Annotated in this window: 56 protein-coding genes, 1 tRNA gene and 1 other RNA gene (1 of these 58 running past the window's edge); 27 read left to right on the forward strand and 31 right to left on the reverse strand. The window is 51.2% G+C overall.

Annotation, left to right across the window (positions count from 1 at the left end; translation table 11 throughout):
• Window positions 1–132: 132 nt before the first annotated feature.
• From HYT77_09805 to HYT77_09845, 9 genes are all read right to left on the reverse strand, one after another.
• Window positions 133–1,269 carry an ATP-binding protein gene (locus HYT77_09805; protein ID MBI2068291.1) on the reverse strand — a complete coding sequence of 379 codons (1,137 nt, stop codon included), beginning with the start codon at window positions 1,267–1,269 and terminating at the stop codon, window positions 133–135.
• Window positions 1,270–1,392: 123 nt separating this feature from the next.
• On the reverse strand, window positions 1,393–2,829 hold the full coding sequence (gene gcvPB / locus HYT77_09810) for an aminomethyl-transferring glycine dehydrogenase subunit GcvPB (protein ID MBI2068292.1): 1,437 nt from the start codon (window positions 2,827–2,829) through the stop codon (window positions 1,393–1,395).
• Window positions 2,826–4,169 (reverse strand): aminomethyl-transferring glycine dehydrogenase subunit GcvPA, encoded by a 1,344-nt coding sequence (gcvPA, locus tag HYT77_09815; GenBank protein ID MBI2068293.1) that lies wholly within the window; start codon window positions 4,167–4,169, stop codon window positions 2,826–2,828. The genes gcvPB and gcvPA overlap by 4 nt, the downstream gene beginning before the upstream one ends.
• Window positions 4,170–4,186: 17 nt before the next feature.
• Window positions 4,187–4,573: a glycine cleavage system protein GcvH gene (gcvH, locus tag HYT77_09820; GenBank protein MBI2068294.1), complete on the reverse strand. Its 387-nt coding sequence runs from the start codon at window positions 4,571–4,573 to the stop codon at window positions 4,187–4,189.
• 11 nt (window positions 4,574–4,584) lie between these two features.
• Window positions 4,585–5,655 carry a glycine cleavage system aminomethyltransferase GcvT gene (gene gcvT, locus HYT77_09825; protein ID MBI2068295.1) on the reverse strand — a complete coding sequence of 357 codons (1,071 nt, stop codon included), beginning with the start codon at window positions 5,653–5,655 and terminating at the stop codon, window positions 4,585–4,587.
• The gene (gene metF, locus HYT77_09830) at window positions 5,652–6,509 is read right to left on the reverse strand and encodes a methylenetetrahydrofolate reductase [NAD(P)H] (protein ID MBI2068296.1); all 858 of its coding nucleotides are present in this window, start codon (window positions 6,507–6,509) and stop codon (window positions 5,652–5,654) included. The genes gcvT and metF overlap by 4 nt, the downstream gene beginning before the upstream one ends.
• A complete protein-coding gene (gene folD / locus HYT77_09835; GenBank protein ID MBI2068297.1) occupies window positions 6,506–7,363 on the reverse strand; it encodes a bifunctional methylenetetrahydrofolate dehydrogenase/methenyltetrahydrofolate cyclohydrolase FolD in 858 nt (285 codons plus the stop codon). Before folD ends, metF begins: the two co-directional genes overlap by 4 nt.
• Before the next feature lie 48 nt (window positions 7,364–7,411).
• On the reverse strand, window positions 7,412–8,293 hold the full coding sequence (locus HYT77_09840) for a diguanylate cyclase (GenBank protein MBI2068298.1): 882 nt from the start codon (window positions 8,291–8,293) through the stop codon (window positions 7,412–7,414).
• Window positions 8,294–8,318: 25 nt separating this feature from the next.
• A complete protein-coding gene (locus HYT77_09845) occupies window positions 8,319–10,118 on the reverse strand; it encodes a serine/threonine protein kinase (protein ID MBI2068299.1) in 1,800 nt (599 codons plus the stop codon).
• 151 nt (window positions 10,119–10,269) lie between these two features.
• Here HYT77_09845 and sctU point away from each other — a divergent pair, with 151 nt between their 5' ends.
• Window positions 10,270–11,352, forward strand: a complete 1,083-nt coding sequence (gene sctU, locus HYT77_09850; protein ID MBI2068300.1) for a type III secretion system export apparatus subunit SctU — start codon at window positions 10,270–10,272, stop codon at window positions 11,350–11,352.
• Here sctU and HYT77_09855 read toward each other — a convergent pair.
• On the reverse strand, window positions 11,315–12,805 hold the full coding sequence (locus HYT77_09855) for a hypothetical protein (protein MBI2068301.1): 1,491 nt from the start codon (window positions 12,803–12,805) through the stop codon (window positions 11,315–11,317). The two genes, sctU and HYT77_09855, sit on opposite strands and share 38 nt — an antisense overlap.
• Before the next feature lie 246 nt (window positions 12,806–13,051).
• On the opposite strand from HYT77_09855, the gene rpsB reads away from it, so the two are divergent.
• The 15 genes from rpsB to HYT77_09930 all read left to right on the forward strand — a co-directional run bounded on the left by rpsB (window position 13,052) and on the right by HYT77_09930 (window position 26,660).
• Window positions 13,052–13,918: a 30S ribosomal protein S2 gene (gene rpsB, locus HYT77_09860; protein MBI2068302.1), complete on the forward strand. Its 867-nt coding sequence runs from the start codon at window positions 13,052–13,054 to the stop codon at window positions 13,916–13,918.
• Window positions 13,915–14,763: an elongation factor Ts gene (locus HYT77_09865; GenBank protein MBI2068303.1), complete on the forward strand. Its 849-nt coding sequence runs from the start codon at window positions 13,915–13,917 to the stop codon at window positions 14,761–14,763. The genes rpsB and HYT77_09865 overlap by 4 nt, the downstream gene beginning before the upstream one ends.
• Window positions 14,764–14,778: 15 nt before the next feature.
• The gene (locus HYT77_09870) at window positions 14,779–15,522 is read left to right on the forward strand and encodes a UMP kinase (protein MBI2068304.1); all 744 of its coding nucleotides are present in this window, start codon (window positions 14,779–14,781) and stop codon (window positions 15,520–15,522) included.
• 19 nt (window positions 15,523–15,541) lie between these two features.
• Window positions 15,542–16,102, forward strand: coding sequence for a ribosome recycling factor (frr, locus tag HYT77_09875; GenBank protein ID MBI2068305.1), 561 nt, complete (start codon window positions 15,542–15,544; stop codon window positions 16,100–16,102).
• Window positions 16,103–16,151: 49 nt separating this feature from the next.
• A complete protein-coding gene (gene uppS / locus HYT77_09880) occupies window positions 16,152–16,838 on the forward strand; it encodes a di-trans,poly-cis-decaprenylcistransferase (GenBank protein MBI2068306.1) in 687 nt (228 codons plus the stop codon).
• A gap of 12 nt (window positions 16,839–16,850) precedes the next feature.
• On the forward strand, window positions 16,851–17,669 hold the full coding sequence (locus HYT77_09885) for a phosphatidate cytidylyltransferase (GenBank protein MBI2068307.1): 819 nt from the start codon (window positions 16,851–16,853) through the stop codon (window positions 17,667–17,669).
• Window positions 17,666–18,808 carry a 1-deoxy-D-xylulose-5-phosphate reductoisomerase gene (locus tag HYT77_09890; GenBank protein ID MBI2068308.1) on the forward strand — a complete coding sequence of 381 codons (1,143 nt, stop codon included), beginning with the start codon at window positions 17,666–17,668 and terminating at the stop codon, window positions 18,806–18,808. Before HYT77_09885 ends, HYT77_09890 begins: the two co-directional genes overlap by 4 nt.
• On the forward strand, window positions 18,805–20,163 hold the full coding sequence (gene rseP / locus HYT77_09895) for an RIP metalloprotease RseP (GenBank protein ID MBI2068309.1): 1,359 nt from the start codon (window positions 18,805–18,807) through the stop codon (window positions 20,161–20,163). Before HYT77_09890 ends, rseP begins: the two co-directional genes overlap by 4 nt.
• A 127-nt stretch (window positions 20,164–20,290) precedes the next feature.
• Window positions 20,291–21,031: a tRNA (adenosine(37)-N6)-threonylcarbamoyltransferase complex dimerization subunit type 1 TsaB gene (gene tsaB, locus HYT77_09900; GenBank protein ID MBI2068310.1), complete on the forward strand. Its 741-nt coding sequence runs from the start codon at window positions 20,291–20,293 to the stop codon at window positions 21,029–21,031.
• A gap of 57 nt (window positions 21,032–21,088) precedes the next feature.
• Window positions 21,089–21,319: a hypothetical protein gene (locus HYT77_09905; protein MBI2068311.1), complete on the forward strand. Its 231-nt coding sequence runs from the start codon at window positions 21,089–21,091 to the stop codon at window positions 21,317–21,319.
• 163 nt (window positions 21,320–21,482) lie between these two features.
• A complete protein-coding gene (ilvB, locus tag HYT77_09910; GenBank protein MBI2068312.1) occupies window positions 21,483–23,159 on the forward strand; it encodes a biosynthetic-type acetolactate synthase large subunit in 1,677 nt (558 codons plus the stop codon).
• Window positions 23,160–23,193: 34 nt separating this feature from the next.
• Window positions 23,194–23,706 carry an acetolactate synthase small subunit gene (gene ilvN, locus HYT77_09915; GenBank protein ID MBI2068313.1) on the forward strand — a complete coding sequence of 171 codons (513 nt, stop codon included), beginning with the start codon at window positions 23,194–23,196 and terminating at the stop codon, window positions 23,704–23,706.
• On the forward strand, window positions 23,706–24,326 hold the full coding sequence (locus HYT77_09920; GenBank protein ID MBI2068314.1) for a phosphatidylserine decarboxylase family protein: 621 nt from the start codon (window positions 23,706–23,708) through the stop codon (window positions 24,324–24,326). The genes ilvN and HYT77_09920 overlap by 1 nt, the downstream gene beginning before the upstream one ends.
• Entirely contained in the window at window positions 24,323–25,150 is an 828-nt protein-coding gene (gene pssA, locus HYT77_09925) for a CDP-diacylglycerol--serine O-phosphatidyltransferase (GenBank protein ID MBI2068315.1), read from the forward strand. Before HYT77_09920 ends, pssA begins: the two co-directional genes overlap by 4 nt.
• Window positions 25,125–26,660 (forward strand): 2-isopropylmalate synthase, encoded by a 1,536-nt coding sequence (locus HYT77_09930; GenBank protein MBI2068316.1) that lies wholly within the window; start codon window positions 25,125–25,127, stop codon window positions 26,658–26,660. Before pssA ends, HYT77_09930 begins: the two co-directional genes overlap by 26 nt.
• Before the next feature lie 4 nt (window positions 26,661–26,664).
• Here the strand turns inward: HYT77_09930 and HYT77_09935 are convergent, their stop codons facing one another.
• Window positions 26,665–27,279, reverse strand: coding sequence for a hypothetical protein (locus HYT77_09935; protein ID MBI2068317.1), 615 nt, complete (start codon window positions 27,277–27,279; stop codon window positions 26,665–26,667).
• Between the two features lie 284 nt (window positions 27,280–27,563).
• Between HYT77_09935 and HYT77_09940 the strand changes: the two genes are divergently transcribed.
• From HYT77_09940 to HYT77_09960, 5 genes are all read left to right on the forward strand, one after another.
• Window positions 27,564–27,857, forward strand: a complete 294-nt coding sequence (locus HYT77_09940) for a hypothetical protein (GenBank protein ID MBI2068318.1) — start codon at window positions 27,564–27,566, stop codon at window positions 27,855–27,857.
• Window positions 27,854–28,933 carry a 3-isopropylmalate dehydrogenase gene (gene leuB / locus HYT77_09945; GenBank protein ID MBI2068319.1) on the forward strand — a complete coding sequence of 360 codons (1,080 nt, stop codon included), beginning with the start codon at window positions 27,854–27,856 and terminating at the stop codon, window positions 28,931–28,933. The genes HYT77_09940 and leuB overlap by 4 nt, the downstream gene beginning before the upstream one ends.
• Window positions 28,930–29,949 carry an aspartate-semialdehyde dehydrogenase gene (locus HYT77_09950; GenBank protein ID MBI2068320.1) on the forward strand — a complete coding sequence of 340 codons (1,020 nt, stop codon included), beginning with the start codon at window positions 28,930–28,932 and terminating at the stop codon, window positions 29,947–29,949. Before leuB ends, HYT77_09950 begins: the two co-directional genes overlap by 4 nt.
• 27 nt (window positions 29,950–29,976) lie before the next feature.
• Window positions 29,977–31,875: a hypothetical protein gene (locus tag HYT77_09955; GenBank protein MBI2068321.1), complete on the forward strand. Its 1,899-nt coding sequence runs from the start codon at window positions 29,977–29,979 to the stop codon at window positions 31,873–31,875.
• Window positions 31,876–31,980: 105 nt separating this feature from the next.
• A complete protein-coding gene (locus HYT77_09960; protein MBI2068322.1) occupies window positions 31,981–32,616 on the forward strand; it encodes a hypothetical protein in 636 nt (211 codons plus the stop codon).
• Here the strand turns inward: HYT77_09960 and HYT77_09965 are convergent.
• On the reverse strand, window positions 32,613–34,703 hold the full coding sequence (locus HYT77_09965) for a hypothetical protein (protein ID MBI2068323.1): 2,091 nt from the start codon (window positions 34,701–34,703) through the stop codon (window positions 32,613–32,615). The genes HYT77_09960 and HYT77_09965 overlap by 4 nt on opposite strands.
• A 255-nt stretch (window positions 34,704–34,958) precedes the next feature.
• Here HYT77_09965 and HYT77_09970 point away from each other — a divergent pair, with 255 nt between their 5' ends.
• Window positions 34,959–35,672, forward strand: a complete 714-nt coding sequence (locus HYT77_09970; GenBank protein MBI2068324.1) for a tetratricopeptide repeat protein — start codon at window positions 34,959–34,961, stop codon at window positions 35,670–35,672.
• 5 nt (window positions 35,673–35,677) lie between these two features.
• On the opposite strand, the gene HYT77_09975 is transcribed toward HYT77_09970, so the two are convergent.
• From HYT77_09975 to HYT77_10055, 17 genes are all read right to left on the reverse strand, one after another.
• Window positions 35,678–36,934, reverse strand: coding sequence for an adenosylhomocysteinase (locus HYT77_09975; GenBank protein ID MBI2068325.1), 1,257 nt, complete (start codon window positions 36,932–36,934; stop codon window positions 35,678–35,680).
• A 10-nt stretch (window positions 36,935–36,944) separates the two neighbouring features.
• The gene (locus HYT77_09980; GenBank protein MBI2068326.1) at window positions 36,945–38,189 is read right to left on the reverse strand and encodes a methionine adenosyltransferase; all 1,245 of its coding nucleotides are present in this window, start codon (window positions 38,187–38,189) and stop codon (window positions 36,945–36,947) included.
• A gap of 93 nt (window positions 38,190–38,282) precedes the next feature.
• Window positions 38,283–38,600 carry an HPr family phosphocarrier protein gene (locus tag HYT77_09985; GenBank protein MBI2068327.1) on the reverse strand — a complete coding sequence of 106 codons (318 nt, stop codon included), beginning with the start codon at window positions 38,598–38,600 and terminating at the stop codon, window positions 38,283–38,285.
• The gene (locus HYT77_09990) at window positions 38,545–38,955 is read right to left on the reverse strand and encodes a PTS sugar transporter subunit IIA (protein ID MBI2068328.1); all 411 of its coding nucleotides are present in this window, start codon (window positions 38,953–38,955) and stop codon (window positions 38,545–38,547) included. The genes HYT77_09985 and HYT77_09990 overlap by 56 nt, the downstream gene beginning before the upstream one ends.
• Window positions 38,956–39,843, reverse strand: coding sequence for an RNase adapter RapZ (gene rapZ / locus HYT77_09995; GenBank protein MBI2068329.1), 888 nt, complete (start codon window positions 39,841–39,843; stop codon window positions 38,956–38,958). It abuts the gene before it with no gap.
• A complete protein-coding gene (gene hprK, locus HYT77_10000) occupies window positions 39,840–40,811 on the reverse strand; it encodes an HPr(Ser) kinase/phosphatase (protein ID MBI2068330.1) in 972 nt (323 codons plus the stop codon). The genes rapZ and hprK overlap by 4 nt, the downstream gene beginning before the upstream one ends.
• Window positions 40,812–40,899: 88 nt before the next feature.
• Window positions 40,900–41,355, reverse strand: coding sequence for a PTS sugar transporter subunit IIA (locus HYT77_10005; GenBank protein ID MBI2068331.1), 456 nt, complete (start codon window positions 41,353–41,355; stop codon window positions 40,900–40,902).
• Window positions 41,356–41,404: 49 nt separating this feature from the next.
• A complete protein-coding gene (raiA, locus tag HYT77_10010) occupies window positions 41,405–41,713 on the reverse strand; it encodes a ribosome-associated translation inhibitor RaiA (protein MBI2068332.1) in 309 nt (102 codons plus the stop codon).
• 199 nt (window positions 41,714–41,912) lie between these two features.
• Window positions 41,913–43,385: an RNA polymerase factor sigma-54 gene (gene rpoN, locus HYT77_10015; protein MBI2068333.1), complete on the reverse strand. Its 1,473-nt coding sequence runs from the start codon at window positions 43,383–43,385 to the stop codon at window positions 41,913–41,915.
• 92 nt (window positions 43,386–43,477) lie between these two features.
• Complete coding sequence (locus tag HYT77_10020) at window positions 43,478–45,187, reverse strand: CTP synthase (GenBank protein MBI2068334.1); 1,710 nt, start codon at window positions 45,185–45,187, stop codon at window positions 43,478–43,480.
• A 64-nt stretch (window positions 45,188–45,251) separates the two neighbouring features.
• Window positions 45,252–46,559, reverse strand: a complete 1,308-nt coding sequence (locus HYT77_10025) for an ATP-binding protein (protein ID MBI2068335.1) — start codon at window positions 46,557–46,559, stop codon at window positions 45,252–45,254.
• A gap of 24 nt (window positions 46,560–46,583) precedes the next feature.
• Window positions 46,584–49,031: a hypothetical protein gene (locus HYT77_10030; protein MBI2068336.1), complete on the reverse strand. Its 2,448-nt coding sequence runs from the start codon at window positions 49,029–49,031 to the stop codon at window positions 46,584–46,586.
• Window positions 49,032–49,361: 330 nt separating this feature from the next.
• Window positions 49,362–49,775, reverse strand: a complete 414-nt coding sequence (locus tag HYT77_10035; protein ID MBI2068337.1) for a type II toxin-antitoxin system VapC family toxin — start codon at window positions 49,773–49,775, stop codon at window positions 49,362–49,364.
• Window positions 49,759–49,983, reverse strand: a complete 225-nt coding sequence (locus tag HYT77_10040; GenBank protein MBI2068338.1) for a CopG family transcriptional regulator — start codon at window positions 49,981–49,983, stop codon at window positions 49,759–49,761. The genes HYT77_10035 and HYT77_10040 overlap by 17 nt, the downstream gene beginning before the upstream one ends.
• A gap of 64 nt (window positions 49,984–50,047) precedes the next feature.
• Window positions 50,048–51,283: a patatin-like phospholipase family protein gene (locus tag HYT77_10045; protein MBI2068339.1), complete on the reverse strand. Its 1,236-nt coding sequence runs from the start codon at window positions 51,281–51,283 to the stop codon at window positions 50,048–50,050.
• A gap of 71 nt (window positions 51,284–51,354) precedes the next feature.
• Window positions 51,355–52,413 carry a permease gene (locus HYT77_10050; GenBank protein MBI2068340.1) on the reverse strand — a complete coding sequence of 353 codons (1,059 nt, stop codon included), beginning with the start codon at window positions 52,411–52,413 and terminating at the stop codon, window positions 51,355–51,357.
• Window positions 52,404–52,958 (reverse strand): thioredoxin family protein, encoded by a 555-nt coding sequence (locus HYT77_10055; protein MBI2068341.1) that lies wholly within the window; start codon window positions 52,956–52,958, stop codon window positions 52,404–52,406. The genes HYT77_10050 and HYT77_10055 overlap by 10 nt, the downstream gene beginning before the upstream one ends.
• A gap of 75 nt (window positions 52,959–53,033) precedes the next feature.
• Here HYT77_10055 and HYT77_10060 point away from each other — a divergent pair, with 75 nt between their 5' ends.
• A complete protein-coding gene (locus HYT77_10060) occupies window positions 53,034–54,656 on the forward strand; it encodes a M28 family peptidase (protein ID MBI2068342.1) in 1,623 nt (540 codons plus the stop codon).
• Between the two features lie 11 nt (window positions 54,657–54,667).
• Here the strand turns inward: HYT77_10060 and HYT77_10065 are convergent.
• Window positions 54,668–54,751: transfer RNA gene (locus HYT77_10065), tRNA-Leu, on the reverse strand.
• A gap of 14 nt (window positions 54,752–54,765) precedes the next feature.
• A complete protein-coding gene (locus HYT77_10070; GenBank protein ID MBI2068343.1) occupies window positions 54,766–54,972 on the reverse strand; it encodes a hypothetical protein in 207 nt (68 codons plus the stop codon).
• Between the two features lie 74 nt (window positions 54,973–55,046).
• On the opposite strand from HYT77_10070, the gene rnr reads away from it, so the two are divergent.
• The 4 genes from rnr to rny all read left to right on the forward strand — a co-directional run.
• On the forward strand, window positions 55,047–56,582 hold the full coding sequence (gene rnr, locus HYT77_10075; protein ID MBI2068344.1) for a ribonuclease R: 1,536 nt from the start codon (window positions 55,047–55,049) through the stop codon (window positions 56,580–56,582).
• 76 nt (window positions 56,583–56,658) lie between these two features.
• Window positions 56,659–56,846: non-coding RNA, 6S RNA (gene ssrS / locus HYT77_10080), on the forward strand.
• A 263-nt stretch (window positions 56,847–57,109) separates the two neighbouring features.
• On the forward strand, window positions 57,110–57,667 hold the full coding sequence (locus HYT77_10085; GenBank protein ID MBI2068345.1) for a 5-formyltetrahydrofolate cyclo-ligase: 558 nt from the start codon (window positions 57,110–57,112) through the stop codon (window positions 57,665–57,667).
• Window positions 57,664–57,671: the beginning of a ribonuclease Y gene (gene rny / locus HYT77_10090; GenBank protein ID MBI2068346.1), read on the forward strand. The gene runs 1,546 nt beyond the window's last position; only the first 8 of its 1,554 coding nucleotides appear in the window; it begins with the start codon at window positions 57,664–57,666; its stop codon lies beyond the right edge, outside the window. Before HYT77_10085 ends, rny begins: the two co-directional genes overlap by 4 nt.

The raw sequence follows: 57,671 nt of genomic DNA on the forward strand, positions 1-57,671 counted from the left end.
ATGCCAGGAGCCTCTATTCTTATCCCCATAAAATCAATCAGAAAATTGAGGGGTCAGAAAAGAAAATGGGTGGGAAAATACCCGATGGGTGTTGGGGGGTTGACGGTGACAGTGCCGGATTCAATTGATTTTCTAAGGGAGTAAGGGGCCTAGTTTTGACCAGGAGAGACAATAAATTGTTTGTTTTTCCGGTCCAATCACTTTTTTGAAGAAATTTTTCTTCTGTGTCACGATAACGCAGGGAACTTGAAAGAGGTGGCTAAAGCGGTAGCAGGCGGAAGAAATATCCGGCGTCCCCTCCTTCGATTCGATCAATAACCACGGCTTTTCTTCACGGCAAATCAAGAAGTCGACCTCGGTTCCGTCATGCGTTCGAACAAAATGGAGCGACATTTTATCACCAAAGCGGTCCGTATAGAGTGTAACGGCTCGAAAAAGTGAGGAGGCAATATAGTTTTCAAAACGGTTTGTTTGAGCTGCTCTCCAGTCAGTGGGGTACCATTTCTTTTCTTTTTTATAGCCGCGTTTCAATTTTTTGAAATAGGGAGAAACCGGGAAGACTAATTGAACTCGATTGAGCATTTCCAGCCAGCGCTTGATGCTTGCATGTGTTGTCTCCAAATCGTTTGCAAGATTTCGATAGCTGACTGGATTTCCAATGCCGGGCTGCAAGAGGTCTAGCAGCTTTTCGATTTTGTCTATTTCAAGGACTTTTGACAAATCCCTTAAGTCCTCTTGAATGATGAGATCGACATGATTGTTTGACCAGCGCTTCCAAAACTCCTCTCTTCCGGAAAAGAATGGTTCTGGAAAACCGCCAAGATCCAAAAGGGTCTTGAAGGCCTCTCCATCGGGTTCCTCTGCGGCTCTCAGAATGATCTCTTCGGGGTTTTTTGGTAGGGCAAAATTGTTCTCTTTGAAGTCAGGCAGATTTAAGGGAAAGAGTCGTGTATGAAAATAGCGACCAACCAGAGAATCACCACTTTTACGAAAAGTCTCAAGCCGTGCGCTTCCTGTGATGACAAATCGATAACGATCTTTGTGAACGTCATAGAGGCCTTTTAAAATATCTTTCCATTGAGGGCGCTTGTGGATCTCATCAAAACAGATCCATTCCGAGTGAGCGCCAACAAAAAAATCAGAATTTTTGTGATAAGCGAGTCGGACTTTTCGATCATCCCAATTAAAGTAGGCCTCTTTTTGAGTGCAGAGGTTCTGGGTCACAAGAGTTGTTTTCCCGACTTGGCGGGGTCCTGAGAGGAAAAGCATTCGTTGGCCTAACCAATCTTTCGTGGTCCAAAAATGCTCGATGGTTCTAAATTGTTCGTGGGGGGAGCTCATATAACCCATTTTACGCGTAAAATGGGTTGTCAGCAAGCCAAATCACAATGCTTAAAACTCAAACCGGAGCTTGAGTTGACGAACCGCCTTCGCCTCGTCAAGGCGGCGCCATGGGGTCGTATGGGGGGCCTTCAGGAGGAGTGAAGGATTTTCCTGTGCCTCCCGCGCAATTGCGATCATCGCGTCACAGAACTGGTCAAGGGTCTCTTTCGATTCGGTCTCTGTCGGTTCGATCATGAGGGCGCCGATCACGATTAAGGGGAAATAGATTGTCGGTGGATGAAAACCATAATCAAGGAGACGTTTTGCGATGTCCATTGTTGAGACACCGGTCTCCTTCTGTTTTTTATCCGTAAAGACGACCTCGTGGAGGGAACGCTCCGAAAAGGGGAGGTGATAGTAAGACTCCAGACTGGCACGGAGATAGTTGGCGTTCAGGACAGCCAATTCGGCGACCTGCTTCAAGCCTTCGGGCCCCATCTCCCGGATGTAGGTGTAGGCCCGGACCAACATGGAAAAATTTCCGAAAAAGGCACGCACCCGGCCGATCGACCGAGGGCGGTTATAATCGAGGACGTATTGTTCCTCCTTTTGGGTAATTCTCGGAATTGGCAGGAATGGTTCGAGATTTTTTTTAACGGCGACTGGTCCTGAACCGGGTCCACCACCTCCATGAGGGGTCGTGAAGGTTTTATGAAGGTTGTATTGAATCAGATCGACCCCAAGGTCGCCGGGACGGCACTTTCCAAGGATCGCGTTCATATTTGCGCCATCACCGTAGACCAAACCTCCTTTTGTATGGACAATCTCACAGAGTTCCCGGATGTCTGATTCGAAAAGTCCGAGTGTACTCGGATTCGTCAACATGAGCGCTGCGACATCGTCATTCATATGTTCCTTGACGACCTCAGGACGCAATCGACCCTCCCGATCTGTCTTCAGTGGGACGACCTTGTAGCTTCCCATCGCGCAGGAGGCCGGATTAGTGCCATGAGCGGAATCGGGAATTAAAATAGTGGTGCGTGGATTTCCCCTTGTCTTATGACAGGCACGGATCGTCAGAATACCCGTCAACTCTCCATGGGCCCCTGCGGCCGGTTGGAGCGTCACGGCATCCATCCCGCTAATTTCAGCGAGCATCTGCTCCAACTCATACATCAATTGAAGGGCCCCCTGGATTGTTTCATCCGGCTGATAAGGGTGGGCATGGGCAAAGCCGGCATAACGGGCCACTTCTTCATTGATCCTCGGGTTGTGTTTCATAGTGCAGGAGCCGAGGGGGTAGAAATGGGTATCGATAGAGAAATTTAATTGGGAAAGCCGGCTAAAATGACGGACGACATCCGGTTCGGAGACCTCCGGAAGCCTTGCCGGTTTCTGACGAAGCAAAGAAGAAGGAGGAGAATCAAAGCGGTTTCTCTTGGGAAGTGAATGCCCCTCTCTTCCGTCGCGGGAACGCTCAAAAATCAGGGGTTCTGTCGGTGTCACAGGTTCTCCAACGCCCTGACGAGGCGGTCTCTATCATCGTCCGAATTCATTTCCGTCGTACAGATCAGAAGACTGTTTTCCAATTCGGGGTACAAGGCATCGAGCGGAACCCCTCCCAGAATTTTTTCTTTCTGAAGTTTTTTCAAAACGCCGCTGGTCACCTTGGGGAGGCGAATCACAAACTCGTTGAAGTGGGTCGATTCAAAAGGGCTGGAAAGGTTCGCTATTTTTTTGATTCTCTCTCGGAGCTCCAGGGCGTTCTGATAGTTGGTTTGAGCCAGCTTCTGGAAACCCTGCTTGCCCCACAGACTCAGTGTGATGGTGGCCGCGAGGGCGCAAAGGGAGACGTTGGTACAGATGTTGGAGGTGGCCCGTTCCCGTCGGATATGCTGCTCCCGTGTTGAAAGGGTAAGGACAAAACCCCTTTTTCCCTCCTGGTCGGTTGTCTCTCCGACAAGGCGTCCCGGAACGCTTCTCGCGTGTTTTTTTAAGGTGGCAAAGAGTCCCAGGGAGGGACCTCCAAGGCTCACCGGATTTCCAAAGCTTTGCCCCTCCGCAACGGCGATATCGGCGCCCATCTCTCCCGGAGACCTGAAAAGTCCAAACGCCAGAGGCTCACTGGTGGTTGTGATCAGAAGAGCTCCATGCTGGTGGGCGTTTTCAGCAACATCCGTCACATCATCCACAACCCCAAAAAAATTGGGGGTTGCTGCAACAACACAGGCGGTTTTGTCATCAATATTCCGTTTCAAAAAATTGCGATCCAGAGTCCCCTCTGGGCCAAACGGGATTGTCTCGATCTGGACCCGCTGATTGTTAAGATAGGTCTCGATAACAGCCCGGTACTCCGGGTGGATGGAACGGCCTATCAGGACCTTCGGCCTTTCGTTCAGGCGGAGTGCCATCAAGACCGCTTCCGCCGTTGCCGTGGAGCCGTCGTAATTGGAGGCGTTGGCGATCTCCATTCCAAGGATCTCGGCAGCCATCGTTTGAAATTCAAAGATTGCCTGAAGAGTTCCTTGTGAGACCTCCGGTTGGTAGGGCGTATAGGCGGTCAGGAATTCGCCGCGTTGAATCAGATGGGAAGCGGCACTCGGAATATAATGAGAATAAGCGCCTCCTCCCAAAAAGGAGGCCCACTCTTCGCCGTGGGCATTCTTTCTCGAAATCTCTCTTAAGAGCTGCCTCAACTCAATTTCATTCAAAGGGGGAGGGAGTTTGAGCGGTCCTGCCAACCGGTCTCGTTTTGGGATAGATTCAAACAGAGATTCGATTGTATTGACTCCAATGGCCTGGAGCATAGACCGAATTTCCTCTTCTGTATGAGGGAGGTAGCGCACGATAACTTTAAAGCCGTCTAAGACTCTTCTTTAATGAACGCTTGGTAATGTTCGGCACTCATAAGAGTCCCGAGTTCTTTGGGGTTGGTCACCTCGACCTTGACGAGCCACCCCTCGCCATAGGGATCTTCATTGACCGTTTCAGGGGTGTCGGAGAGTGGATCGTTGACCTCAATAACCTTTCCAGAGAGTGGCGAAAAAACATCGCTTACCGATTTAACCGACTCTACCACACCAAAGGTGTCATTTTTCTGTAGCTCCTCCCCTTCGGCCGGAAGTTCTACAAAGACAACTTCTCCTAACTGGTCTTGGGCATAGTCGGTTATACCGATCGTCGCCATATTGCCATTGATCCGGACCCATTCATGCTCTTTGGAGTATTTGAGATCTTCCGGAAAGTTCATAATATTCCCCCTTATTTCACCCCTTGTTTATGAAGGGGGAGACGAACAATTTCTGCTGTTCGGCTCTTCTCTCGGATAGTGATCCGCACTCTTTTTCCGACTAATTCCTCCTTTGTCAAGCAACAAGTCACAGAGGCCAGGGCGATTCCAATTTCCAGAAGTGGCGAAAAAGTTCCACTCGTGATCCGACCGACCTCTTGATCCTCCAGCAGAACCGGGTAGCCCTGTCGTGGAATCCCGCTCTCGATCATCTTGAGGCCGACCGGTTTTTTGTCATTACGGGGCTCTTTCAAGGCGGTCCGGCCGATGAAGTCTCCTTTTTGCATTTTGACAATCCAGTCGAGCCCTGCCTCCCACGGAGTTGTTTTGTCATCAATCTCATGACCGTAGAGGGGATAGGCCGCCTCCAGCCTCAGGGTATCCCTTGCACCGAGTCCGCAGGGAAGGAGTCCCAAAGGTTTTCCGCGCTCGAGAATTTCGGTCCAGATTTTTTCCGCATCACTGGCGGGACAGAAGATTTCGAACCCGTCCTCGCCGGTATATCCGGTGGCGGAGAGAAGGACGGAAGCACCGTAAAGTTTTGTCTCCTCAAAAAATGTTTTTTTGAGTGAGGAAGAGAGGATCTGACGAGCGAGTGGTCCTTGCAGGGCGATCAATCCCCAAGCGTTACTCCGGTTTTCGATTGTGACATCGGGTTGCCTGTGGGACAGAATCCATTCAAAGTCTTTTAGCGTGTTTGAGGCATTGACGCAGAGGAGAAAATGATCCTCCGCACGTCGGTAAACCATGATGTCATCGACAAAGGTTCCCTGCTCTGTCAGGAGGGCCGAATACTGGGAACGTCCGGATTCGAGTCGCGAGGCGTCGTTGCAGGTGAGTCTTTGAACCAGTGTCAGTGCCCCCTGGCCATAGATTTCAATCTCCCCCATGTGGCTGACGTCGAACAACCCCGCTTTTTTTCGAACCACCAGGTGTTCCTCCTTGATGCCGGAGTACTGCACCGGCATCTCCCAACCGGCGAAATCGACCATTTTGGCGCCGAGTTTTTTGTGCAGGGAATGAAGTGGGGTCTGTTCCGTCATACAAGCCTTTCTATCACGCGTCGGACGGAGTCGGCTTTATTTAAGGTGTAAAAATGGATTCCGGGCACTTTTTTTTGAATCAGGTCACGACACTGTCGAATGGCGTGTTGAATGCCGACCTCCCGGACCTTGTCCGGATCGGACTCACTTTGTGCGAGATCCTTATAGAGCTCGCGTGGAATCCTGGCGCCGCACATGCGGGTAATTTTCTCGATCTGTTTCAAACTTAAGATTGGCATGATCCCCGGGATGATCGGGACCTTGATGCCGATCTGGCGGGCCCTGGCAACAAAGTCGAAGTAATCGGCATTATCAAAGAAAAGTTGGGTAATGACGATATCGGCCCCTGCCGCCACTTTTCTGGCGAGGTTTTTGAGGTCGGTCTCCTTGTCGGGAGACTCGATATGTCCCTCCGGGTAGCCGGCCACGGCGATACTGAATCCCCCGATCTCCTTAAGATAAGTGACGAGTTCGTTGGCATAGGAAAAGCCGTTCTCGGGTTTGACAAAAGAACCGCTTCCGGTCGGGGGATCCCCCCGGAGTGCAACAACAAGACGTAGACCCTCTCTCTTCAATTGCTCGACGTAATCACGAATAGAATCCCGGTCAGAGCCAACACAGGTGAAGTGGAATGCTGTTTCAATGCCGAGTTCCCGGTGGATCCGGACGGCAAGATCGCGCGTCAGGTTGCGTGTCGAACCCATGGCCCCATAAGTGACCGAAATAAAGGCAGGCTGGAGGGTACGGAGTGTCTGGAGGGCCTCAAAAAGGGCCGGGAGCCCTTCCTCCTTTGGCGGGAAGATCTCAAAGGAATAGGCGATTCGGCCTTTCTGGTAGAAATCATGAAAATTCATGCCGGAAGGGTCCTCTTGGCAGATTGCAGCGTGTTCCAGAGCAGCATTGCAATCGTCATGGGGCCGACGCCTCCGGGTACGGGGGTGATCCAGCCAGCCCTCTTTTGGGCCTCTCCAAATTCGACATCACCAACCAGTCTGCCATCGGCGAGACGATTGATACCGACATCGATCACGACAGCTCCTTTTTTGATCCAGTCTCCTTTAACCATCTCAGGCCGGCCTGCGGCTGCGATGAGGATATCGGCTCGGCCGACTTTTTCCGCAAGATTGGCAGTTCGGGTATGACAAACCGTGACCGTGGCGTTTCTCTGCATCAGAAGGAGGGAGACCGGTTTTCCGACAATGTTGGATCGGCCGACGACGACCGCCTCTTTCCCCTCAATCTTGCAGTCAATCGCCTCCAACATCCGGATCACTCCAAAGGGGGTACAGGGAAGAACGGTGGGACAACCGGCGAGGAGCTTCCCCATATTGAACGGGTGAAAACCATCGATATCCTTTTCCGGCAGAACCGCCTCAAGAATTTTTCGCTCGTCGATCTGTTTTGGGAGAGGGAGCTGGACGAGGATACCATGAATTCCCGGGTTATGATTTAGTTTTTCGATCAGGAGAAGAACCTCTCTTTCCGTGGAGGCGGCTGGCAAGAGATATTGCTCGGCAACCATCCCTGCCTTTTTACAGGCGATCTTCTTGTTACGAACGTAGATCCCGGACGCCTCATTGTCGCCAATCAAGATGGCAGCAAGGCCTGGAACAATGCCAGACCGTTTTTTCAGGAGAGAGACTTCGTGGGCGATCTCCTCCCGAATCTGCTCAGCGATTTTTTTCCCGTCGATGATTTTGGCAGGCACCGGGATTGGATAAGACGGAAACAGAGAGCTTTCAAGAAACTTTTTGAACTACCCACTGACCCGGTTCCGGCCGGCATTCTTGGATTGGTAAAGGCATTGATCGGCGATCCGGACCATCTCTTCATGACTCGCATGATTTTTTCCAAGGAGGGATGAGAGACCTATGCTGATCGTGATCTGGATACTGTTTTCCTCAAACTGAAAGAGAGACTCTTCAATAAGTTTCCGGAGCCGTTCGGCCAGTACACGGGCACCGGCGGCATCCGTCCCCTTGAGGATCGCAACGAACTCTTCACCGCCATAGCGGGCGAAGATATCTTCGTTCCGGATGATCGATTTTGCGAGTGCAGCGACCCGTCCCAGGATGAAATCACCGGCGGGGTGACCATAGCTGTCATTGACCTGTTTGAAATGATCGATATCGATCATCATGAGGGAGAGGGGGACGTTGTTTCTGAGACAGTAGCTGAACTCCTCATTGAGCCTCTCCTCAAAATATCTCTTGTTGTAAGCGCCGGTCAGCGCATCGACAACCGCCATCTTGTACAGTTCCGTATGAAAGATATTTTCTATCTTGTCCTGATGGGCGAATTTGATGATCGTGGATGAGGAGACCTGTATCTTGTCTCCGTCCTGCAGTTCCGCCTCCGCAACCCGGCGGCCATTCAGATAGGTTCCATTGGTGCTGCCCAGATCTTTAATGGTCGCCCGGCCATTTTTGTATTCAATGCGCAGATGGACGCGTGAGATGCCGAGGTCATTGACCGGGATATCGGTCTCTTGCGATCGACCGAGCTCAACCTTCCCATCGGTCAAGAGATGGATCTTGCCGACGAGGGGGCCTGACAGAAAAACAATATAGGCCTGCTTCTCCCTCTTGTCGACTTCCGGAATAGGTGTGACGACTGTTTCGTCGCGTGGTTCATCCATAGATCAGCTATAATACCTGTCTTGCTTATCGTAAAGCCTTTGATTTGGGAAGCTTCTTTAAGCCGACATTCACAACCTCTTTCTTTCCACCGAAGATCCTGATGGGACGGTTCCACTCTTCATAGCCGGGCATCGAGAGACGGATCTCATAAACTGTTTCGGGGGCAACCTGTTTACGCAGAAAGGGGGTCTGTCCGACAAACTCCCCGTTCAAGAACAGATTCGCTCCGGAGGGAAGTGTATTCACCTCCAGGTCGCCGTAATTCAGTTTGAGTGGTACCGAAAGCGAGACGGTTTTACCGGGATCGACCTGAATGGTCCCCTCCCAGAAAAGGTAACGATCGGCATGAAGACCGATCTTGTAAACCTTCCCCGCCGGGAGTGAGAGAATTCCAGGTGTAGCGGACTCTGTTTTTTGATCGTCGAGAAAGATGACGGCCCCCAGAGGTTCGGAGCTGATGGAGAGACTCCCGGAGGTTATTTCCGGCGAGGGAGGAGGTTTCTGTTCGGGAGGAGGAGGCGTTTTGGCGATCGTCTTCCTCTTTGAGACGTCCCAGGAGAGGAGAAACTGATTCATCAGGGATCGGATCTCGTGAAAGGCAGGGGGGAAGAATTCGATGCTTAAGAAAAAGAGAACAACAATCGAGGTGAACCAAGAGGCCTGTCGGAAATATTTTTTAATGGGTGGAAATTGAAACGGTTTTTTGGGAACCTTTGAAATCGCAGTTTTTTCCTCGCGTGATTCCGTGTAAACCTCCTGGTCGATGAGACGCTGCTCTATGAGGTCGGGAGAGGCATGGGCGGTCTCCTCGTGTGTATCGGACTTTTCAACGGAGGGGAGGTCCTTCTGGGTTTCCGTTGTCGATTGTTGAAGTTTTTCTTTAATGAGTGGAGTCACATCAGGAAAGAGTTCTCCCAAATAGGAGACCAGCTCACGGGGCGAAAAATCGGGATGCTGTGTTACAAGGTATTTGGTTAGTTCTCTTTGAAATTCCTCCGCGGTCTGAAATCTCTTCGTCCGATCCTTGGCGAGTGCCCTGAGAACAATCTGGTCGAGGCTTCGTGAAATCTTCTTCCGGCGGGAGGAGGGAAGGGGGACATGACCTTTTTTAACATTATGAATCGTCTCCTTGTTGTTTTTTCCCTTGAAAAGTCGCTCGCCGGTCAACAGCTCAAAAAGGATGATTCCTAACGAAAAAATGTCAGCTCGGTAGTCCAGTCGTTCCCCTTCCGCATGCTCCGGTGACATGTAGGCAAACTTGCCCTTCAAAATTCCGGAATCAGTGGTGGAGACCTTGGTCTTTGCCTTGGCAATGCCGAAATCGATGATCTTCACGGTGCCGGAGGTGGAGAGGATGATATTCTGGGGGCTAATGTCACGGTGGACGATGTGGAGCGGGTTTCCCTCCAGATCCGTCTTGCGGTGCATGTAATCAAGTCCATTCGCCACCTCGGAGCAGAGCCAGACGGCATGGGAGACCGGGATCTTTTTGTTGAGTGTCTTGAGCCTCTTCATGATCTGGGAGAGGGTCTTGCCGGGGACGTATTCCATGACGATGAAGTAGTCATCAGCCACTTTTCCAAGATCATAGACCTGTGCGATGTTGCCGTGGGAGAGCATGACAGCAATCTTCGCCTCATCCACCAGCATCTCAACAAACTCAGGTGAAGCAGCGATTTGGGGCAAGATCCTCTTGATGACGACCGGCTTTTCAATGCCTTGGGAGTCAAGGGCCCGGCCGCGGAAGATCTCCGCCATTCCCCCTTGCGCGATCTTCTCAAGGAGTTGGTATTGGCCGAATTCGTTGGTTGGCAGGTCGCTCATAACTGATGCTTTAAACCCAAAAGCCATTTTTCAACACGCTCATTATAACAGAAATAGGGCTTATTTAAATTATCTTTTTGTTATAGTATGTTAGCATCTTAATGGGACAAATGAGCCGATAATTTTGGTATAAGGACTTAAAACAAGGCCAATGGCTGAATCAAGCTCCCAGGAAAAGACCGAACAACCGACCCCCAAACGGCTCCGTGACGCCCGTAAAAAGGGGCAGGTCTATAAAAGCCGGGATATGGAGACGGTCATGGTGATGATAGCCGCCTTTGCTACCCTCGCCCTGAGCCTGCCCTACGTTTCGGCCGAGCTGAAGACGTTGATGGAGAACAGCTTCAAGGCGATTGGACAGAGCGATTTTGAACCGAATCTCATAGCGGATCTTGGACGCGCTTCTCTTATCACCCTGATCAAGGTCTCCGCCCCGTTGCTGGCGACCGTCTTTTTAGTGGCGGCCCTGATCGGATTTCTTCAGGTGGGGCCTGTTTTTTCGGTTGAACCGCTCAAGCCCCAGACGAAACGGCTCAATATGGTTGAAAATCTCAAGAATCTCCTTAAGCCAAAGATCCTGTTTGAGCTGGCCAAAAATATTTTCAAGGTTGTTGTCGTTTTTGCCATTGCCTATTTTGTTTTGAAATCGCTGCTTGAACCTTTTCTCATGACTGTGACTGTTCCCCTGGGAGGTTCAGCCCGGTTTGCGGGACTGATACTGATTCGCTTTCTGGTGAGATTTTTCATCTTCTTCATCATTATTGCGATTATCGATTTGATGATGCAGCGGCGCGAATTCATCAAGAACCTCCGGATGACGAAAGAAGAGGTGAAAAGGGAATATAAGGAGGATGAGGGGGACCCCCTCATTCGATCGCAGCGTCGCCAGATCCATATGGAGATGGCGATGGGGGATACCCGCCAGGCGGTCCGCCAGGCGGACGTTGTTGTGACAAACCCGACCCATCTTGCGATCGTTATCAAATACAATCGTGAGGAGATGGTTGCCCCCCAGATCGTTGCCAAGGGGCAGAGACTTTTTGCCGAGCAGATCCGCGCCTATGCAGAGGAGTTTGGGATACCGGTCGTCCGGAACATTCCACTTGCCTGGTCGCTGATCGAACTTGAGATCGGCGATGAAATCCCCGAAAAACTATATCTGGCCGTGGCCGAGATCCTGACCTTTGTTTACCGGCTCAAGGAACAGAAGCAAGACCGGCCGAAGACGACTTGAGTTCGCAGCAACCGGTCGTTGTGTTACATTGCACGTTAGAGGTCTCAAACTCATCCCGTGGGTTGTCGTCGGCAAAGAGTTGACACTCAAAGTCGTTGGCACAGGCCGATGTTTCACACGCATCGGCATCGACCGGGCACCCTTCGGCAAAGCTGTTTGTCTCGGTACTGTCGAAATCGTCGCAGTCGTCACAATAATCGATTCCGTCGTTGTCAAAATCGGTGGCACATGCCTCCTCCCCGTAACATTCCGTTGTCTTAACGGGATCGAAGTCGTCGCAATCGGTGCAGATGCCAAAGTCATCGTTGTCGTTGTCCTGCTCGCAGAAATCGGCCATAGCGGTACTGTAGCATTCAGTTTGCACAAGGGCATCGTCGTCATCGCAGTCGATGCAGAGTCCAAAGCCGTCTGCGTCGTTGTCCTCCTCACAGAAGGCGTCACTAAAACACTCATAGCTGCTGTCCGGATCCCAGTCGTCGCAGTCGTCACACAGTCCGAAGCCGTCATTGTCGCTGTCGATCGCACAGAATTCATCCTCGTAGCATTCCACCGTGGAAGTCGCATCGCCATCGTCGCAATCGACGCAGAACGGGACCCCATCACTATCCCCATCGTCACCACAGGCGTCGTAGAGGTCCGGAATGCAGTCGCCGTCGGTGTCTTCGGAATCGGGTGTGCAGGCAAAATCACTGTCGCAGAAGTCGGGGACATCATCGTTGTCCGAATCCTCAAAAAAGGTGTCAAGCTGACTTTTAGCCCCTCCCAACCTCAGCGCCTGGAGCTCGCTGGACCAAAGGGACTCATAGATATCGGGCACGTTGTCGCCATCGCTGTCGAACTTGTCGGCATTCACGCAGCCGGTGTCGTTTTGAAAGTCACCCGCGTCAGTAACACCATCACCATCATCGTCCGTATCAGCCGAATCGGCAATCCCATCGTCATCCTGATCCACCTGCGTACAAATATCGATCGCCGAAACGACATTACTTCCCTGAACGTCGCCGCTCCCCAGATTGATCGCCGCTGTTGAGTTGTCATCATCCGCAAAGACAGGAATAGCCCCCTCATAACTGTTTGCAGAACAGCCCAGTGAGGCGACATAATTATCCGGGCAACCATTGCTATCACCATCGCTGCCGGAGAAGAGGGCGCAGTAGCAGAAACTCTCAAGCGGGAGGTCAATCGTGAAGCTGCAATCAGACCCAATCTTTTTCACACTGACTGTTCCATCATATCCGCTACAGCAGACCGAGACATCCCCACAGGCAAGCGTTGCTTTTTTGATTGTGAGGGCCTGATGAGGACTTTTCAGACGGACGCTCTGCAAGGAACTTGCCGAGACTGATCCCGTCATTGCTCGAGTTGCCCCAGCCGTTCCACTACTGCCGCATCCTTGCAAACTGACGAGAAGTAGGACAGCCAAGACAGCTACTCCATGATGGAATCGATACATAGAACCTCCTTGTGTAAGATTAGACTTCTTCTTAGTACTTTGACTCGTAATTACTATGACGTATATACAAAACCAAAAAAATCAACAAAATTACTCGCTCAGCACTAGTCCTGAGTAAATAAATTCGTCACCGAATTTATGAATCGAAGGACTTAGAGCAAAACAGGTGTTGTTAATCAAGAACTTTTCGCTTGCAAATGGGCTTAATTTAATGGAATCAAAGACACTTTTGTAAAAAGGAGGCGTATGGCTGTAAAAGAAATGCTGGAGGCGGGGGTTCATTTTGGGCACCAGACGAGCCAGTGGAACCCTGCGATGAAACCGTATATTTTCGGGGCGCGCAATGGGGTTCATATTATTGATCTCCAAAAGACCGATAAGCTTTTTGCCGAGGCCCGCCAGTTTATGTCTCGTGTTGTTTCCGAGGGTGGGAACCTTCTCATTGTAGGGACCAAGAGGCAGGCCCAGGCGGTTGTTGAGGATGAGGCAAAAAGGGCCCAGATGTTTTATGTCAACCGACGCTGGTTGGGTGGAACCCTTACAAATTTCAGGACGATCAAGGCCTCCATCGACCGACTGAAGGACCTTGAGAAGAAGAGGGACGAGGGATCGTTTGAAAAATTAACGAAGAAGGAACGTCTCGGGATTGAGCGGGAGATCCAGGACTTAAGCCGGTCTTTAGGCGGGATCAAGGAGATGACCCGTCTGCCGGCGGCCCTTTTTCTCATTGATGCGACGAAGGAACATATTGCTCTCAGTGAGGCGAATCGTCTCGGGATTCCCGTCGTTGCCGTAGCAGATACCGACTGCAATCCGGTGGGGGTCGATTACCTCATTCCCGGGAATGATGATGCGATCAAGTCGATTCGCTATTTCTGCAAGGAGGTAGCGGACGCCTGTCTGGAAGGGTTGGCGGAGAGAGATCTTGTCTTAAGTCGGAAGGTGAGAGGGGGAGAAACTGATGTGGAGACATTACCTCGTGAGCGCCTCATGGAAGGGAAGGGGCGTGCCTATGTCTCCAAACCGGATGCCTATGAGAAGACGGTTGATGGGGAGTACAGCCAGAAAGATGCTTATGAAGAGGTGACGAACAAGGAAGGGGAGTCTTCATGATGGTGAGTGCTGATCTGGTACGGGAGCTTCGGGAGAAGTCCGGCGCAGGGATCATGGACTGTAAAAAGGCCCTTTCCGAGACGAGGGGGAATTTGGCCGATGCGATCGATTATTTAAGGAAGGCAGGAGTGGTGAAGGCGGCCAAAAAAACAGGCCGTGCCGCTTCCGAGGGGCTCATTGGTGAAAAGGTTTCTTCGGACCAGAAAATGGCGGTTCTTGTCGAGGTGAATTGTGAGACCGATTTTGTCGCCCGCACGGATCAATTTCAAAATTTTGTCCGTCAAGTCGTTGATGTCATTCTGGAGAGTCATCCCTCCGACCAGGGTTCGCTTTTAAAGCAACGGATTCGCGAGGGGAGCCTGGAAGAAGGGTTGAAGATGATGATCAGCCAGCTGGGCGAGAATATGGCGATCCGGCGATTTTTTCTTATGAAGGCAGAATCGGGGGAAAGGATTGGCCATTATTTGCACGCGGGTTCCAAGATAGGTGCGTTGGTCAGGATTCGCAGCACCAAGATTGGTGAGGAGGTCTCCCGTGAGCTGGCGATGCATCTGGCGGCGATGCATCCATTGTATCTGGATCGCCAGTCGGTTCCTGAGGAGGTGTTGCAAAAAGAGAAGGAGATTTTAAAGACCTCTCCTGAGCTTGCGAAAAAGCCCTCCGAACTTGTCGGAAAAATCATTGAGGGAAAGTTGGTACGCTATTTCAGTGAAAACTGTTTTCTGGAACAGCCATTTATCAAAGATACGACCGGTAAACGGACGGTGGCGGGTTACTTAAAGGAAAAGGATTCTGAGGCCCGGGTCCTTGAGATCGCGCGTTTTCAGGTAGGTGAGGGCGTTTAATTTTACACTTCAATCATGGTGGATCGCTCTAATCCAGGGAAGAAGGTAACGGCCGGTGCCGCCTATCGGCGTATCTTGCTCAAACTTTCCGGAGAGGCGATGGCCGGTCCAAACGGCTATGGAATTGATCCTGCCAAGGTAAGGGGCCTGGTTCGTGAACTGACAGATATCCACCGTCTCAAGAGTCAAATCGCTATTGTGATGGGGGGGGGTAATATTTTCCGTGGGAAAAACGCCCCTTGGATGGATCGGGCGACGGCTGATTACAGTGGTATGCTTGCGACGGTCATCAATGCGATGGCGCTTCAGGATGCCCTTGAAAAAGAGGGGGTCTTTACGCGTGTCCTCTCGGCCATTGAGATGCAACAGTTGGCAGAGCCGTATATCCGCCGGCGTGCGATGCGTCACATGGAAAAGGGGCGGATCGTGATCTTTGCGGGAGGAACCGGTAATCCATATTTTTCCACTGATACAGCAGCCGCCCTTCGGGCGATGGAGATCCACGCCGATGTAATTCTGAAGGGAACGAAGGTTGATGGGGTTTACAGTGACGATCCGGTCCGCAACAAAAATGCCAAGTTCTATCCAAAACTCCGCTATCTGGACGTCCTCAAGAAGAAGCTTGGGGTGATGGATTCAACCGCCATCTCCCTCTGCATGGATAATCACCTTCCGATCGTGGTTTTCAACCTGTTTCAAAAGGGAAATTTGCGTCGTGTGGTGCAAGGCGAAAAAATAGGAACCCTCGTCGGTTCCTGAAGGGTTAAGGAGGGTTCGTATGTCTTCACAAAAAAATCTTGAAGAGGCGCGCGTCAGGATGGGCAAGGCGATTGAGGCGCTTAAGGGGGAGTTCGCAAAATTGAGGACCGGCCGGGCGTCGCCTAATCTGTTGGATCATGTCGTCGTTGATTGTTATGGCAGCTCTATGCCGCTGAACCAGATCGCTTCACTCTCCATCCCGGAAAGCAGGACGATCGTAATTACTCCGTGGGATAAATCAACGCTCTCAGAGATCGACAAGGCAATTAAAAAATCCGATTTAGGCTTGAACCCGATCAATGATGGAAAGGTGGTCCGGATCGGCTTGCCCTCTCCAACGGAAGAGAGGCGAAAGGAGCTTGTCAAGCAGGCGAAAAAGATGGCGGAGGAGGGGCGTGTTGCGGTTCGCAATGTCCGACGGGAGGCGAATGAGGTTGCGAAGAAGCTGCAAAAGGGCGGGAAGATCTCGGAGGATGAGCTTCGAAAGGGAGAGGTGGAAATCCAGAAGTTGACCGATCAGTTTACCAGTCAGGTCGATCAGCTGCTGACCCATAAAGAAAAAGAGATTATGGAAATTTGACTGCGTGAAACCTGACTTTAAAAAACTTCCCCAGCATATAGCGATTATCATGGATGGAAACGGTCGATGGGCAAAGGCTCGTGGTCTGCCCCGTATTGAGGGACATCAACAGGGGGCTGAGCGAGTCGATGAGATCGTCACTGTTTGTCGTGAGTTGGGGGTTCGATACCTGACCCTCTACGCCTTTTCGATGGAGAATTGGGCCCGTCCCAAGGATGAGATTGCAGCGCTGATGATGTTGCTCAAGCATTTTTTAGTGACGAAGAGAGAAAAGCTTCTCAAGAACGAAATTCGTCTTGTCTCGATCGGTGACACCGAGCGGTTTCCACCGGATGTGCTGCAGACCTTGAGAGAGACCGAGGAGATGACCCAGTCTTGTACCCGAATGGTCCTTAATCTGGCCCTCTCGTACAGCTCTCGTGATGAGGTGATCCGGGCGATTAATACCATTCTGAAAGAGAAGGAGAAGGGGACTTTCAGGGATAATTTTATTTCGGTCGAACGCTTCTCTGACTATCTGGATACGTCTGGTATGCCGGACCCCGACCTGATCATACGAACCAGTGGGGAGAACCGGATCAGCAATTTTCTTTTGTGGCAGGCCGCCTATGCGGAGCTCTATTTCACGGAGACTCCTTGGCCCGATTTTGGCCGGGAGGGCCTGTACAAGGCGATTGGTGATTATCAGAGTCGTGAAAGGCGTTTTGGCAAGACCTCGGAACAGGTTCGGTCTTAAAAGAGAGCACTTATGTTTATCAAGAGGGTCATTTCGTCACTCCTTCTCGTGCCAGCCCTTCTGGTTGTCCTTTTCAGTCCTTGGGTTTTTTTCTTCAAGATGGTGGTGTTTATCGCACTGACTCTTGGGCTCCGCGAGTTTTTCAATATGGAAAAGTTCGGTTCTGGAGAACGACGGATCGGCTATCTTCTGGGGTGTGGTCACATTCTTTTCCTTCTTTTTTACCCTTGGAACGGGGCAACCTTGTTTTTGGAAGAGATCCTCCTCGTTTTGCTTGTGTTCATCTCCACTCTTTTTGTTCATGCGGGTCTTCAGGGGATTGGAAAAAAAATCGGTCTGATGTTTCTGGCCATTTTTTATATTGGAACTCTGGGATCGACGGTCGGCCTCCTGAGAGATTTTCCGGACGGTGCCTATTGGGTGCTGTTGCTTTTGGCCCTCACATGGCTCAATGACACCTCGGCCTATTTTTTTGGGCATTGGTTTGGGAAAAGGAGACTTGCCCCGCTGATCTCCCCCGGCAAGACGGTTGAAGGGGTTATCGGCGGTTTTATCGGCAGCCTGCTGACCTTCGGTCTCTTTCATCGCTTTTGGAACCTTTCGCTCTCCTGGAGGTCGGGGTTCGTTCTGGTTTTGTTGATTAGCCTTTTCGGCCCTCTGGGGGATCTCTCGGAATCGCTCCTCAAAAGGAGTTCTGGCGTAAAAGATTCGGGGGTTCTCATCCCGGGTCATGGGGGTATTTTGGACCGAATCGACGCCTTGCTCTTTAATGCCCCCGTAGTGTATGCCTTCGCCTCCTGGATTCATTGGAATAGTATGAGAATAGAATGAAACGACTCGCTATACTTGGTAGTACAGGATCAATTGGACGGCAGGCACTTGATTTAGTGGCCCGTCACACGGACCGGTTTGCGGTTGAAGCACTTGTGGCCGGTGAAAACCTTGACCTCCTCTCAAACCAGATCCGACAGTTTCATCCACATCTCGTTTCTGTGAGACGGGAGAGTGATGCCCGAATCCTCCGGTCGGCGTTTGGTTCAGGGCTTAGGGTTTTGTCGGGAGAGGAAGGGGCGGTCGAGATCGCCGTTGAGTCGAATGCCGATTTAGTCCTTTCCGCAATCGTTGGGGCCGCCGGCCTTAAACCGACGTACGTCGCGCTCCGAAAGGGGAGGGATGTTGCACTGGCCAACAAGGAGAGTCTGGTTATTGCTGGTGAATTGATGACGCGCGAGGCGCAGAAATCGGGAGCGAAGATACTGCCGGTTGACAGTGAGCACAGTGCAATTTTTCAATCACTCCAGGCCGGGCGCTACGAAGAGGTGAGTCGTCTGATCCTTACGGCGTCGGGTGGCCCTTTCTTTACGCGCTCCAGAGATTCCATGGCGACCGTCACGGTCGAGGAGGCGCTCAAACATCCCAACTGGACGATGGGTTCCAAGATTACGATTGATAGTGCCACCCTCATGAACAAAGGGCTCGAGGTGATTGAGGCGCGATGGCTTTTTGGTTTTTCCGTGGGTCAGATCGATGTCCAGATCCATCCGCAAAGTATTATCCATTCGATGGTAGAGTATAAAGATGGTTCGGTGATTGCCCAGATGGGGATGCCGGATATGCGTTGTGCCATCTCCTATGCCTTGGCTCATCCGGAGAGGATCGAATCGGGTGTGGAGAGACTTGATCTCTCCCGGATTGGGTCGCTCACCTTTTTTCCACCCGATCTGGAAAAGTTTCCTTGTCTGAAACTTGCGTTTGAAGCGGGTCGGAAGGGTGGGGCGGCCCCAGCCGTTTTGAATGCGGCCAACGAGATCGCTGTGGGCCGCTTCTTAAAAGGGGAGATCGGATTTTTGAAAATCGCACAATTGGTCGAAACAGCCCTGGAGAAACAGGGCGATGGAGATCTTCGTTCCCTGGAGGAGCTTGTGCAGATTGATCGATCGGCCAGGGAGTTGACGGAGACGCTTCAATGACCCTCTTTTATTTTATCATCGCGTTGGGGATCCTGATCTTTATCCACGAGCTGGGGCATTTCCTTGTTGCCAAGAAGAGGGGCATAGGCGTTGAAAAGTTCTCCTTGGGTTTCGGTCCCAAACTGGTCAGTTTTAAAAAGGGAGAAACGACATACATGGTCTCCGCCCTTCCGCTGGGGGGGTACGTCAAGCTACGCGGAGAAGAGCCCCAGGAATCGGAACCAAATGATCCGACCTCTTATGCCGCGCGTCCTCTCTCCCACCGGTTGAGTGTTGTTTTTGCGGGGCCGTTCATGAATCTACTCTTGGCCGTCCTGATCATGCCGGTTGTCTTTATGATCGGTCGGAGCGAACCGCAATTCTGGCAGGAGCCCGCAATGGTCACGGCGGTCCGTAGAGACTCTCCAGCTCAAAAAATTGGGATCGTCTCGGGGGATCGTATTGTAGCGATTGACGGCAAGGAGATCGGGGCGTGGCGCGAGCTCATGAATGAAGTTTTGATTCGACCGGAACAGACGATCGAGGTGGAATGGGAGCGCGGTTCCGAGCGCATTCGGAGAGAGGTGACGGTGGCCAAGGACCGGGAGACGCGCGGAGGATATCTTGGTATCGAGCCGATTTTTTTCATCGGGAATGAGGCGATTGTCGATGGAGTGATTCCCGGAAGCCCGGCGGAAAAGGCGGGCCTCCAATTAGAGGACGAAATTTTGGAGATTGATGGGAAGCCGGTGAGTGACTGGGTTGATATGTCTGAAAAGGTCGGCCTGGCTGCAGGGAAGACGGTCCAGATTCTTTTCAGGCGCTCTGGCGAGGCCCAAGAGGTCGGGCTGACGCCGGTTCGTGACGAAGGGAGCGGTCGCTGGATGATCGGGATCCGGAAAGATTTTGAAAAGAGGGCCGGCCCACAGGTGATGCGAAAATACCCGTTTTTTGAGGCGATCCGGCTTGGGACTGAGGAGAATCTGAAGCTCTCCGGTCTCACGGTGACTATTTTGGGGCGATTATTGTCGTTTCAGCTCTCCTACAAAACGCTGGGGGGACCGATCCGCATCGCCCAGGCATCGGCTGCCGCCGCCAAGAGTGGCCTTTCCCATTTCCTTTATTTCATTGCCTTTCTCTCGCTGCAACTCGGCATCCTGAATTTTCTTCCGATCCCCGTTCTGGATGGGGGGCATATCCTCTTTATGGGGATTGAAGCGGTCATCAGGCGACCTGTTTCCAATCGCCTGCGCATGGTGGCGGACCAGGTCGGTTTTGCCCTCCTGTTGACCCTCATGGCGCTCGTAACGTTGCACGATGTTGATTCCGTCTGGGGGTTTGGAAAGATCCTGGAGTGGGTCAAGACTTTATTGTGATAACCTCTCAAAAAGGTCCAGATGCAAGGCAGGCCAACGAGGCGCGACGCAGGCGTACTTGCGGTTGTACGTTGAGGAGCGTCCGAGGCGGCCAACGCTGCAGATGGGCCTTTTTCAGAGGTTATTTGTGAAGATTTTAGCGGTTGATACCTCTACACTGACCGGTAGCGTTGCCCTCCTCTTTGAGGAGGAAAAACAACTCAAAACTATTGGTGAGATCACCCTCTCGGTTTCTACCGTCCATTCCGAACGGCTCCTCCCTGCCCTTCAACGCCTCCTGGAAGAGGCCGGAGCCTCTCTCGCCGAGATCGACCTTTTTGGTGTGGCGCACGGCCCCGGCTCCTTTACAGGCCTTAGGATCGGGATGGCAACGGTTCAGGGGCTCTCTCTCTCGACTGGAAAGCCGGCCATTGGTGTCTCCAGTCTCGAGACGCTCGCGATGAACGCCGTTCTTCATGACGGTTTGGTCGTGCCGATGTTCGATGCACGACGGGGAGAGGTCTACTCGGCCGTTTACAAGGCGAATGGTGCGAGGCGGAGGGGGCTCGAATCGGTTGAACCGGAGGTCGCTGTTTCCCCGGAAAAATTTCTGGAGCTCCTTTCTTTGAGGGATGAGCCGACCTTCCTCATGATTGGGAGGGGGGCCGAGGTCTATCGAACAGTCATCCTTGAGAGGTTGGGGTCAAGGGCGCTCTTTGCCCCGGCCTTGCTGAACATCCCCCGTGCCTCCCATGTCGGTTTGTTGGCTTGGGAGGGCGCTTCTGAGAACAGACCGGCTCGTGAAAATCCTCTTTCACCACGCTACCTTCGGAGCGCCGAAATAACATTTCCAAAACCCACCAAAATTTTAGGCAACCATTTCGGGTAAAAGGCGATAATCTAACCAGATGTATTGTTCATTATTTTTACAAAAGCAGGAGGTACTATGTCGTTAACAGTTGCTGACAGAATCGTTGACTGCGAGATTTGTTGGACGCAGAGAGAGTTGCCAGCAATAGCTCCACGTGTTGCGAGGATGGCCATCACCGAACCCTCGGCAGCGTTGGCTCGTCTCACTGCCAATACCCCATTTACGGTTGGAAGCTATATGAGGATCGCTGCCTTTTTTGGCGCTATTGCGGCGGCGGGCTGGCTTTCCTCAAGATCTAAAGGTTAGTAATATCTGAAATCTTAAAAGGGGGATTTCATGGCGACAGGCCCCACACGCTTTCAACTCACCCTCTTTCAAAAGGTTGCTTGACAAGAATTTCTAAAAAATGCGAGATTTCAATAACTTATAGGACAACCAGGAGAATTTTTGATGACCCAGAAAATGATTTTTGAAGGCGTTGGAGGATCTGGGGGTTGAGTATCTCTTTGGCTACCCGGGCGGCGTTGTTCTTTATATCTATGATGAAATCCACAAGCAGAAAAAAATCAAACATATTTTGGTTCGCCACGAGCAGGGGGCAACCCACATGGCGGATGGTTATGCCCGTGTGACCGGAAAACCAGGTGTTGTTCTTGTAACCTCTGGTCCTGCGGCGACCAATACCGTAACCGGTTTAACGACGGCGATGATGGATTCGGTCCCGATCGTCTGTTTTACTGGTCAGGTGCCGGTCCAACTGATCGGCAATGATGCGTTTCAGGAGTGTGACATCGTCGGGATCACCCGCACCTGCACAAAACACAACTATCTCGTGAAGGATGTGAAGGATCTCGAGCGGATCATCCATCAGGCGTTCTACATCGCAACGAGCGGGAGGCCGGGGCCGGTGCTTGTCGATATCCCGAAGGATGTCAGCATGGCGATGACGGAGTATCAGGGGATTAAAAAAGTTGAGCTTCGAGGCTACAAGCCCAAGAAGGTTCCCGCCCAAGGGCCACTGGAGGAGGCGGTTGAGTTGATTTTTAAGTCAAACAAACCGGTTCTCTATATGGGGGGTGGCGTTGTGGCCTCCGGGGCCTCCGGCATTGTAACGGAATTCGCCGATCTTTTGGGTATTCCAGTTACGATGACGCTGATGGGGCTCGGTGGTTTTCCGGGCGATAATCCGCTTTGTTTGGGGATGCTCGGGATGCATGGCGGTTATTGGGCGAACATGGCGATGAACAACTCCGATCTCCTGATCGCGCTCGGTCCACGATTTGATGATCGTGTGACGGGCGATCTCAAAAAGTTTGCGGTTCATGCGAAAAAGATCCATCTGGATATCGATGCCAGCTCGATTGGGAAGATCGTCAATGTTGATATCGGCCTCGTCGGAGATGCCAAGGAAGTCGTGAGCAAGATCGTTTCCCTTGCAAAGAAAGATCCCGAACGGGTGCGCAGGTATCGGAACAGTCTTAAGCCGTGGAAAGAGCAGATCCAGAGGTGGCAGAAGGAACATCCCCTCTATTACCCGCAGGAGATCGGTGGTACTCTTCGCCCCCAGTATGTCATCCAAAAAATTTATGAGGCAACAAAAGGGGAGGCGATCATCACGACCGATGTTGGTCAGCACCAGATGTGGACGGCGCAGATCTATAAATTTAATGGCCCCCGCCGCTGGTGCACATCGGGAGGACTTGGAACCATGGGCTTTGGACTCCCTGCCGCGATCGGGGCCCAGCTCGCTTATCCTAACGATACCGTTTTCTGCATTTCAGGAGATGGGTCCATCCAGATGAATATCCAGGAGCTCGCAACGGCGGTTCAAAACAAACTGCCGGTCAAGGTGGCGATCATCAACAATTTCTATCTGGGGATGGTTCGGCAATGGCAGCAGTTCTTTTATGAACGGCGGTATTCAGAATCGGAGATGCTCGCGATGCCCGACTTTGTAAAATTGGCGGAGAGTTATGGGGCGGTCGGTTTTTTGGTTAAAAAACCGTCAGAGGTTGAGACGGTTTTGAAGGAGTCGCTCAAGATTAAAGACAGGCCGGTTCTCATCGATTTCCATGTGGTGAAGGAAGAGAACGTTATGCCGATGGTCCCGGCGGGCAAAGGATTGGATGAGATGTTGTTAGCATAGGGGGAAGGGTTAGCGATAAGGGCAGGGAAATTCTATGGAGAAAAGACACACGATCTCTGTTTTGGTCGAAAACGAATTTGGTGTCCTGGCCCGGATTGCGGGACTCTTTGCGCAGAAGGGGTACAACATTGAAAGCCTCTCGGTCTCGCCGACAACCGATGCAACCCTCTCACGAATGACGATTGTGACGGTTGGAAACGATCATGTTGTTCAACAGATTATCAAACAGCTGGATAAATTGATTAACGTACTTCGGGTGGAAGATCTTTCACACGAGAAGCATGTGACCCGGGAGCTGTTTCTTGTTAAATTAGAAGGTCGATCACGCTCTCGGTCCGAGGCGGAAAAGCTTGCGCTGGAGATGGGGGGAAAACTGATCGATTACAGCGCTGCAGCATTCGTTGTCGAGGTGACCGGAAACGAGGAGGAAGGGACTTCCTGCCTTGAGAAACTTAAAAAGCAGGGGATTCTTGAAGTCGTAAGAACGGGCGTAATCGCCGTTCAGCGGGGTGAGCATGTCCTCGTCTCTCCGAAGGAGAAATTATAATGGTTAAGGAAGGGTATCCTTTTCTCTTGGCGGGGCTCCTTTTAGCCGTCCCCTTCCTGGTTTGGGGCGGGCCTTGGGGTTTGTTGGCCCTTAGTATTCCGTTTTATGTGGTCTGGTTTTTTAGAAATCCCAGGAGAGTGCCCCCTTCCGATGAAAAGAGTCTGCTGTCACCTGCTGATGGGAAAATCATTTTTGTGGGAGAGGTCGAGGAGCAGAGATATCTCGAAAAGAAGATGCAAAAGGTCAGCATCTTTATGTCTCCTGTTGATGTCCATGTGAATCGGATTCCGATCACCGGCCAGATCAAGGGGATTTATTATAACAAAGGGAAATATTTCTCTGCCTTCAAGGAGAAGGCGTCTCTTGATAATGAACAGAACGCCGTTTCGATGGAGTCGACAGGGGGGTATCCGATCCTCTTTGTCCAGATTGCCGGTTTTTTGGCAAGAAGGATTGTTTGTTATCTGAAAGTAGGTGATAATGTCCGTCGCGGTGAGCGGTATGGGCTGATTCGTTTCGGTTCACGAATGGATGTGTATATGCCGACCGATTTTAAGCTGACTGTCAACCTGGGGGAGAGAGTACGGGGTGGTGAGACCATCCTGGGGAGGCTTTTATGAAAAGGATTCCATTGTCGCGAGGAGTGGCTCTGCTGCCAAATCTGTTCACGACCGGCAGCCTTTTCTGCGGTTTTTATGCGATGGTTCGTGCGATCTCAGGTGATTTTTTTGATGCGGCCCTGGCGATCGGTTTCTGTTCCCTCTTTGATATGCTCGACGGCCGGATTGCCCGGATGACAAAGAGCGAGAGCGATTTTGGGGTGGAATATGATTCGCTGGTTGATCTCTCCTCTTTTGGCATTGCCCCCGGTATCCTCATTTATGTCTGGAGCCTTGCCGATTTTCAGCGCATCGGCTGGCTTGCGGTCTTTTTGTATGTCGCTTGTGCTGCCCTGCGGCTTGCCCGGTTTAATGTCCAGCTGCAGTCGGTTGAAAAGAAACGGTTTCAGGGGCTACCCACTCCCGCTGCTGCCCTTTTGCTGGCGAGTCTTGTCCTTCTCTACGAGAGTGGATATGGACCGGACGGATTTAAAGGGTCATTGAGTGTTGGATTGACCTTTCTCTTAGGACCCCTCATGGTCAGCCAGATTCGATATCGGAGCTTCAAAGATCTTGATCTGAAGAGCCCAAACGCCTTTTATTTTCTCGTAGCAGCGGTTGGATTAATTCTTGTCCTCGCCCTTCATCCGGAGTTCATGCCTTTTATTGTTTTTTCTACGTATGTCCTTTCAGGTCCGGCAGAGGAGATTTTGTTCTTAAGGAAGAAGGCGGGCGAGGCCGTTTCTGCAAAATTGCGTCGAAAACACTGGCCAAAGGCAAATCTGGTCTCGCTTGAGGGGAAGAGAAGGGAATCATACCATGAGGGATCGGGTAAAGATCTTTGATACGACCCTCCGCGATGGGGAACAGTCGCCCGGTTACAGCATGAATCTTGATGAGAAGCTTCGGATGGCCCACCAGTTGGCCCGTCTGGGGGTGGATGTCATCGAGGCCGGTTTCCCGATCGCCTCACCGGGGGATTTTGAGTCCGTTCGTCGGGTCGCGGAGGAGGTCAAGGGGCCTATTATTTGCGGTCTTGCACGGGCAAATTCACTCGATATTGACCGGTGCTGGGAGGCGGTCAAGATTGCGGAACGACCCAGGATTCACGTCTTTCTCGCAACCTCTGATATTCATCTAAAACACAAATTGAGGATGACGCGGGATGAGGCGCTTGAAGAGGCGGTGAAGGGGGTCCAGTTGGCCAGGAGCTTTACGCAGGATGTCGAGTTCTCTGCGGAGGATGCCACCCGGAGCGATCCGGACTATCTGGCCGAAGTTTTTCAGGCCGTCATAGAGGCAGGGGCGACGACGCTGAATGTCCCCGATACCGTGGGATATACCTTCCCGCTGGAATATTCGAAGCTGATCCACTTCCTGAAGGAAAAAATTCCCAGTAGTGGACAGGCGACGATTAGTGTTCATTGTCACAATGATCTGGGGCTCTCCGTTGCCAACTCGCTGGCGGCGGTCCAGGCCGGTGCCCGGCAAGTGGAATGCACGATTAACGGAATTGGCGAGAGGGCGGGAAATGCCTCTTTGGAAGAGATTGTGATGGCGCTTAAGGTTCGTGAGGAGGCGCTGGGCCTGGAGACAGGGATTGAGACAACGCAACTCTACCCCGCAAGCCGCCTCCTCGCCCATATCACCGGTATTGGAGTCCAGCCAAACAAGGCGATCGTTGGAGCAAACGCCTTTGCCCACGAGTCAGGGATCCATCAGGCCGGCCTGCTGAGGTCCGAGTTGACTTATTCGATCATGACGCCCGCCCAGGTTGGCCTGACGGCGCACCAATACGTGATGGGAAAACACTCGGGGCGGAATGCGTTTCGAGAAAAGCTCAAGGCGATGGGACATGAGCTTACACCGGAACAGTTTGAGAGTGCCTTCATAAAGATGAAGGAGCTTGCCGATAAAAAGAAACGGGTTTTTGATGAGGACATCGACGCGATTGTGGCGAGTCTGCTGACTCAAGGAGAGGAGAGATACTCGCTTGAGGAGATCAGAATTCAGAGCGGAACCCGCATGATACCAAAGGCAACCGTGATACTACGGGTGAATGGCAAGCGACGGATGGCCTCAGCAAAGGGTGATGGACCAGTCGACGCCGCCTTTTCGGCAATTAGAAAACTGACCAAGTTCAAAGGGGCCCTTTCCAAATTTAATATTAATGCGGTGACGGGTGGGACGGATGCCCAGGGAGAGGTGACCGTTGCCCTGGAAGAGAAAGGGAAGACAGTTCGTGGCATCGGTTCGCACACCGATATTGTCATTGCTTCCGTAAAGGCGTTTCTTGTGGCGCTCAATCGGCTTGATTCAACCTCTAAACGGCTTCATCCGCAGGAGGGGGTTTAGTTCTCTAGTCAGCAAGTTTCGATCTTGCATAAAGCCAGGTGACAAAAGCCAGCGATGCCCCAACCGCTTGGGATGTGAGTGTGTAGGCGTCGAACGGATTTTTGAATCGCCAGGCGACCTTTTTTGTTACAGAGCAGGCGATCCTGTGAGTGGCCAGTGCTGTTGTTCCTCCCAGCACAGAGCCTGCGAGGAGAAAAAGAGGCAGCCTGGAGTTATCAGATTTCGATTTTTCTAGAGAAGGGACCCCAAAAATATACTGCGTTAATATAAGTGCCAAGGTGGCACCAATAAGGAGACCTACCAAGACGACGGGGATGTTATTTTTTTTGCCAAACTGCATAACACCATCCGACAATCTCCTTTTTACCTCTACAAGATCCGGTGTTAGGCGCACGGCTCCAAAAGGATATCCGGAAAGTGCAAATTTTTCTCCCATCCCGAATATATGACTCGCCTCTCGGGCAAGAAACCCTCTCGTAAATTGAGATCTTGATACGGCATCTTCCAGATAAGTACCGACGATTGGTGCCGTAAGGCTGGTACCAGTTTGTACAAGGAGTAACAGACCCGCTTCAGTGATAGGATGCTGACTTGGAAAATAATTTTCTAGTTTTGGCATAGGATCCTTGGTTCTCTTTCTGTTGTTATGTGCTCTATCGTAGGCGACAACCACAATTCCGCAGTTGCGGAATTGTGAAATCACCGTAACTCGCCTCATCTCTTCGTTGGCCTTCGGTCGGGACTCGTTCGACGTACCACCCAAGTACGCCTCACTCGCCCTCCCTCGACCGCCTCGATCTGAAGCGATTCCGGCAATTTACCTAAATTCCCCCGTCAGGAACTGCGGAATTTAGGCAAGAATTGGTTGTGGATTTTTTGAAGAATTTTAGTACCTTCTAGCTCATGGCAACCTGCTTTTCTTGTGGGAAGGAATTCATTCTGCAGGAGAAGGTTGGTAGAAGGGACACCTGCTCCGGTTGCGATGCCGAGATTCATTGTTGCTTTAATTGTGAGTTTTACGATGAACATGCCTACAACGAGTGTCGGGAACCCCAAGCAGATCGGGTATTAGACAAAGAGAGGGCCAATTTCTGTGATTTTTTTCAGTTAGGTAAACAGTCTCGGCATCGCCTCAAAAAAAGGGATGAGGTGGCAGAGGCGAAGAAGAAACTGGAGGAGTTATTCCGAAAGAGATAAAGATATTGGTGCTGCCAGGTGACGGGATTGGGCCGGAGGTGACGACAGCCGCTGTTCGCATTCTACAGAAGGTAGGGGGTGCTGACCTACCGCTACAGTTTGAAATGGCCGTTGTTGGCGGTGCCGCGATTGATACCACTGGCGTGCCATTGCCAGCCACTGTTTTAAAGGGTGCTAAAAAGGCGGACGCCGTTCTTTTGGGGGCGGTTGGAGGGCCGAAGTGGGATTCACTCCCTCATCAGGGGCGACCTGAACAGGCCCTCTTGGGGCTTCGTTTCGGTTTGGGACTTTTTGCCAATCTGCGTCCGGCCCACGTTTTTGATTCTTTGGTCCAGGCCTCGACCTTGAAGGAAGAGGTTGTGAGGGGGACCGATATTCTTGTCGTACGTGAGCTAACCGGCGGGATCTATTTTGGAACCCCAAGGGGGATCCGTCGTCGGGCAGGGAAGAGGGTAGGGTTTAATACAGAGATTTATTCTGTGCCTGAAATGATGCGGATTGCAAAGGTTGCCTTTGAAGCGGCACGACGGAGACGCAAAAAAGTTGTCTCCGTTGACAAGGCCAATATCCTGGAAAGCTCCATGCTCTGGAGAGAAACCGTCAGCCGGGTTGCCCGACGGTATCCGGATATTGAATTGGTCCATATGTATGTCGATAACTGTGCGATGCAGCTCGTGAGAAATCCCCTGCAATTTGACGTCATCCTCACAACGAATATGTTCGGTGACATCCTCTCTGATGAGGCGGCGATGCTGACCGGCTCAATCGGGATGCTCCCTTCGGCCTCTCTCGGTTCAGGGAAAAACAGTCTTGGACTGCCTCGTGGGATGTACGAACCGGTTCACGGGACCGCACCGGATATCGCCGGAAAAGGGCTTGCGAATCCGCTGGCGGCTATCTTATCTTCTGCACTTCTTCTTCGGTATTCATTGGGAGCGGATGACTTGGCCAGTCGTGTTGAGGAGGCGGTTCAGGTCGTGTTGCAGGAGGGGGGAAGGACATCGGATATCGGGGGAGGAGGAGTGAAGAGGTTCTCAACCTCCGAAATGACAGAAGCGGTTTTGGAAAGACTATGACAAAGAAATATAAAATAGGGGTGGTGGGGGCGACCGGGGCGGTCGGCCGCGAGATGGTCTCGATTCTGGGGGAGAGAAAGTTTCCTGTCGAGTGCCTGCGCCTTTTTGCCTCTGAGAAAAGTGTCGGTGAGAAGATGACCTTTTGTGGCAAGGCAATTTCGGTTGAACTCCTGCAGGAAAATTCGTTTCAAGGGGAGCAGATTGTCTTATTTTCCGCCGGGGGAACGGTTAGTCAACGGTTTGCACCGCTTGCAGCCGAGGCGGGAGCTGTCGTCATTGACAATAGCAGCGCCTTTCGGATGGCGGAGGATATCCCCCTCATCGTTCCCGAGGTCAATCCGCAGGATGTTGGTCAATACAAAAAGAGGCGGATCATTGCGAACCCCAACTGTTCGACGATCCAGCTCGTTGCGGTTTTAAAGCCTCTTCATGATGCGGCCGGTCTTCGTCGTGTCGTTGTTTCGACCTATCAGTCAACGGCGGGGGCGGGGCAGAAGGCGATGAAAGAGCTCTCCGAACAGGTGGTTGCCCTCTTCAACCAGAGGGAGATTGAAAAACGGGTTTTTCCGCATCAGATTGCGTTCAATTGTATCCCTCACATCGATGTCTTTCTCGACAACGGTTACACCAAGGAGGAGATGAAGATTGTGAACGAGTCCCGGAAGATTATGGGGCTCCCCACCCTTCGGATCACCTCAACGGCGGTTCGGGTTCCCGTTTTTTGCAGTCATTCCGAGTCGGTCAATGTGGAATTGGAGAGAAAATTGTCGGTTGCTCGTATTCGAGAGATCCTTTCCAAAGCACCGGGCGTTACGGTTTATGATGATCCGTCAAAGAACCAGTATCCGCTCGCTGTAGAGTCAACGGGAAAAGATGACGTCTTTGTCGGCCGGATCCGGATAGACGAATCGGTTGAAAACGGTTTTAACCTGTGGATTGTCTCTGACAATCTACGCAAGGGGGCTGCCTTGAACGCCGTGCAGATTGCCGAGTTGCTTGCCGAAAAATATATTTAGATTTATTTTTTTGTGACCGGGGGGCCTTTGTTTAAAAAAGTTGTCGTCCTAATCCTCTTCCTGGCGGGGGGGATTCTCTTTGCTTATCCCGACTCAGAGAGGGCACCCTCTTCCCTCTCTGAACCACCGCTGAACCTTGTCTCCTCACAGGCGGACTTCATGGTGATCGATAATGATAATTATCTTTTTGTAAGTTTTGGAAGCACCATTAAGAGGATTGATCTGGAAACCTGGACATTGGCTTCCGAGCAAGTGCCTGCACTACAGGACAACAGTAAAGAGACGGGTGGACAGGATCTCCGCGGCGATATCAAAGGGCTCTCACTTCGCGGGAGCACACTTTTTGCCGCCCAGGCAGATGGGGATCTCATTGTTATTAACTTGAGCAAGATAACCGAAAATCCACGTAGTATTGACCTGGGAAGTGACACGCTGGGGCAGGTGGTGGCCGATCAGGAGACTGCCTCCGATGATGACAAGCTCTATATTGCCGATACCACGAATAATGCCATCCTCATTTACGATATCAGTGATGAGAAGGTGACAACGACTATTTCACTCAAGGATGCACAGGGGACCGGCATTAAGCCGGTTGCGTTGACCTTGGCCCAGTTCCCAAGCGCCTCGAGCAACACCTCAACAGACACCCTCTATGTGACGACGGATAAGGGAAAGGTCTTCGTCATTGATGAAGGTTCTACGGCCGTGACCGCGACGATCACCCTCGCAACAACGGATAAAAGTCTCCCGGCATTGGCCACGTCCCCCGAACGAAATTTTCTCTTTGTCGTCAATTCAACCGACAGTTCCTTGCATGTCATTAATACGTTGAATGATACGGAGGTGGACACCAGCTTATCACAGTCCGGGACGAATCCGATCTCGCTGTCGCCGAACGGTTCACTCAAGGGGGTCGCTGTTACGAGTGTGACCGATCCAACGGACATCTATGCCTATGTCACAGGGTCCGGTGGAGTTTCTGTTGTGGATCTTGATTTAGGGACGAGCAGTTTTGACAGTTTTACCGTCAAGGATTTCAATGATACCGGCTCCAGTGATACAGAGGATAATCCCCTCCCACTCTCTTCTGCTCCCGGCCCGATTGTTACTACGTCTGGCAGTGAAGCCCGGTTATTTGCCTCGCTCTCCAATGCGAAAATTGCAATCATTCAGGACCATCCGTTTGTGACGATTCAAAGTACCTCTTTGGGGACGAGCTCTTTGACACAAGGAGGCTCTTTTACGATGACCTTCCAGGCGGATGAGGCGGGAACGTATACCGTCCGTGTCGGTGGCAATCGTACACAGAGCGGCACATCAGTTGATTCCGGAACGGTCAGTTCCGGTAATACTGATCAGACGACGGCCACAATCAATTATGATTCGAAGACATTTTCAGAAGGGACCAATCGCCTCTTTGTTTTTGTGACCGATAGTGAGGGAAACGTTGGGCGTGATGCCGTGGATATAACCGTCGATACTCCGCCGCCGGCGGTCACAATCCGTGAGGTCGGTTTTGGTAATGAGAGCCTGTATGTGACGTTTGATCGGCTAAGTGCCTCGGATGTGAGATCCTACCGGATCTATCTCGACAAGACGGACGCCTCGTTGGCAACCCTCTCTTCGGCCGGCTCCGTTTCACAACCGGCTGCAACGGAGTCAACGGTTACGGCAAAGATCTCCGGGCTGGATAATGGGGATCTCTATCAAGTTGGTGTCGAGGCGGTTGACAACGGTGGCAACGTTGGCTCCCGGACGACAACATTATCAGGAGGGGTAGCAGCATCAGGCCGTCCTGAGGCAACGGTAGGGGTTGCGGGTAGGGCAGGGGAGGCAGGGTGTACCTTACTTAAGGGAACCTTCCTTTTTCCGAGGTTCCAGAGAGGGGGGGGGCTAAAGATGCTTCCTAAGTCCTTCGATTCATAAATTCGGTGACGAATTTATTCACTCAGGACTAGTGCTGAGCGAGTAATTTGATTGATTTTTTTGGCTTTTCAGATACGTATGGTAATTACGAGTCGAAGTACTAAGATGCATCGTATCCTTCTTGGCCTCTTTCTCATGTTTACGTTGTATCAGCCGTCACTGAGAGCTGCCGAACTGACCCCCCAGTGGTGGTCATTCGAATTTAAGGGCTCCCTTTTTCTCCCAAAGGGGCAGTTGTTAAAAGACTTTTTAAACTGCTGCTATCCTTCAGGCTCGATGGAATTTGGACTCCTCATTGGTTCAAAATTGGGGGTTGAGGTGGGAGGGGGTTTTATGACGGCCAAGGCGAACTCGGTTGGCCGTACGAGTGGGCAGGTTGCCGCGGAGGAGTTTCGTTTGACCCTCATACCTCTCTATAACTCAGTGACCTTTCGGGCCGATTTCAAGGAGGATCAGATTCTTGTTCCCTATGTTAAGGTGGGGCCTGATTATGTCTTCTACCGGGAGAATGTCCAGGGGACGACCACCAAAGTGGTGAAATACGGGCTACATTTTACCGGGGGACTCCAATTTCTCCTGGAGGTTGTTGATGAGATCTCCCATTCCTTTGAGGCCGATGTGGGAGTCAATGATATCTATCTGACACTGGAGGGACGCTATAACTGGATTGATAGTTTTGGCAGTGGCGGCCTTGATTTAAGCCATTGGTCTGCTTCGGCGGGTTTTTTATTCGAATTTTAAAGAGGCATGTAGCCGTTTTGCCAACCACCAGTCGGACCACTGTTCCCTGAATCCTCGGAGTCGTTGGAAGAACCGTTGGGTGGGAACGGCCCTGTGGGGGCCCCCGGGGTGCCATTTGTCTGCCACTGATTGAAGGTGCCGCTACCGGGCGATTCCGTAAACCAGGCTTGTCGTTCCGCATCCTTGAGGAGGACATAGTTCATAGCCAGTTGATGGAGCTGTTCGGAGATCAGTTGGCGGATGTAAGGCAGGTCGTCTTGCTCCATATTGACAATCTCTGTCAGTTCGACAGCCGAAGCCCCTTCGCCGCCGTACTGTGTAAGGTAGGACTGCAAGCCGTTTAAATCCTCAATACCCGCCTCAATGCTCATCGTGGCACCGTTGTAGGCATTGGTGACATCCATGCCTCCGCCGCCATCCACAACCTCTTGCGTACCACTGCCAATCGTCGTGTTTGCCGTCCAGAGGGTATCATTACCAGCATCTCCGTAGAGCCGGTTTTCCCCGGTACCACCGTAAATATAGTCATTCCCTTCACCGGCAACGAGACGATCATCTCCTGCGGCGCCTCGGAGGATGTCATCACCCCCCTGTCCGTAGAACTCGACACGGTTATCATCGGTGACAGCTGCCGTATCATCGCCGGCGCCCAGATAGACGCGACTTTGATCTCCACCGACGGTGTAGACGAGATCGTCCCCTGAACCGCCTGAAATTTCAACGCTGACCTGCGAGTCAAGCCTCTGCCCGATATCAGAGAGCTGAATCTTAAGCTCTTCAAGGATGTCCATTCCACCCCGCAACACAAATTTGATTTTTGTCTCTCCCGATCTGTTCTTTCCCTCGAGGACAAGCGACTGACCGTCCTGAACAGCGGTCCATTGTTTCAACTCTTCTCCCTCGAACTGATCCAGCAGGTTGAAGGTTAGATCAGACTGATCCGAGACATCATACTCAATCGTACGGACCCCTTCACGTACCCGATCCTCTTCCTCGGGGAGATCATCGCGGTTAAAGGGGTTAATGACGGATGAGACATCCATTGCGCCGCTGGCCCAGCTGTCCGTTCCGGAAGCGATGTAGATGCCGGTTTCCGCATAACCGTAGGAATTGGTTGTCACGAGGCCTTGGGGATCAAAATTGACGAACTGTAAATTGGCTTCACCAAAAAAGTAGAGCTTCTTTTGTTCAAAATCAGGGATCAACAGACGACCGGTTCCTGATCCATTTTCAAAATCGATTCGAAGCGTTGAATCCTGACGGGAGACCCGGATCTCTCCTCCCTCTTCCGGTGCCTGGATAACATACGTCCCGCCACCGCCTGCCACTGAGCTTGTTTGGCCATTCGGTGTCAGTGTCATTGTCTGATAATTTCCCGTGGGGCCTCCCCACTGGACGCCCCCATTCCCTCCCACCGCCTGGGTTCCGACAGTTCCAGGAACACCACCATCACTTGCGGTCGCAGCGAGTCCAAGTGTGCTACGAACCTCAGATCGAAGTTGTGCGCTGTCAATAATGCCGTCATGATTGGCGTCGGCACTCCGACCGTTCCCCATCTGGACCAGACCGGGGTCTCCCAGCTGGAGCCCCAGATTTCGAAGCCGGATTTCATTGTCGTCGCTGATTCCGTCACCGTCTGTATCCAGACTCAAAGGATTGGTTCCATCCTCAATTTCGCGGGCATCAAGAATATTGTCACCATCAGAGTCCGGATCAAATCCATCGGGGAGTCCATCACTGTCCATGTCTTGAGACAATTGCTGTTCTAATCTGGGGATGATCTGTTCGATTTCAGACAGGAGCTGTTGGGCTGCCTGATCCCCTCCGGTTGCGAGCGGGCGTAACTGGTCTCTCAAGGCGATTAACTGCTGAAGTTGCTGTTGTCGTCTTTCGAGCGAGATCGATTCACTTCCGGGTGTTGGGATATCAGCGGCCCCGGTCCCAACCGTCGTTGAGATAAGAACCGTCTCCTGATTTGGGCCACTGGTGATACCGACAAGAGGGCCGGATGAACCTCCCTCTGAAATTGGTTCGGCCGAATCTATTTCTATCCTCTCTGATCGATTTCCAACCGGATTAACAGCCAAGGTACTCTTCCTCCCTCTTTAATAGGATCGGCAACCTATAGCAGTCGAGTTGCCGGCCTTCCTACTGACTTAAGAGCAATTTGCATGCCATATTTTCAATGGGAGCATTATATAACAACATAAAATCATTGCAGTTTTTTATGGGTCTCGGTGCGGAGGTCATTCTCGCTGCGTTTTTGAGGACATCTTGGGGGGGCGAGACCCCATGAGTGCCATCTTGACTTTAAGGGGGAAAAGACATGAAAGAGGGCGCTGATGAATCGTATCATTGTTCAGGTTTTTTTTCTGTTTTGCCTCTCTTTTTCAAAATCTATTTTTGCCCAGGAAGGAACTCCGGAGAAGAACAGTTATAGTCAGGGAATCAGTGAGGCCCACGCATTGGCTGATCATGGGAAGATCGATCAGGCGATTGAAAAACTGAAAGAGCTCCTCATTGAAATACAGAAAGAGAAGATCAATCCGCTCCGTTTGAAATACGACCTGGCGAATCTCCTCTTTCTTCAGGGGCGTTACCAAGAGGCGGAAGTTGTCTACCGAGAGGTGGTCAAAATGGCCGAGGAGGAGAATGAACTGCTTCAAAGATCTCAGGCGCGTGTTCACCGGATGCAAGAACGAGAGACCAAAAAGACAGATCAAATGGCGATTAAATTGATTGAAATCGAAACCGCCTTAAATCAGGAGGAAAGGCCTGCTGCGGGCAGTCGCGAGTACCTTCAGAAAGTGCCACTGGAATCTCTTCATTACGAGAGGGCCGGGTCGCTTCTCTCACGTCTTCAGCTCCTCGAAAACAAAATGGCAGGGCAGATGTTAAATGAGGCGAGACAGATTTTTGATAGTCGTAAAGATTATCCAAAGGTCATTGAAATTCTAAAATCGATTGAGCAGGAATTTCCTGGCACGGACGAGATGTCGTCTGTCCTTATTCTGAGGCAGGAGACCGAAAAGAAATTAAAACGGAAACTGTTCTAGGAACTTTAAGTCCCTTCATCCCAGGAGGAGAGATATTTCTCCTGCTCCGGTGTTAGGTGATCAATGCCGACCCCTATGCCATTTAGCTTCAGACGTGCAATCTCCCGGTCAATCACTTCGGGGACCGCGTAGACCTTCTTCTCAAGCTTCTTGAAGTTTTGGAAGAGATACTCTGCCGAAAGAGACTGGTTGGCAAAGCTCATATCCATAACACTCGAGGGATGACCTTCAGCCGAGGCAAGGTTGATAAGACGTCCTTCCGCCAGTAGATTAATCTTTCTACCGTCCGCCAAGCGATGTTCCACGACATAGTCCCGGATGGCTCGCTTTGAAACGGTTATCGATTCAAGGGCAGGGATATCAATCTCAACGTTGAAGTGTCCCGAGTTCGAGACAATCGCTCCGTCTTTCATCTTTTCAAAATGTTCCTTCCGAATCACCGACTTGTTCCCGGTAACAGTGCAGAAAAAATCACCCAGCACGGCTGCCCGTTCCATCGGCATCGCTTCAAAACCATCCATGACCGCTTCGAGAGCGCGAATCGGATCTATTTCTGTGACAACGACTCTTGCTCCCATACCACGGGCCCGTGAAGCGAGTCCCTTGCCGCACCATCCGTAACCGCTGACCACGAAAACAGAGCCTGCCATGAGCCGGTTGGTTGCGCGAACAATACCATCAAGAGTGCTCTGTCCTGTTCCATAACGGTTGTCAAAGAGATGCTTCGTCAGTGCCTCATTGACGGCGACAATCGGATAACCAAGGACCTTGTTTTTCTCCATGCTACGGAGTCGGATCACTCCGGTGGTTGTCTCTTCAGTTCCACCGATCACTTCCGACATCTGGGAAGTCCTTTTCTGATGGAGAACGGAGACAAGGTCGGCCCCGTCATCCATCGTGACAGTCGGGTGACTGTCGAGAACCGCATTAATGTGCTGGTAATAGGTTTTTTCATCCTCCCCCTTGATGGCGAAAACCGGCATGTCGTGGCGAAAGGCCAGGGCGGCCGCGACATCATCCTGTGTGGAAAGGGGATTTGAGGCACAAAGGGCGACATGCGCGCCGGCCGACTTGAGTGTCACAGCCAAGTTGGCTGTCTCTGTCGTTACATGAAGACAGGCGGCAATCTTCAACCCCTTGAGTGGCTTTTCCTTTTCAAATCGTTTCTGGATCAGACGAAGGACGGGCATATTTTGGGCGGCCCATTCCATTTTTAAAATCCCCTGTTCCGCTAGCGATTTGTCTTTAATGTCGCATGACATAGGCATCTCCTTAATTAAGTTCCGGTTGATCACGAAGGGCTAACCGTTCATCATTTTTTAGGGATTTTCCGTTTCCCTTTTCATGCCGATACGACTCACCAAGAGTCCTTAACTGTTTAACACGATCGGTTGTTTCCCAGGTAAAATCGGTATCATTTCGCCCAAAATGTCCGTAAGAAGCAGTCTTCTGATAGATGGGACGTTTGAGCTTCAAGGTTTCAACAATTGCTGCCGGCTTGAGACTCCAGGTTTTAAGGGCGATTTCTGTGATCTCTTCATCCTTGAGAGCCCCTGTGCCGAATGTGTCAACCATGAAAGAGACGGGCTCCGGATAACCGATGGCGTAAGCGATTTGTACCTCACATCGCTCTGCCAACTCAGAAGCCACGATGTTTTTGGCGATATGCCTGGCCATATAGCAGGCGGAACGATCTACCTTGGAGGGATCTTTTCCTGAAAAAGCGCCGCCCCCATGACGTCCCCATCCACCGTAGGTATCGACAATGATCTTCCGTCCCGTCAGACCGGAGTCACCCAGAGGGCCTCCCGTCACAAAGCGTCCAGTGGGATTGATGAGAAAATGTGTTTTGTTAGAAAGCAAGGAAGAGGGAAGGACCTTTTTGATCACTTCCTCAATCATAGCTTCCTTCAAGGTCTCATAAGCAACATCAGGCGAATGTTGTGTTGAGAGGACAACCGTCGGGATATGGTGTGGGCGTCCGTTAACATATTGGACAGTCACCTGTGACTTCCCGTCAGGCCTTAAAAAATTGACAACGCCCTTCTTCCGTATCTGGGCAAGCCGTTCTGTCAGCTTGTGAGCATAGAGGATTGGCATCGGCATTCGTTCCGGGGTCTCGTTGGTTGCATAACCAAACATCATCCCCTGGTCTCCTGCTCCTTGCTCCTTGAAAAGGCCCTCTCCCTCGGTGACCCCCTGAGAGATGTCGGGGGATTGTTTGCCAACCGCAATCTGGATCCGGCAGGTAGTGGCATCAATACCCCATTCTTCATTGGTATAGCCGATCTCGCGAATGACCTTGCGAGCAATCTTTTCATAATCAACGGTTCCCCTTGAGGTAATTTCGCCAGCAATGACGACCAGATTGCCGGCTGCTAGTGTTTCGCAGGCAACACGGGAATCAGGATCCTGTGCCAAAAAGCCGTCCAGAACTGCGTCCGAGATCTGATCGCATACCTTGTCTGGATGACCTTCTGTGACCGATTCGGAACTGAAGAGAAAACTGGAACCCATAGAGACTCCTTTCTTAATTTTTAATAGTCGGATTCTAGAACCTGAGAGGGCTATCCAAAAAGGCGGAGGGCGTCAAGGGAATTGACCTCTAGTTCATTCACCAAATCCCGATTCAATAAGCTTGCCCAGTTCATGTAATGCCTCTTTGGCATCTTCTCCGACTATTTTGACTTTAATTTCCGATCCCTTGGCTGCCGCTAGCATTAGAATACCCATAATGCTTTTTCCATTGACCTTGTTGGTCCCCTTGCTCACCTGGATTTCTGATTTATAGCGCGAGGCGAGCTTGACGAAAAGGGCCGCAGCTCTGGCATGAAGCCCAAGTGTGTTCAACACCCTGAACGATTTGGAGAAATTAAGACCGGTTGCCGTGGAGGACTTCTGTGGCCCGCGCGATATTTTTTTGCCCATAGTTTTTTATAAAATCGGCGATCTCCTCCAGAGACTTTTTCTCCTTGAGGCTTGCCATCTTGATCAACATCGGAAGGTTGACTCCTGTCACGACCTCGACCTTTCCCTCCTTAAGAAATGAAAGGCAGAGGTTAGAAGGAGTCCCTCCAAACATATCTGAAAGAAGTAGAACTCCTTCGCCACTATCCATCTCCCGGATTGCCTGTTCAATCTTGTGGCGCATCTGGTCGACCGATTCGCTTTGTTCAAGAGCAACACCGACAAGCGGGTTGGGCTCCCGAACGATCGTTTGAACGGCTCTTACCAATTCTTTGCCGATACCTCCATGAGTGACAACAATTGTTCCTACCATCATTCAATCTCCTCTCACGATATCTCTATGATACATGTTAACCGCGTAACCCTCCCATTTCAACTGTTGTGCCACCTTTCTGGCGATGGCGACGGAACGGTGGCGTCCTCCCGTACAGCCAAAGGCCAAGGTCAAATAAGACTTCCCCTCTTTTTGATAACAGGTGAGCAGAAAGCGGAGCATTCTTTTCAGGTGTTTGATGAACAACCGTGTCTCATTTTTGGCAAGCAAAAACCGGAGGACCCTGTTGTTTTCCCCGGAAAGGGGGCGCAACGAAGGCACAAAATGGGGATTAGGGAGAAATCGGATGTCGAGAACCAGATCGGCCTCGAGGGGAACGCCAAACCGGTAACCAAATGAGAGAATGTTGACGACCAGTTTTTTTATGCTTTTTTTCTGATGGACAAAGTCAAGGATACGCTGACGCAATTGATGTACGGAAAGTGTCGACGTGTCGAGATTTTGGCTCGATTGAAGGCGGAGCGGGCTGAGTAGTTTCCTTTCACGCTGAATTCCTCGAAGAACCATGCCGGAAGGGGCAAGCGGGTGTTTTCGGCGTGTTTCTGAGAAGCGGCGGATGAGTACGGAGTCTCTCGCCTCCAGATAAAGAATCCGCAGCGGCAGGCCTGTCCTTCTGAAAAGCTGAAGGTGTTTCTGGAGATTGTTGAGAAACTCACTGCCACGGGCATCCATGACAAGGGCTAATTTTCTGTAGCGTTGTCGACTGCCAGAGCGTTTCAGCATTTCGGCAAGTTGGGGTAAAAGCTCTCCCGGCAGGTTGTCGATGGCGTTGTAGCCCAGATCTTCAAAGACATGGAGTGCCGAAGATTTTCCGGCTCCGGAAAGGCCACTTAAGATGACAATCTCGTTTTTTTTTGTGGGGGCCATCATTTTTTCCAGCCTTCGGGCAAGCTCCCCTTTTTTCCACCCGCCAGAATAGCCTGTGCCAGTTTTTCCTGAAATTCGTGCGCAGAGTAAATCCCTTTTTGTTTGAGCAGCTGGTTTCGGGCCGCCACCTCAATGACGGAAGTTAAACTTCGGCCAGGCCGGACAGGGATCCGGATCAGCGGAAGTCTGACCCCAAGCATTTCTCTCGTTTTTTCGTCAACTCCCAGTCGCTCGTATTCCTCACGAGGCTTCCACTCGATCATATCAATCACCATTTCAATTAGTTTTTGATCACGAACCGAGGCAACCCCGAACAGATCTTTTATATTGATAATCCCCAGCCCCCGGATCTCCATATGATACCGAAGCAAATCGCTTGCTGATCCATAAAGCTCGTTGGGAGCCCTTTTTTGGATATGAACGATGTCATCGGCAACAAGTCGATGACCTTTCATAACCAATTCCAGACCACATTCGCTTTTACCCATGCCGCTTTTTCCCGTGAGGAGGATGCCAACTCCAAACACGTCAACAAGCACTCCATGGGCGGTTGTTGTTTCAGTCAGATTTTCCTCAAGAAATTTTGAGATTCGAACAATAAAAATCGCACTCGAAAGAGCCGTGGTGAGCAAGGGAATGCCTGCCCGTTCTGCTTGCTTCACGAAGATCGCAGGAGGTTTTCGAGCGTCTGTGATGACAAAGCAGGCCAGATCAAGGTGGCATAATTTTCGAAAAAGAGTATCGAGCTCCGCAGGCTTCGTTTTTAAGAGGAATTTCATTTCGGGATTTCCGAGCACCTGGACACGGCCGGGATGGAGGTTGGAGGTTTCACCGGTCAAGGCAAGTCCCGGTTTTTGGATATGAGGGATGATAATCTTTTTCTTGTCGAGCCCTTTTCGACCGGCCAGGAGCTCCAGTTGGAGGTGGTAGCGGGTATCGGAAAGAAGGCGCCGGACAGGCAAGGCAATCATTTAGGAATTCCGTCCTTAGTACTTCGACTCGTAATGACTATGACGTATATACAAAGCCAAAAAAATCAACAAAATTACTCGCTCAGCACTAGTCCTGAGTAAATAAATTCGTCGAGTAGATTTCATCTTCGTTCTTTGCTTCCAGAAGTTTGTTGCGGAAATGAATATCCTTTAAAAGGCGGGAGAGGCGGGCCAAGGCCTTCAGGTGAAGGCTGGCAGCATTTTCAGGGGCCAGAAGAACGAAGAAAAGATGGGCCGATTTGCCATCCTGGGCTTCAAACGGAACTCCCGGGACACTCCTCGCAAAACCAGTGACAATTTGAGGCAGTTGGGGAAGCTTCCCATGGGGGATTGCTACGCCGTTGCCGATTCCTGTGCTTCCCAGTTTTTCTCTCTCCATGAGAACCGAGGCAATCACCTCCGGTGTGATTCCCGGACATCGGCGCACCAAAAGTTCGGCTAATTCCTTAATGACTCCCTCTTTGGTTTGGGCGGAGAGAGAGGAGAGAATCGTTTCCTTTGACAAAATCTGTTTAATCTTCATGGTGGAGCCGGGGGATGGGTACTTTATTGGGACGGAAAATGCAACCCTTTTAGCTGACGTCGCCTTTGTGGTGGTGGGACTTGGTTTTCTCTTTGATTTTTTTGAGTTGTCTCTCCAGTTTTGTAACGGCCCCTGTGACGGACTGATACATGTCATGGCTTCGGTCTTCAGCAAAGAGAACCTGATGACGCTCCGAAAGGGTGATCTCCGCGATATGACGGGAACCTTCGACGTTCAGGATGACATGGGCCTTGGTGGCCTTGAGAAAATACTTCGACAACTTTTCAAGCTTGTCTGAAATTCTTCTTCGCAACACGGGGGAGGGTTCGCTGTGTCGGAAGGTATAAGTGACTTCCATAAGGGAACCTCTAATAACCCAGATTTTTCGGGCACATCGAAAAACGGCCCAGCGGTTCGACAAGCTCACCGTCCTGAGCAAAGTCGAAGGAATGCAAGGCGCCCGCAAGGCCGCGACCGGAGCGTACTTTCGTGGTACGTGAGGACGTGGACGAAGCGGGCAACACAGCAGATGGGTAGTTTTTCGAGGTGCCCATAAGTTAAACAGCCTGTCGTCGTCGGGACGACGTATCAATCCCCATCGCTTCCCGGTATTTAGCTACTGTTCGCCGTGAAATATGAATATCCTGATCCTTCAAAAGCGCCGCAATCTGCTGGTCTGAGAGTGGGGTGCCCCCATTTTCGCGCTCAATGAGATGTTTAATGGAGAGCTTCACCGCTTCCGAGGTTATTCCATCACCAGAACTTTTTGAAACCCTTGAGTTAAAAAAGAATTTGAGTTCGAACAACCCGCGGGGTGTTTGAACATATTTGCTTGTTGTAACGCGTGAGACGGTTGATTCGTGCATCTGGATCTCGTCTGCAATATCACGAAGAATCATCGGTTTCAGATGAGAGATTCCTTTTTCGAAGAAATCTTTTTGAAATTTTACAATCGCCTGCGTAACCTTATAAAGGGTGCGCTGACGCTGATGAATACTCCGTATCAGCCACATGGCGGAGCGGAGTTTATCCTGTACATATTCCTTGGCTGCTGTCGGCATGCTATTCTGCATCAGGGCGTTTCTGTAAAAGGAACTGACCTGCAGTTTGGGCAGTCCATCGTCATTTAGAAGAACGACGTACTCCGTCCCGACTTTTTCAACAAACACGTCCGGAATAATGTAGTTGGGAGTCTCTCCGCCGAACGGCCGGCCCGGTTTTGGTTCCAGGGTGCCGACGATGTGGGCCAGCTCCCTCAGACGATCCATGGAGATATTCAGTTCCTTGGCAATAAGGTGATAATTTCTTTTTTCAAGATTCGTCAGGTGGTGTTCAATCAAGGTCTTCAGAAGAGTGTGATCTTTTTCAAATGGTCGGATCTGCAAGAGAAGACATTCGACAAGGTCTCGTGCCCCGACTCCGGTGGGATCAAACTCCTGGACCATTTTGAGAATGAATTGGACCTGTTCCTCTGAACAGTTATTCGACTTGGCCATTTCAGCGGTATTCCCCTGAAAATAGCCGTCGTCGTTAATGTTGGAGATGATCTCTTCGGCGATCAGCGCCTCTTCGTGTGACATGTCCGAGAGATGCAACTGCCATAAAAGATGATCCTGCAGATTACGGATAGGAGAAGACTTGTTTTCGTACGAGGGAGGTTCATCGGACATTTCATGACGGCCTATCCCTCCTTCTGGTTCGGCTGCATTATAAGTCCCAAGATAATTCTCCCAGTCAAAATTGGTTGGTTCCTTGAGTTCGCCGTCTTTGGTACCGACCTCGGCGGTTTTTTGCTCCTTGTCGTGCACCTCATGCGTCAGGGTCATTGGCTCCGTAACAGAAACCTCCTCAGCCTCTTCCTTGCCCGGTTCCTCGGTCTCCTCCAGAACAGGGTTCTCCATGAGTTCGTGCTGAACAAGATTTTGAAGATCAAGGCGCGAAAGTTGAAGAAGTTTAATCGCCTGCTGTAACTGAGGTGTGATGACCAGCTGCTGGGCCAGTCGGAGCGTCTGCTTGATTTCGAGCGCCATGTGATGTTGCTCTCAATACTTGTGCGAGACAGCTAAATAATAAAACTTTGAGAGGAGGGAGTCAAGAAATCGATCTGAAAAATTAGAAACTTTCAGCGAGGGGAGACAGAATGCTTTTTCGTCTTGACTTTTAAGAGCTGCTTCTCAGGGCTTTTTCGGTCAGCAACAACCGCTTTTTCCTTTTGGTTCGTCCAGAGAAGGCGTGCCTGACAGGCGCATGCGGCCCTCAGAAATTCACGAAAAAGAGGGTGAGGGTGTTGTGGGCGTGATTGAAACTCCGGATGGAACTGGCATCCGAGAAACCAGGGATGTTTCTTGATCTCAACGATTTCAACAAGAGGTCCTTGAGGGCAGATCCCGGAAACGGTCAGTCCCTTGGACGCAAGCCTCTCCTGATAGTGGTTGTTAAATTCAAAGCGGTGACGGTGACGTTCAGAGATTGTTCTCTCCCCGTAGGCGGAGAGGGCGAGAGAATCTTTCTCTAGTTGGCAGGGGTAGCTTCCCAACCTCATGGAGCCCCCCTTCATGACAACCGCCTTCTGTTCCTCCATAAGATCGATCACGGGATGAGGGGTCTCCTTGTCAAATTCGGTGGAGTTGGCATTTTTAAGCCCGCAGGCATTTCGTGCAAATTCAATAGTCGCCACCTGCATCCCCAGGCAGATTCCAAAGAACGGGATCTTGTTCTCCCTCGCATATTGAACGGCTTTAATCTTGCCTTCAATTCCACGATTTCCAAATCCACCCGGAACCAGGACGCCATGAACATCATCAAAGAATTCGCTTAAACTTTCGGCCGTTTCCAGTTGCTCTGAATCGATGAATTTCAAACGGACATTGGCCTGATTTGCAAAGCCGCCGTGTCGGATCGCCTCATTCAAACTTTTATAGGCATCTGTGAGGTGAACATATTTCCCGACAACCCCGATTGTGACTTCCTGTTTCGAACCTTTGATCTGCCGAACAAGGCCTTGCCAACCGGAAAGTTCGGGGGCTCGTGTCCAGATATTCAGGAGCTCGACAATTTTGTCGTCGAGTCCTTCCTCATGGAGGAAGAGGGGGACCTCGTAGATACTCTCGACATCACGGGCCGTCATCACACATTCGGGCGGCAGATTACAGAAGAGGGCGATCTTTGACTTAAGATCCTTGGGTAAGGTGCGATCTGTACGACAAAGAAGGATGTCCGGTTGAATACCGATCTCACGCAGCTTGCCGACGCTATGCTGGGTCGGTTTGGTCTTGAGCTCTCCCGCCGTTGGGATGAAAGGGACAAGCGTCAAATGGACATAGAGCACATTTTCACGTCCGACATCTGCACGAAATTGCCGGATTGCCTCGAGGAATGGAAGGCTTTCGATATCTCCAACAGTCCCTCCTACCTCGACGATCACGAGGTCCACCCCATCGGCAACCCGCATGATGGCCCCCTTGATTTCGTCAGTAATGTGCGGAATCACCTGGACGGTACGACCGAGGTAATCGCCCTTCCGTTCCTTTCGAATGACGGAGTCGTAGATCTTTCCGGTTGTGACATTATTCTTCCGACCCATTTTGGCCGAGGTGAAACGTTCGTAGTGGCCGAGATCTAAATCCGTTTCCGCGCCATCTTCAGTCACGAAGACCTCTCCATGCTGAAAGGGACTCATCGTGCCGGGGTCAACATTGATATAAGGATCGAGCTTCTGGAGTGTAATTTTAAGGCCGCGTGCCTCGAGAAGGGCACCGATTGATGCCGAGGCAAGACCCTTTCCCAGGGAACTGACGACCCCACCGGTGACAAAGATAAATTTCGTCTTCACGATGGTCTTTTCCAGTAACGCCAAAAAAATAAAGGTGCAACTTAAATTGTTGTTTAATTGAGGCCTAATTCCCCAAGCCGATTTCCTCGAATGCCTCCTGCCAAGGACAAACCAGGACGTTGCCCACCTTTCTCTTTCGTGGTTCGCGGCAGAGGCACAGCGCCTCGCTATTTTTTACCCCATCGGCAAGAGTCCGAATCGGTCGAAGATCCGAATCTTTTACATGTTCCGATGACTTGATTTCTACGAAGAGAAGAGGTTTGCCGGGCCGTTCGATAACGAGATCAATCTCGATGTCGTGAGTTCCAAAATAGGAAAAAGAAAAGTCGGCTTGACGATAGGCATTCTGTCGAATGATTTCGAGAATCCAAAAATGTTCAAAGGCTCGGCCATATTCCGGAGTTCCTGGTATTATGTCCAGAGTGAGTTGATTGACTAGCGCACGTTTGACTCCCGGGTCGAAGAGATAAAACTTAGGATGGGTTTTCTGTCTTTTTCTTAAAGAACGTGAGTAGGCGGGGAGAAAAAATCCGATGAGAGTGTCCTCTAAAATTTCGAAATAGGAGCGAATTGTCTTCGCGTCTGTTCCAACATCCTGCGCGAGATTAGACCATGACAGGATGTTACCATTTTCTGACGCCGCGAGCGGAAGAAATTTTCGGAAGGCCGGGAGATTTCGGATCAAACCCTCCATTTGGATTTCTTCTTTTAGATAAGTTTCAATGTATGCCCGCAGATATTTTTTCTTATCTTCCGGATTAGTCAAGGAAAAGAGTTTAGGAAGGGTTCCGAAGAGAAGGGCCTCTTGAAGATTAAATCGATTCTCCAGTTCAGGAGTCGTCAGGGGATGAAGGGTATAAGTGAAGGCGCGTCCTGCAAGAAGGTTGGCCTGCCCCCGTTTCAATTTACGGGCGCTGGAGCCGGTTAATGCAAAATGGCGATTTGGATTACCTTCAATCTGTCGGTGAACCTCATCTAGGAGAAAGGGGGCTTTTTGAACCTCATCAACAACCACCCAACGAATTTTGGGTGGCAGCCCCTCGACCAGTTCTGTAAATTCCTTTGGTCTGTTGAGGAGGCGGGTCTCCAGGTCAAAATCGAGGAGATCGATGAAATAGCTTTCGTCAGGCGGTAAAACGGACTTTAATAAGGTCGATTTGCCGACTCCACGAGGCCCGAATAGAAAAAAAGAATAGTTATTTTGAATGGCACCTTGAATATTATGGGACTGTTGAAAAATGCCATCTGCTGCGTTCCCCTCGTCGCCGGCTCCTCGACGTACCCTCAAGTACGCCTGCGTCGCGGCTCCTGGGGTGCCTTGCAGCTGGGCATTTTTGAACAGTCCCCAAAAGCCATTTTTCAACACACCCATTATATCCCTTGCAAAAGGCGTTCATTACTTCGCCACCTTTTTGATGGTGGAGGGGCCGGGAGTTTGTTGACTGCCAGAAGATTCTACAAAGAACATACTGTCGCCAACAAAGTTCGACCACCTTAGTGATCCCGTGAGGCCGCTCGCATGTGTCGTACAGGTCGATCCGGAGGTGGCACATTTCATGATCGATCTTCCGTCCGACGATAGTAGGCTAAAATATAGAAATCCCCCCGAGAGGCCAAGTCCCCCAACAGATGCGGAGGAGTTTGAGAGATAGGTCGTCGTCGTCCCCCCGCCAACCGGTTTGCAGGAGGCTGCCCTGTCCGACCCCGTATCCGATCCCTCCGTCCAGCAGAAGGTTGTTCCGTCTGAGGCAATAGCTTGTATTTGAGAGGAGGTTGTTGCCAGGAGGGTCGGGCTCCCGCCTGAGGTCGAGATCTGACTGACTCGTGTAAATTGACCATTAACGAGGGTGTGATCAAAAAAGAGCGTCGAGCCGGAGAGACCATCGCTGCGAATGAGAGGAGTAGACAGGTTTGTCAACGAGAGTCCGCTACTGATCGCCGTGTCATCTCCATTGACCGTAGTGACAGGCACGCTGTAGATCTGTCCCATCGGCTCGCCTGCATTCCCCCAGTAGAAGTTTGTCCCATCGTTGACAAAGCCGTTTGACATCCCGAGATGTTCGTTCGTTCCCGTTACGACCGTTGTGATGGCGCCGCCTGTTTTCGAGATACAATAGATCGTACCGGTATTGAATAGTACCCAACAGGCCTTTGTTCCGGTGAGCGAGAGGGCCTTTGGTTTGTTGAGACCGGTGACGAGGCAGGAAGAGGAGCTCCCATCGAGTGAGACCTTGCAGAGGGCACCATCAGTCGTCGACAGTATGTTTGAAATATAATAACAGTTGCTTGTGTCACAGGAGAGAGCGCCGGCATTGGTGATGCCAGAGAGGAGTGTTGTAAAGGCTGAACTTGTCTGACTCGATCCACCTCCCCCGGCTACACTGTTCCCCGAGGTGTAACAGTCCCTTGGATCGGTTCTGTTTCTTATGGCCTGATCCAGGCAACTTTGCACAGAGGCCTGTCCAATCGTTGCGGCCGTCGGGATAAATTGATCCAGTGTTGAGGCCGTGAAGGTACAGGTTGAACAGGCGGCGACCGCCTCGATGGCCGCACCAACCTGCTCAAAGATCTTCGTGTCAAATCCGCCTCCGCTCCCCTTGAAATAATTAAGCCCCTTTGCATCGATCGTCTGTTTCATGTGCTGGAACTCATCCCGACAATCACTCACGCTTGTTCCACAATTGATCCCGCCATTGACAACGGAATAATACGTCGCCTCGATGGACGAACTGTCGCACGAGTCCTCTCCGGTACAAGCAGTCTCCCATGCGCCACTGTACTGCTCCACCATTGCACCCGTCTTGATTGCATCGTAGAGCTCTCCATTCGCCTCAAATTGGTCAAGCACCCCCTTGAGTAACGTAAATGCCCTCGGGTCGTTGAATTTGGACGGATCATCATGTACGAGCAGCGTTTTCATCGTGTTCTCAAGATCGGTCAGATCTTCAAACTGGTCCGCCACATCGAGAAAATGCTCCCTCACCACCTCCTTCACCTGTTTGAAACCGGTTACAAAGGTCGAATAGTCATCAAAGGTTGATTGATCGACCCCCAAAGTCGTCGCTGCCTTTGAGGCAACGGTCTCTAACGAGGTGAGATCCCCCTTCAATACGGCTTGGATAAACTCAAACGGCTTCGTATATCCGACCTGATCCGCCTTTCCTCCCCCAGCAAAAAAGGCCGTAATGAGCCCCTTGATCTTGCCGACGGACGCCTGGTTTGACTCACCGGTCAGATCGGATACCTCCCAGATCGCCTTCGCCGCTTTATATAAATTTTCAATATCCAGACCTGACTTCGTGATCGCCACTCGGTAATTGCTCCCCCATCCCTGATACCCCTCAATCTCTGTGGCCATCGCTTGGGAGGCGAGTGTCGTTGTTGGGTCCGAGGTCCCCATATCAATCGAGGTTGTCTTTCCTTCTGTGATTTCAACCTTGAGATAGGTCTCTGACGGGGCCCCGTTACAATCGGACGACAAGATCAGATCCTGGGAATAGGATGTGGAACTTGTAGAGACGTCCGAGGGGCGGATGAGGTCGTAGCTTGAGGCGTCGAGTGTTACCTGACCTGTAGATGTGATCTCCCCCGTAGCGATCTGCACCCCATCAAGGGTATAGAGGGTTGCTGTTCCGCCGGTGCAGGCAGCGGTTGAGACGGCCGATTTGGTACCGGAGAGTGTCAGAGAGGAGCTGCTCGAGGCGGGGATCTCTACGGAGGCGGAGACAGTTAAGACAGCACTTGGCTGTGTGACGGCTGTGACTACCTCTCCCCCATCGCCGCTACCACAACCAACGATCGTGGTGAGCAAGAGAAGAAAAGAGACTGCACACCAACGCCTCATGAATCCCCCTTACCCGAATGAAGAAAACTTCCCGCTTAGGTAGAGCATATTCTATGCCAATTATCTAAAAAATAAAGGGATTGAAATGAATCATCTTTTCTTATGGTGGGGGGGGGGGGGGGGGGGGGGGGTAAATTTTTCCAACAAGTTCAATAAGCTTCTTCAGGAATTTCGCGAAGTCATCCGTCAGTTTATCCGCCTCCGCCAGAAAACCCTGCCGTCTCGCGGCGGGGAGCTTCATTTCAAACCTGTTTGCCTCCGTCCAAATCTTTGCCGACCTGAACGGTAATCGTCGTCTCGATCCTGAGGAGTTTGTTCGCGAGTAACGTATTACCGCTCATGGATGATCAGTGATTTTCCAGTCAGTCCCAGATGCCGGTCAGTAGACCAGCATTGATCCGTTTTTTGCTTTGTCATCAACCAGAGACCGGTAGTGTCTGCCAAGGTTAATTCTTCATCCGAAAATCGTCTGAGATAGCGGGTTGCTTCTTGAATCTCTTTTTTTCCAACAGGATAGATGGTTAGAGGCTTCAAGGATTCGATAAAATTCATAAATTGGAGGGCACGCGTCACATCATAACGTCGGAGGAACCACCCTTGGCCCTCAGCAATAACGAGTGGAGTGGTTACCAGAGATGGCGGTTCACTGAATAACTGAAGAAAAAGCGGATGAAAGCTGTCGGAACGATCGAGGAAGGCAATGAATGCGGAGGTATCAATGTAGGCCTTAATCCTTGTGGCCATAGATGAGTTCGTCAATCTTTTGGCTTGCCTCGGAATCGCCGGAGGAAACCAGTCCCGCGAAGCGCATCCAGGGTTTTCCGGTCTTGGCAGGGAGGAGGTGGCGCAGCGAACGTCTTAAAAGCTCGGCCAATGACAGACCGAGCCGCCTCGCCTCTTTTTTCGCCCAGGAGTACTCCTCCGGCTCAAGACTGATCTGTGTTCGAATCATGATAACAAATTATATAAAAACGTTATCACCTGTCAAGCGGCATTTATTAAGCGGTGGTTGACACCTACCTCTCGAAAAACTCAACAATCTCTTTATGATTCGAACGGGCATCTTCGAAGCCGAGTTCGATCAGTTTTTTTAAGTATTCCGGAATGAAGGCGATGTAGGAGAGAAAGTCAACGCCACCGGAGGGGTCGATATCCAGAAAACGGACTAGGAACTTCTCAAAATTGCTGAAATACTGGTCACGATGCTTTCGGAAGGCGTGGTCGAAGATATCACCGATAATCTCGCTCGGCCGGATTCGAAGTACCCTGAGCCGCTTCAGTCCCCGGTCAGCCACATCACCACGGATCTCCTTCCGGCGAAGCATCTGATTTAAATCTTCCAGATAGTTTTCTCCGTACAGCTCTTCACTCCAGTCGATGATCCGGTTGATCCGTTCGAGCTGCTCTAGGTCGTATTGGGTCCGGTCGAGGAAGATCGAGTTCATGACGCGGCCAAGGACCTGCCCCATCGATGGCGGGACGCCTTTCTTGCCGATCGAGGGGATCTTCTCCCCCGGTTTGGCGCGGTGATGAAGCCCGATGATAAAAAGTGAGTCGGCCCCGAGCTGAATGGCGGGGGACATTGGGGTGTTCAGTCGAAGACCCCCGTCGGTGTAGGGAATTCCATCCACATCGACTGTCGGAAAGATAATCGGAATCGCCGCGGAGGCCATTGTGTGAATCGGCCTGATCTTTGTGAAATGGGTGATGTAGCTTCCTGAGTACTCGACGTCATCCCTCTTCTGTATGAAGAGCTCGAGGCGGCCGGTGAAGACGTTAGTGGCGGAGATCGAAAGGGCCTGGACAAGCCCCGCCTTGATATTTCGTGTGATCTGTTTCCAATCGATCTCCTGTTCCATAAAAGGAAGGAAGGGAGAGGTGTCCAGAAATCCGCGAAAGTGCGGAATGCCGGTCTGATTGCGGCGAATGAAATTCATGAGGAGTCCGCGCCCCCCTTTTCTTAAAAAATCGAGGAGGGCGATCGTCTGCCGGCGGTAGATCCTGTCGGGTGTCAGCTTTGACCAGACTTCATGAATTCTTCTCCCCTGTAATTCGAGATCATGGGCTGAACTGGCCATAAAGGAGGAGTTAATGGCGCCAACGGAGGAGCCACATTGAATATCGAAAGAATGGTTTCGTATCTTTGGCGGAAGCATCGTTCGTAAATAATGAATGATGCCGGCCTCATAAGCACCGCGGGCGCCTCCACCGGAGAGGACAAGTGCCGTCTTCCTGGTCTGGTCTTTTTTCACAGCCGAACCTATTATACCGGAGATTCAATTTATTGAAAACATTATTGTTTTCTTTGTTTTTATCAGGGGCTTCAGAAGACTTGATTGAGGAGCCAGCCGATCAAGAAAACTTGAGGGAGGGCGACTCCCACCATCCAGAGGGCGGTTCGCCATCCAAGATTCGTTCCAACGAGCCCCACCTCCGTATAATCGGTGACGAAACCACCCATCAAAAAGGCAAAGGTGTTTCCGAGGGCACCGGTATTTTTATAAATCTCAAAGGCGAGAGGAGCCGATCCTTCGGAACATATTTCGATGACGGTAGCCGCTACCAGGGTCAGGAGCAAACCGGTCACGGTTCGTCCCAGGTAGTTATTAAAGAAGGTGGGAGGGACAAAGGCGCCGATCAGACTGGCGAGCGTTATCCCAATCAGCAGCCACCAGAGGATCATGTTGGCGAGGCTCCAGGAGCCGTGCAGGATCAGAACAAGGTCGCTCCCTATCTTCTTTAAGGGCGCGTGAAGATAGACCGCCCTGTTCCGGTTCCATCGTCTCTTGAGGTCATTCCCGATTGAGAAATCTGAGTCGACGGTTAACGTATTCTTGTTTTTTTCAATCAGCCCTGCTCGATCGAGGGCCAAGAAAATGAATCCCGTGACGATTGAGACTAAGATGGCAGAGAGGATGATCAAAAATCCGTTGATCTTGAAAAGGCTCACGAGAAGCAGGGTGACGGGAAGATTCGCCCAGGGGCTTCCCAGGAGAAAACTGATGATCGCCGGGCCGGAGGCCCCCTTTTTGTGAAGTTGCATCGCAATGGCCAGAATTCCATGACTGCAGGCGCTTAGGATCAGGCCGAGACCTGCAGAATAAATAATGGTCCGTTTGGAAGGATGTGCCAGGATTTTTGAAATGTATCTCGAGGGGATGTATCGGTCGATTAGGCCGGCCAGCAAGAACCCCAGAAGGAGGGCCCACCAGGTCAGGCGCACATAATGAAGAAACGATTGCTGGAATGGCTTAAGGAGAGGAAAGATCCAGCCGGATACAAACAGGCCGCCTGAGGCCAGCGAGGCCAGAATCAGCCTGTTTTTATACCAGGCCCTTTTTCGAGGTTCATCACAGCAGGAGTGATCGGACTCTAGGCCCATTTAATGGAGCATCCAATCGGGTGTGATTCGGGATGTGAGACCGCTTTGACCGACAGGAGTGCCAGAACGGCATCCCGCAGGTAATGTCTCGTCGCCTTTTTGGGATTTTCGTAGTTGTCATCAATCCTTCCGTGAAAACGGAGGAGGCGTTTCTCATCAAAGACAAAAATCTCGGGCGTACAGGCGGCATCATACGCTTTTGCAATTTTCTGTGTCTCATCTCGGAGATAAGGAAAGTTGTAGTGCAGTTCTTTGGATCGAATAATCATCTTTTCCAGACTATCTTCAGGATAATTTTTTGTATCGTTTGAATTGATCGCTATCAATTGAACCCCTTTGTCTGCGTAATCTTTCTGGATGGTGATCATCCTTCCCTCATAAGCCTGAACGTAGGGGCAATGGTTGCAGGTGAACATGACGACTAAGATTTTCTTGTCCTTAAAGGAAGCGAGGGAATAAATCCTCCCGTCAACACCGACCAAGGAGAAATCAGGGGCCGGATCTCCAAATTTCAGCTTGGGGGCATTTTGGGTGATCAGAACCATGACAGCCATTTACGATCGAAACTTAGCAACGGTCAAGAATTCGTTACGATCTACCCTGTATTCAAGGAGGGGATCATGCTGACACCGGTGTCCGGAAGTTCTCAAAATCCAGTTCAGGAGGTCTCGGAGCGGCGGGATTTGCACCTACCGTTTGCGCTGCAGCGGAGAACAGGTTTTGATCCAACACGATGGTATCTCCTGACGGCGGGGGTTTCCCTCTCCGTACCTCTCGTCATGATGGCTCTGCCAGCAGTCCGAAGGGCACTATCGGCGGAGAGTGAGGTGCTCAAGGCGGCGCTTGGAAAGATCAAACCAACACAGATTGGCGAAGATGTTACTTATCTTGCCTCCGACGCACTGAAGGGGAGGGGAACACCGAGTGAAGGACTTACTTTGGCCGGCAAGCATGTTGTCGATAGAATAAAGGCGCATGGCTGGCAGCCCGGAGGGCCCGGAGGGAGCTATGAACACAAATATACCTTGCTCCGAGCCAAGCTGGATCGGCAAAAAACAGGCCTTACGTTTGGTATCGGGGGGTCAAAACGGAGTTTAGTATTTGGGGATGATTACTTCTACGGCTCTCTCTCCTCCCGGGGGGCTTCTGATATCGACCTCCCGGATGCCGGCACTCTGGTCTTTGGTGGTTCCGGACGGGCGGAGGATCTGGCCGCCGTGGATGCGACGGGAAAATGGCTCGTTTGTCGTGATTCCGGGCTTCCTGCTTCGATCCGGCGAGAGAATGCGATTGCAAAAGGGGCCCGAGGAATTATTTTGCTTCCCCCGGAAGGGCGGCTGTCCAGCCGCTATCTCCGGAGATTGCAAAGCCGACTAGCCCTGGCGAAGGAAAAGGGTGAGGTTCTTTCTTCACCGGACCATACCATTGATGAAATTGTTTTGTCTCCCAAGGCGGCGAAGCGCCTCCTTGATCGTCTTCATGGCGGCTCCCGTTCGTCATCGAGACTGAGTCTCGGACGCCCCCTCACCGCCGGGCGTCATCCTGTTCGGGTTGAGGTCACCCAAACGAGTCCCGTCGGTCTTGAGGGTGTCACGAGGGAAGAGGCGTCGAACTTTGTCGGCTTTTTCCCTGGCAAGGATCCTGAACGCTCCAAAGAGGTGATCATCATTTCGGCCCACCTCGATCATTTGGGAGAGCGATGGGGGAAGATCTATCCTGGTGCCGATGACAATGCCTCGGGGAGCTCCGCACTGCTGGCCCTTGCCGAGGCGATTCCGGCGCTTCAGCACGAACATTCTGTCTTGCTGATCTGGACGACCGGGGAGGAATTAGGTCTCCTCGGTTCGGAGGCCTGGGTGAGAAACCCATGGTTGCCTGCGGGGACCCGTCCCTGGGCCAATATCAATATCGATATGGTTGGCAGAAATGCAGCCGAGGAACTCCTCGTCACGCCGACATCAAGGCTGGGTCAATATTACAATGGGATTGTGAGGCGGATCGAACGACATGCGCCCGCTGAAGGGATTACTACGTTGAAGAGTGGGGACGAGTACTGGACACGATCGGATCAGTATAACTTCGCCAGTATTCTCAAAATTCCCGCTGCCTTTATTACCAACGATACACATCCCGATTATCATCGTACGACAGACATCGCCTCAAAAATCAAGCCGGAAACGATCGCCCGACGAACCCGCCTGATCGTAAGGGTGCTCGATGATTTGAGAGGATCGTTGGACTAAGTCCTTCGATGTGCCCGGGACAGGACTCGAACCTGCACAGCCTTGCGGCTACTAGCTCCTGAAGCTAGCGCGTCTACCAATTCCGCCACCCGGGCCCGTTCGACTCTACCTAAACATCTTCCTCGTCGTCCCGTTTATTGAAGCCCCCGTTTCCTCCGCCTCCCTCTTCCTCTTCATCCACCTCTTCAAGGCCGGAGTCGTCAAAGATCTCTTCACCACAAACGGGACAAACGGAATCTCCTCCCGTATACCCCCCACAGTGAGGACAATAATCGTCCATCATGTCGTCGTCATCTTCGCGTCTTGTGAACATCATAAATAGGTCCTCCTCTCTCTTCCCCAGTGAAATAGGATTGCCTAAAGCCTTCCCGATATGCCATGGCAGGAGGCGTGAAATCAATCTCTTTTGCGGAAGGAATCGAACGGATTATTCAAGAGTTTGAGCTTCCTGTTGAATTTAAGCGACAGACGCTTCGTGAGGCGGAACATTTGCAACAGGTGGGCCTCCCGAATGAGAAAAGGGAAGACTTAAGACAAGAAACCTTCATTACGATTGATGGCGAGACGGCGCGGGACTTTGACGATGCGGTTTTTTTATGTCGTCAAAAGGATGGTTCCTATCTTCTTAAGGTTTCAATAGCTGATGTGAGTCACTATGTGAGCCCAGGGTCCCACTTGGATCAAGAGGCCTACTCCAGGGGGACCAGTGTTTATTTTCCCAATCGTTGTCTGCCGATGTTTCCGGAGCCTCTCTCGAATGATCTTTGCAGTCTGGTACCGAATCAGGATCGTCTGACGATGACAGCGGAAATGCATTTTGACTCCGAAGGGCATCTTCGAAAAAAACGTTTTTATCCTTCCATCATTCATAGTGTGGCACGGCTGACCTACCGCCAGGTTCATGAGATTCTGATAACAAAATCCCCTTTGTTACGGGAGCGATTCAGGTTGGTTGTGCCGATGCTGGAAGAGATGGTCGAATTATTTGAGGCCTTGCGCAAAAGCCGGATTAAGAGAGGCAGCCTCGATTTTGATCTCCCGGAACCGGAAATCATTTTGGATATGGACCATGAGTCTGTTGAACAAATTATCAAGGCGGAGAGATATATCAGTCACCGGATGATTGAGGAATTCATGATTGCCGCCAATGAGGCGGTCGCCAGTTTTATAACTGAAAAAAAGGTTTCAACATTGTACCGAATCCATGAGGCAAAGAACTCGGAAAAAATATCGGCCTTGAAGATATTGCTCCATAATTTGGGTCTTGCCCTTCCGGCGCAAAAGCAGTTGAGACCTCTCGATCTCGCCAAGGTGGTCAGGGCGGTTCAGGGGAAACCTTATGAGAAACTGGTCAACACCGTTTTGCTTCGTGCCTTGGGGAGGGCGGTGTATGATTCACAAAATCGTGGGCATTTTGGGCTTGCCTCTTCTTGCTATACCCATTTTACCTCACCCATTCGCCGTTACCCTGATTTAGTGGTTCATCGTATCCTGAAATCAGTGCTTAAAATGGTTCCTCAGAATGATGATTTGGCCGTTTTGCACTCTGAACGCCATTTGAGGAGTGTCGCTGAACATTGCTCAGAGAGAGAGCGATGGGGGATGAAGTCGGAGTGGGCGAGTCGTGATTTGGCGGGTGCTTTCTTCATGAAAGACAAGGTGGGAGAGAGATTTATGGGAATTATTGCCGGTGTTTCAAAGGCGGGACTTTATGTGGAACTTTTGGGCTACTTTATTGAAGGGTTGGTTCCGATGAGAAATTTGAAGGATGATTATTATGTTTTTCGTGAGAAGCAGGATGAGATCGTCGGCAGGCGAAACAAGAAGAAGTACCGCTTGGGGGACCCCGTATCGGTTCGGGTAGAAAAGATCAACCTTGAGAAAAGATGGATAGATCTCTGTCTAGCAAACGACGGGCCAGCTTGAGCTCCGCGGCCTGAATTTTCTTTTTTTACCGCAATCCGCTTGACACGAACCGCCCCCAACTTTAGTATTTGTCTAGCCTCCCCTCTCTTGTGCGTGAGGGATCGGTATCGTTTAGAACCGATAGTATAAAATAGGGGCTTTTCCCTGGCTGTGGTGAGCAAGCCCGTCGTTCTGGAACGGGAAGCCTAAAGCAGCCATAAAGGTCCCACCTGGTTGAGCCAGGGTTCAAAACGTAAAGATCCACACGGCAAAGACAGGGGGGCTAAATATCATCCTCCTTGAATTAGAGGAGGATGGGATTTGGGTCCTGCGGAAGGGAAGGGATCTTGGTTTTAGATTCGCAGGGCGGTGCGTTAACAGGAGGCAGTTGTAAGGAAGAAGTGGATTTTTGGGAGACAGCGCTCATGAGATTGGTTTTTATGAAGGAATTTTCCATTAAAGATTTGTTGTCCGGTTTTTTAAGGGGTAACAACGATTCCTTTCTTGAGAGAGCGGGCTCCCTTCGGTCTTCCTCACTGTAATTTTTCTTGAACGACAAACAGGGGTTGCGCCAACACTATCTGGAGAGGCGTCTTGCCTTATCACCAGAGGAGATTAGGTCGAGAAGCCTTGCCGTTCAGAGGAGGGTGATCGGCTCCCTTTCTTTTGCTACTTTTGAAAACATCGCCTTTTATTATCCGATTCGGGGTGAGGTCGAAATCTGGTTGCTCCTTCAAGAGTTTTACAAAAGAAATGGGGGGGTGTTTTTTCCAAAGGTTGTCGAACATAACCTGGAGCTGGTCCGTTGCCACGAAGGGACTTCGTTTATCAAGGGATCGTATGGTATTCCAGAGCCACCTGACGTCTCGTCGGTTTCCGAATCAATTTTGGACTGTATTTTTGTCCCCGGCGTTGCCTTTGACCGCCAGGGTTTTCGAATTGGTTATGGGGGAGGATATTATGATGCCTTTCTCAGCCGGTTTCCTTGCCTTAAAATTGGGCTTGCCTACGATTTTCAACTAATCGATCGGCTTCCGGTTCATGAGGGGGATGTTCCTTGTGACGGGGTCGTTAGTGAATCTGAAATAATTGGGAGGGTTCTATGATTTC

Source organism: Deltaproteobacteria bacterium (assembly GCA_016180855.1).
Lineage (GTDB): Bacteria > UBA10199 > UBA10199 > JACPAL01 > JACPAL01 > JACPAL01.

Bases quoted from the DNA above. Each gene is read 5' to 3' on its own strand.
- sctU (MBI2068300.1), top strand. From the start codon at position 10,270: ATGGCTGAATCAAGCTCCCAGGAAAAGACCGAACAACCGACCCCCAAA.
- HYT77_09985 (MBI2068327.1), bottom strand. From the start codon at position 38,600: ATGGGCAAAAAAATATCGCGCGGGCCACAGAAGTCCTCCACGGCAACC.
- ilvN (MBI2068313.1), top strand. From the start codon at position 23,194: ATGGAGAAAAGACACACGATCTCTGTTTTGGTCGAAAACGAATTTGGT.
- HYT77_10040 (MBI2068338.1), bottom strand. From the start codon at position 49,983: ATGATTCGAACACAGATCAGTCTTGAGCCGGAGGAGTACTCCTGGGCG.
- gcvT (MBI2068295.1), bottom strand. From the start codon at position 5,655: ATGACGGAACAGACCCCACTTCATTCCCTGCACAAAAAACTCGGCGCC.
- rpoN (MBI2068333.1), bottom strand. From the start codon at position 43,385: ATGGCGCTCGAAATCAAGCAGACGCTCCGACTGGCCCAGCAGCTGGTC.
- HYT77_09920 (MBI2068314.1), top strand. From the start codon at position 23,706: ATGGTTAAGGAAGGGTATCCTTTTCTCTTGGCGGGGCTCCTTTTAGCC.
- HYT77_10035 (MBI2068337.1), bottom strand. From the start codon at position 49,775: ATGGCCACAAGGATTAAGGCCTACATTGATACCTCCGCATTCATTGCC.
- HYT77_09870 (MBI2068304.1), top strand. From the start codon at position 14,779: ATGGTGGATCGCTCTAATCCAGGGAAGAAGGTAACGGCCGGTGCCGCC.
- HYT77_10055 (MBI2068341.1), bottom strand. From the start codon at position 52,958: ATGGTTCTGATCACCCAAAATGCCCCCAAGCTGAAATTTGGAGATCCG.
- HYT77_09990 (MBI2068328.1), bottom strand. From the start codon at position 38,955: ATGATGGTAGGAACAATTGTTGTCACTCATGGAGGTATCGGCAAAGAA.
- HYT77_09890 (MBI2068308.1), top strand. From the start codon at position 17,666: ATGAAACGACTCGCTATACTTGGTAGTACAGGATCAATTGGACGGCAG.
- HYT77_09905 (MBI2068311.1), top strand. From the start codon at position 21,089: ATGTCGTTAACAGTTGCTGACAGAATCGTTGACTGCGAGATTTGTTGG.
- HYT77_09975 (MBI2068325.1), bottom strand. From the start codon at position 36,934: ATGTCATGCGACATTAAAGACAAATCGCTAGCGGAACAGGGGATTTTA.
- HYT77_09960 (MBI2068322.1), top strand. From the start codon at position 31,981: ATGCATCGTATCCTTCTTGGCCTCTTTCTCATGTTTACGTTGTATCAG.
- rseP (MBI2068309.1), top strand. From the start codon at position 18,805: ATGACCCTCTTTTATTTTATCATCGCGTTGGGGATCCTGATCTTTATC.
- raiA (MBI2068332.1), bottom strand. From the start codon at position 41,713: ATGGAAGTCACTTATACCTTCCGACACAGCGAACCCTCCCCCGTGTTG.
- HYT77_10050 (MBI2068340.1), bottom strand. From the start codon at position 52,413: ATGGGCCTAGAGTCCGATCACTCCTGCTGTGATGAACCTCGAAAAAGG.
- HYT77_09840 (MBI2068298.1), bottom strand. From the start codon at position 8,293: ATGGATGAACCACGCGACGAAACAGTCGTCACACCTATTCCGGAAGTC.
- HYT77_09855 (MBI2068301.1), bottom strand. From the start codon at position 12,805: ATGTATCGATTCCATCATGGAGTAGCTGTCTTGGCTGTCCTACTTCTC.
- HYT77_09980 (MBI2068326.1), bottom strand. From the start codon at position 38,189: ATGGGTTCCAGTTTTCTCTTCAGTTCCGAATCGGTCACAGAAGGTCAT.
- rapZ (MBI2068329.1), bottom strand. From the start codon at position 39,843: ATGATGGCCCCCACAAAAAAAAACGAGATTGTCATCTTAAGTGGCCTT.
- HYT77_10030 (MBI2068336.1), bottom strand. From the start codon at position 49,031: ATGAGGCGTTGGTGTGCAGTCTCTTTTCTTCTCTTGCTCACCACGATC.
- HYT77_09845 (MBI2068299.1), bottom strand. From the start codon at position 10,118: ATGAGCGACCTGCCAACCAACGAATTCGGCCAATACCAACTCCTTGAG.
- rpsB (MBI2068302.1), top strand. From the start codon at position 13,052: ATGGCTGTAAAAGAAATGCTGGAGGCGGGGGTTCATTTTGGGCACCAG.
- hprK (MBI2068330.1), bottom strand. From the start codon at position 40,811: ATGATTGCCTTGCCTGTCCGGCGCCTTCTTTCCGATACCCGCTACCAC.
- uppS (MBI2068306.1), top strand. From the start codon at position 16,152: ATGGATGGAAACGGTCGATGGGCAAAGGCTCGTGGTCTGCCCCGTATT.
- HYT77_10060 (MBI2068342.1), top strand. From the start codon at position 53,034: ATGCTGACACCGGTGTCCGGAAGTTCTCAAAATCCAGTTCAGGAGGTC.
- HYT77_10070 (MBI2068343.1), bottom strand. From the start codon at position 54,972: ATGATGTTCACAAGACGCGAAGATGACGACGACATGATGGACGATTAT.
- HYT77_09940 (MBI2068318.1), top strand. From the start codon at position 27,564: ATGGCAACCTGCTTTTCTTGTGGGAAGGAATTCATTCTGCAGGAGAAG.
- frr (MBI2068305.1), top strand. From the start codon at position 15,542: ATGTCTTCACAAAAAAATCTTGAAGAGGCGCGCGTCAGGATGGGCAAG.
- metF (MBI2068296.1), bottom strand. From the start codon at position 6,509: ATGAATTTTCATGATTTCTACCAGAAAGGCCGAATCGCCTATTCCTTT.
- pssA (MBI2068315.1), top strand. From the start codon at position 24,323: ATGAAAAGGATTCCATTGTCGCGAGGAGTGGCTCTGCTGCCAAATCTG.
- HYT77_09805 (MBI2068291.1), bottom strand. From the start codon at position 1,269: ATGCTTTTCCTCTCAGGACCCCGCCAAGTCGGGAAAACAACTCTTGTG.
- HYT77_09970 (MBI2068324.1), top strand. From the start codon at position 34,959: ATGAATCGTATCATTGTTCAGGTTTTTTTTCTGTTTTGCCTCTCTTTT.
- HYT77_10025 (MBI2068335.1), bottom strand. From the start codon at position 46,559: ATGGGTGTGTTGAAAAATGGCTTTTGGGGACTGTTCAAAAATGCCCAG.
- HYT77_09930 (MBI2068316.1), top strand. From the start codon at position 25,125: ATGAGGGATCGGGTAAAGATCTTTGATACGACCCTCCGCGATGGGGAA.
- HYT77_09885 (MBI2068307.1), top strand. From the start codon at position 16,851: ATGTTTATCAAGAGGGTCATTTCGTCACTCCTTCTCGTGCCAGCCCTT.
- HYT77_10005 (MBI2068331.1), bottom strand. From the start codon at position 41,355: ATGAAGATTAAACAGATTTTGTCAAAGGAAACGATTCTCTCCTCTCTC.
- HYT77_09865 (MBI2068303.1), top strand. From the start codon at position 13,915: ATGATGGTGAGTGCTGATCTGGTACGGGAGCTTCGGGAGAAGTCCGGC.
- HYT77_09935 (MBI2068317.1), bottom strand. From the start codon at position 27,279: ATGCCAAAACTAGAAAATTATTTTCCAAGTCAGCATCCTATCACTGAA.
- gcvH (MBI2068294.1), bottom strand. From the start codon at position 4,573: ATGAACTTTCCGGAAGATCTCAAATACTCCAAAGAGCATGAATGGGTC.
- HYT77_09950 (MBI2068320.1), top strand. From the start codon at position 28,930: ATGACAAAGAAATATAAAATAGGGGTGGTGGGGGCGACCGGGGCGGTC.